The organism is Mycobacteriales bacterium (assembly GCA_040902655.1).
Lineage (GTDB): Bacteria > Actinomycetota > Actinomycetes > Mycobacteriales > SCTD01 > SCTD01.
This window is the reverse complement of the sequence record JBBDWV010000032.1, coordinates 1-56,008: the sequence shown is the minus strand read 5'-3', so window position 1 is coordinate 56,008 and position 56,008 is coordinate 1. Positions and strand designations below refer to the sequence as shown.

Annotated in this window: 61 protein-coding genes (1 of these 61 cut by a window edge); 39 read left to right on the top strand and 22 right to left on the bottom strand. The window is 72.2% G+C overall.

The features are described from left to right. The 4 genes in view from WD794_09745 to WD794_09730 are tightly spaced (at most 28 nt apart) and all read right to left on the bottom strand, a layout consistent with a single transcriptional unit that may run on beyond the window. Nucleotides 1–318: the 5' portion of an LppA family lipoprotein gene (locus tag WD794_09745; GenBank protein MEX2290594.1), read on the bottom strand. Its footprint begins 204 nt before the window's first position; only the first 318 of its 522 coding nucleotides appear in the window; it begins with the start codon at nt 316–318; the stop codon falls past the left edge of the window. Then, nucleotides 315–2,093, bottom strand: a complete 1,779-nt coding sequence (locus WD794_09740) for an alpha/beta hydrolase (protein ID MEX2290593.1) — start codon at nt 2,091–2,093, stop codon at nt 315–317. Before WD794_09740 ends, WD794_09745 begins: the two co-directional genes overlap by 4 nt. Beyond that, nucleotides 2,090–2,380 carry a hypothetical protein gene (locus WD794_09735; protein MEX2290592.1) on the bottom strand — a complete coding sequence of 97 codons (291 nt, stop codon included), beginning with the start codon at nt 2,378–2,380 and terminating at the stop codon, nt 2,090–2,092. Before WD794_09735 ends, WD794_09740 begins: the two co-directional genes overlap by 4 nt. Nucleotides 2,381–2,408: 28 nt before the next feature. Beyond that, nucleotides 2,409–3,200, bottom strand: coding sequence for an endonuclease/exonuclease/phosphatase family protein (locus WD794_09730; protein ID MEX2290591.1), 792 nt, complete (start codon nt 3,198–3,200; stop codon nt 2,409–2,411). A gap of 19 nt (nt 3,201–3,219) precedes the next feature. Between WD794_09730 and WD794_09725 the strand changes: the two genes are divergently transcribed. Next, a complete protein-coding gene (locus WD794_09725; protein MEX2290590.1) occupies nt 3,220–4,890 on the top strand; it encodes an acyl-CoA dehydrogenase family protein in 1,671 nt (556 codons plus the stop codon). A 23-nt stretch (nt 4,891–4,913) separates the two neighbouring features. Here the strand turns inward: WD794_09725 and WD794_09720 are convergent, their stop codons facing one another. Then, nucleotides 4,914–5,129 carry a hypothetical protein gene (locus WD794_09720; GenBank protein ID MEX2290589.1) on the bottom strand — a complete coding sequence of 72 codons (216 nt, stop codon included), beginning with the start codon at nt 5,127–5,129 and terminating at the stop codon, nt 4,914–4,916. A gap of 116 nt (nt 5,130–5,245) precedes the next feature. Between WD794_09720 and WD794_09715 the strand changes: the two genes are divergently transcribed. From WD794_09715 to WD794_09700, 4 genes are read left to right on the top strand one after another with little or no spacing between them, the layout of a single operon-like run. Next, complete coding sequence (locus WD794_09715; protein ID MEX2290588.1) at nt 5,246–6,598, top strand: pitrilysin family protein; 1,353 nt, start codon at nt 5,246–5,248, stop codon at nt 6,596–6,598. After that, nucleotides 6,595–7,938 (top strand): pitrilysin family protein, encoded by a 1,344-nt coding sequence (locus tag WD794_09710; protein ID MEX2290587.1) that lies wholly within the window; start codon nt 6,595–6,597, stop codon nt 7,936–7,938. Before WD794_09715 ends, WD794_09710 begins: the two co-directional genes overlap by 4 nt. Then, nucleotides 7,935–8,816 carry an NAD(+) diphosphatase gene (gene nudC / locus WD794_09705; GenBank protein MEX2290586.1) on the top strand — a complete coding sequence of 294 codons (882 nt, stop codon included), beginning with the start codon at nt 7,935–7,937 and terminating at the stop codon, nt 8,814–8,816. The genes WD794_09710 and nudC overlap by 4 nt, the downstream gene beginning before the upstream one ends. A gap of 28 nt (nt 8,817–8,844) precedes the next feature. Beyond that, entirely contained in the window at nt 8,845–9,660 is an 816-nt protein-coding gene (locus WD794_09700; GenBank protein ID MEX2290585.1) for a DUF1206 domain-containing protein, read from the top strand. A 34-nt stretch (nt 9,661–9,694) separates the two neighbouring features. On the opposite strand, the gene WD794_09695 is transcribed toward WD794_09700, so the two are convergent. After that, nucleotides 9,695–10,537, bottom strand: a complete 843-nt coding sequence (locus tag WD794_09695; protein MEX2290584.1) for a GAF and ANTAR domain-containing protein — start codon at nt 10,535–10,537, stop codon at nt 9,695–9,697. Between the two features lie 133 nt (nt 10,538–10,670). Then, complete coding sequence (locus tag WD794_09690) at nt 10,671–10,919, bottom strand: mycoredoxin (GenBank protein MEX2290583.1); 249 nt, start codon at nt 10,917–10,919, stop codon at nt 10,671–10,673. 96 nt (nt 10,920–11,015) lie between these two features. On the opposite strand from WD794_09690, the gene WD794_09685 reads away from it, so the two are divergent. From WD794_09685 to WD794_09670, 4 genes are all read left to right on the top strand, one after another. Then, nucleotides 11,016–13,187, top strand: a complete 2,172-nt coding sequence (locus WD794_09685) for an ATP-dependent DNA helicase UvrD2 (GenBank protein MEX2290582.1) — start codon at nt 11,016–11,018, stop codon at nt 13,185–13,187. A gap of 572 nt (nt 13,188–13,759) precedes the next feature. Then, entirely contained in the window at nt 13,760–14,107 is a 348-nt protein-coding gene (locus WD794_09680) for a WhiB family transcriptional regulator (GenBank protein ID MEX2290581.1), read from the top strand. Nucleotides 14,108–14,139: 32 nt separating this feature from the next. Further along, nucleotides 14,140–14,310, top strand: a complete 171-nt coding sequence (locus WD794_09675; GenBank protein MEX2290580.1) for a hypothetical protein — start codon at nt 14,140–14,142, stop codon at nt 14,308–14,310. Between the two features lie 75 nt (nt 14,311–14,385). Then, nucleotides 14,386–15,810 carry an alkaline phosphatase family protein gene (locus WD794_09670; protein MEX2290579.1) on the top strand — a complete coding sequence of 475 codons (1,425 nt, stop codon included), beginning with the start codon at nt 14,386–14,388 and terminating at the stop codon, nt 15,808–15,810. Between the two features lie 651 nt (nt 15,811–16,461). On the opposite strand, the gene WD794_09665 is transcribed toward WD794_09670, so the two are convergent. Continuing rightward, a complete protein-coding gene (locus WD794_09665; GenBank protein MEX2290578.1) occupies nt 16,462–17,679 on the bottom strand; it encodes an ATP-binding protein in 1,218 nt (405 codons plus the stop codon). 189 nt (nt 17,680–17,868) lie between these two features. Then, nucleotides 17,869–18,531, bottom strand: a complete 663-nt coding sequence (locus tag WD794_09660) for a PepSY domain-containing protein (GenBank protein ID MEX2290577.1) — start codon at nt 18,529–18,531, stop codon at nt 17,869–17,871. 188 nt (nt 18,532–18,719) lie between these two features. On the opposite strand from WD794_09660, the gene WD794_09655 reads away from it, so the two are divergent. From WD794_09655 to WD794_09635, 5 genes are all read left to right on the top strand, one after another. After that, nucleotides 18,720–19,403, top strand: a complete 684-nt coding sequence (locus WD794_09655) for a response regulator transcription factor (GenBank protein MEX2290576.1) — start codon at nt 18,720–18,722, stop codon at nt 19,401–19,403. After that, nucleotides 19,403–20,767 (top strand): ATP-binding protein, encoded by a 1,365-nt coding sequence (locus WD794_09650; protein ID MEX2290575.1) that lies wholly within the window; start codon nt 19,403–19,405, stop codon nt 20,765–20,767. Before WD794_09655 ends, WD794_09650 begins: the two co-directional genes overlap by 1 nt. A 105-nt stretch (nt 20,768–20,872) precedes the next feature. Beyond that, nucleotides 20,873–21,295 carry a zf-TFIIB domain-containing protein gene (locus WD794_09645; protein MEX2290574.1) on the top strand — a complete coding sequence of 141 codons (423 nt, stop codon included), beginning with the start codon at nt 20,873–20,875 and terminating at the stop codon, nt 21,293–21,295. 413 nt (nt 21,296–21,708) lie between these two features. After that, nucleotides 21,709–21,996, top strand: a complete 288-nt coding sequence (locus tag WD794_09640) for a hypothetical protein (protein MEX2290573.1) — start codon at nt 21,709–21,711, stop codon at nt 21,994–21,996. Between the two features lie 602 nt (nt 21,997–22,598). Beyond that, nucleotides 22,599–22,817: a hypothetical protein gene (locus WD794_09635; GenBank protein ID MEX2290572.1), complete on the top strand. Its 219-nt coding sequence runs from the start codon at nt 22,599–22,601 to the stop codon at nt 22,815–22,817. A 156-nt stretch (nt 22,818–22,973) separates the two neighbouring features. Here the strand turns inward: WD794_09635 and WD794_09630 are convergent, their stop codons facing one another. Together WD794_09630 and WD794_09625 are read right to left on the bottom strand one after the other, a co-directional pair. Then, the gene (locus WD794_09630) at nt 22,974–23,261 is read right to left on the bottom strand and encodes a type II toxin-antitoxin system RelE/ParE family toxin (protein ID MEX2290571.1); all 288 of its coding nucleotides are present in this window, start codon (nt 23,259–23,261) and stop codon (nt 22,974–22,976) included. Further along, the gene (locus WD794_09625; GenBank protein MEX2290570.1) at nt 23,258–23,545 is read right to left on the bottom strand and encodes a type II toxin-antitoxin system Phd/YefM family antitoxin; all 288 of its coding nucleotides are present in this window, start codon (nt 23,543–23,545) and stop codon (nt 23,258–23,260) included. Before WD794_09625 ends, WD794_09630 begins: the two co-directional genes overlap by 4 nt. An 83-nt stretch (nt 23,546–23,628) precedes the next feature. On the opposite strand from WD794_09625, the gene WD794_09620 reads away from it, so the two are divergent. Beyond that, nucleotides 23,629–23,994: a hypothetical protein gene (locus WD794_09620; protein ID MEX2290569.1), complete on the top strand. Its 366-nt coding sequence runs from the start codon at nt 23,629–23,631 to the stop codon at nt 23,992–23,994. Nucleotides 23,995–24,657: 663 nt separating this feature from the next. Here WD794_09620 and WD794_09615 read toward each other — a convergent pair. The 3 genes from WD794_09615 to WD794_09605 all read right to left on the bottom strand — a co-directional run bounded on the left by WD794_09615 (nt 24,658) and on the right by WD794_09605 (nt 26,007). Continuing rightward, nucleotides 24,658–24,927: a type II toxin-antitoxin system RelE/ParE family toxin gene (locus tag WD794_09615; GenBank protein ID MEX2290568.1), complete on the bottom strand. Its 270-nt coding sequence runs from the start codon at nt 24,925–24,927 to the stop codon at nt 24,658–24,660. Further along, nucleotides 24,924–25,211, bottom strand: a complete 288-nt coding sequence (locus WD794_09610; GenBank protein MEX2290567.1) for a type II toxin-antitoxin system prevent-host-death family antitoxin — start codon at nt 25,209–25,211, stop codon at nt 24,924–24,926. The genes WD794_09615 and WD794_09610 overlap by 4 nt, the downstream gene beginning before the upstream one ends. Before the next feature lie 232 nt (nt 25,212–25,443). Next, the gene (locus tag WD794_09605; GenBank protein ID MEX2290566.1) at nt 25,444–26,007 is read right to left on the bottom strand and encodes a TetR/AcrR family transcriptional regulator; all 564 of its coding nucleotides are present in this window, start codon (nt 26,005–26,007) and stop codon (nt 25,444–25,446) included. Between the two features lie 105 nt (nt 26,008–26,112). Between WD794_09605 and WD794_09600 the strand changes: the two genes are divergently transcribed. Together WD794_09600 and WD794_09595 are read left to right on the top strand one after the other, a co-directional pair. Continuing rightward, nucleotides 26,113–26,379 (top strand): hypothetical protein, encoded by a 267-nt coding sequence (locus WD794_09600; protein ID MEX2290565.1) that lies wholly within the window; start codon nt 26,113–26,115, stop codon nt 26,377–26,379. A gap of 35 nt (nt 26,380–26,414) precedes the next feature. Further along, nucleotides 26,415–26,927 carry a DUF2269 domain-containing protein gene (locus WD794_09595; GenBank protein ID MEX2290564.1) on the top strand — a complete coding sequence of 171 codons (513 nt, stop codon included), beginning with the start codon at nt 26,415–26,417 and terminating at the stop codon, nt 26,925–26,927. A gap of 95 nt (nt 26,928–27,022) precedes the next feature. Here the strand turns inward: WD794_09595 and WD794_09590 are convergent, their stop codons facing one another. Further along, nucleotides 27,023–28,165 (bottom strand): FAD-dependent oxidoreductase, encoded by a 1,143-nt coding sequence (locus WD794_09590; GenBank protein MEX2290563.1) that lies wholly within the window; start codon nt 28,163–28,165, stop codon nt 27,023–27,025. A gap of 376 nt (nt 28,166–28,541) precedes the next feature. Here WD794_09590 and WD794_09585 point away from each other — a divergent pair, with 376 nt between their 5' ends. The 5 genes from WD794_09585 to WD794_09565 all read left to right on the top strand — a co-directional run bounded on the left by WD794_09585 (nt 28,542) and on the right by WD794_09565 (nt 32,346). Next, complete coding sequence (locus WD794_09585; GenBank protein MEX2290562.1) at nt 28,542–29,375, top strand: hypothetical protein; 834 nt, start codon at nt 28,542–28,544, stop codon at nt 29,373–29,375. A gap of 69 nt (nt 29,376–29,444) precedes the next feature. Beyond that, entirely contained in the window at nt 29,445–29,732 is a 288-nt protein-coding gene (locus WD794_09580; protein ID MEX2290561.1) for a hypothetical protein, read from the top strand. A 48-nt stretch (nt 29,733–29,780) separates the two neighbouring features. Then, nucleotides 29,781–30,044, top strand: coding sequence for an SHOCT domain-containing protein (locus WD794_09575; GenBank protein ID MEX2290560.1), 264 nt, complete (start codon nt 29,781–29,783; stop codon nt 30,042–30,044). Nucleotides 30,045–30,106: 62 nt separating this feature from the next. Continuing rightward, nucleotides 30,107–30,397 (top strand): hypothetical protein, encoded by a 291-nt coding sequence (locus WD794_09570; GenBank protein ID MEX2290559.1) that lies wholly within the window; start codon nt 30,107–30,109, stop codon nt 30,395–30,397. A 35-nt stretch (nt 30,398–30,432) separates the two neighbouring features. Beyond that, complete coding sequence (locus WD794_09565; GenBank protein ID MEX2290558.1) at nt 30,433–32,346, top strand: copper resistance CopC family protein; 1,914 nt, start codon at nt 30,433–30,435, stop codon at nt 32,344–32,346. Here WD794_09565 and WD794_09560 read toward each other — a convergent pair. Next, nucleotides 32,315–32,923 carry a hypothetical protein gene (locus WD794_09560; GenBank protein MEX2290557.1) on the bottom strand — a complete coding sequence of 203 codons (609 nt, stop codon included), beginning with the start codon at nt 32,921–32,923 and terminating at the stop codon, nt 32,315–32,317. The genes WD794_09565 and WD794_09560 overlap by 32 nt on opposite strands. 166 nt (nt 32,924–33,089) lie before the next feature. Beyond that, nucleotides 33,090–33,287, bottom strand: coding sequence for a hypothetical protein (locus WD794_09555; protein MEX2290556.1), 198 nt, complete (start codon nt 33,285–33,287; stop codon nt 33,090–33,092). 88 nt (nt 33,288–33,375) lie between these two features. Here WD794_09555 and WD794_09550 point away from each other — a divergent pair, with 88 nt between their 5' ends. Together WD794_09550 and WD794_09545 are read left to right on the top strand one after the other, a co-directional pair. Then, nucleotides 33,376–33,612, top strand: a complete 237-nt coding sequence (locus tag WD794_09550) for a hypothetical protein (GenBank protein ID MEX2290555.1) — start codon at nt 33,376–33,378, stop codon at nt 33,610–33,612. A 40-nt stretch (nt 33,613–33,652) separates the two neighbouring features. Next, nucleotides 33,653–34,273, top strand: a complete 621-nt coding sequence (locus tag WD794_09545) for a class I SAM-dependent methyltransferase (GenBank protein ID MEX2290554.1) — start codon at nt 33,653–33,655, stop codon at nt 34,271–34,273. Between the two features lie 3 nt (nt 34,274–34,276). Here the strand turns inward: WD794_09545 and WD794_09540 are convergent, their stop codons facing one another. Next, on the bottom strand, nt 34,277–35,176 hold the full coding sequence (locus WD794_09540; protein ID MEX2290553.1) for an exo-alpha-sialidase: 900 nt from the start codon (nt 35,174–35,176) through the stop codon (nt 34,277–34,279). 82 nt (nt 35,177–35,258) lie between these two features. Between WD794_09540 and WD794_09535 the strand changes: the two genes are divergently transcribed. From WD794_09535 to WD794_09495, 9 genes are all read left to right on the top strand, one after another. After that, nucleotides 35,259–35,576 carry a metal-sensitive transcriptional regulator gene (locus tag WD794_09535; GenBank protein ID MEX2290552.1) on the top strand — a complete coding sequence of 106 codons (318 nt, stop codon included), beginning with the start codon at nt 35,259–35,261 and terminating at the stop codon, nt 35,574–35,576. A gap of 2 nt (nt 35,577–35,578) precedes the next feature. Next, nucleotides 35,579–36,160 carry a hypothetical protein gene (locus WD794_09530; protein MEX2290551.1) on the top strand — a complete coding sequence of 194 codons (582 nt, stop codon included), beginning with the start codon at nt 35,579–35,581 and terminating at the stop codon, nt 36,158–36,160. Further along, nucleotides 36,157–37,536: an alpha/beta fold hydrolase gene (locus WD794_09525; GenBank protein MEX2290550.1), complete on the top strand. Its 1,380-nt coding sequence runs from the start codon at nt 36,157–36,159 to the stop codon at nt 37,534–37,536. Before WD794_09530 ends, WD794_09525 begins: the two co-directional genes overlap by 4 nt. Beyond that, nucleotides 37,523–40,138 (top strand): heavy metal translocating P-type ATPase, encoded by a 2,616-nt coding sequence (locus WD794_09520; GenBank protein MEX2290549.1) that lies wholly within the window; start codon nt 37,523–37,525, stop codon nt 40,136–40,138. The genes WD794_09525 and WD794_09520 overlap by 14 nt, the downstream gene beginning before the upstream one ends. Further along, complete coding sequence (locus WD794_09515; protein MEX2290548.1) at nt 40,135–40,938, top strand: aspartyl/asparaginyl beta-hydroxylase domain-containing protein; 804 nt, start codon at nt 40,135–40,137, stop codon at nt 40,936–40,938. The genes WD794_09520 and WD794_09515 overlap by 4 nt, the downstream gene beginning before the upstream one ends. A 96-nt stretch (nt 40,939–41,034) precedes the next feature. Beyond that, complete coding sequence (locus WD794_09510; protein MEX2290547.1) at nt 41,035–41,955, top strand: YihY/virulence factor BrkB family protein; 921 nt, start codon at nt 41,035–41,037, stop codon at nt 41,953–41,955. Nucleotides 41,956–42,101: 146 nt separating this feature from the next. Beyond that, nucleotides 42,102–42,470: a BlaI/MecI/CopY family transcriptional regulator gene (locus WD794_09505; protein MEX2290546.1), complete on the top strand. Its 369-nt coding sequence runs from the start codon at nt 42,102–42,104 to the stop codon at nt 42,468–42,470. Then, nucleotides 42,467–43,420: a M56 family metallopeptidase gene (locus tag WD794_09500; protein MEX2290545.1), complete on the top strand. Its 954-nt coding sequence runs from the start codon at nt 42,467–42,469 to the stop codon at nt 43,418–43,420. Before WD794_09505 ends, WD794_09500 begins: the two co-directional genes overlap by 4 nt. Nucleotides 43,421–43,568: 148 nt before the next feature. After that, the gene (locus WD794_09495) at nt 43,569–44,480 is read left to right on the top strand and encodes an exo-alpha-sialidase (protein ID MEX2290544.1); all 912 of its coding nucleotides are present in this window, start codon (nt 43,569–43,571) and stop codon (nt 44,478–44,480) included. Nucleotides 44,481–44,683: 203 nt separating this feature from the next. Here WD794_09495 and WD794_09490 read toward each other — a convergent pair whose 3' ends face one another. Together WD794_09490 and WD794_09485 are read right to left on the bottom strand one after the other, a co-directional pair. Next, nucleotides 44,684–45,148 carry a hypothetical protein gene (locus tag WD794_09490; GenBank protein ID MEX2290543.1) on the bottom strand — a complete coding sequence of 155 codons (465 nt, stop codon included), beginning with the start codon at nt 45,146–45,148 and terminating at the stop codon, nt 44,684–44,686. Nucleotides 45,149–45,439: 291 nt separating this feature from the next. After that, nucleotides 45,440–47,680 carry an MMPL family transporter gene (locus WD794_09485; GenBank protein MEX2290542.1) on the bottom strand — a complete coding sequence of 747 codons (2,241 nt, stop codon included), beginning with the start codon at nt 47,678–47,680 and terminating at the stop codon, nt 45,440–45,442. Between the two features lie 164 nt (nt 47,681–47,844). On the opposite strand from WD794_09485, the gene WD794_09480 reads away from it, so the two are divergent. The 3 genes from WD794_09480 to WD794_09470 are packed head-to-tail and all read left to right on the top strand — an operon-like array spanning nt 47,845 to nt 50,515. After that, nucleotides 47,845–49,080, top strand: a complete 1,236-nt coding sequence (locus tag WD794_09480; protein ID MEX2290541.1) for a sensor domain-containing protein — start codon at nt 47,845–47,847, stop codon at nt 49,078–49,080. Beyond that, the gene (locus tag WD794_09475; protein MEX2290540.1) at nt 49,068–49,718 is read left to right on the top strand and encodes a response regulator transcription factor; all 651 of its coding nucleotides are present in this window, start codon (nt 49,068–49,070) and stop codon (nt 49,716–49,718) included. Before WD794_09480 ends, WD794_09475 begins: the two co-directional genes overlap by 13 nt. Beyond that, the gene (locus WD794_09470) at nt 49,715–50,515 is read left to right on the top strand and encodes a hypothetical protein (GenBank protein MEX2290539.1); all 801 of its coding nucleotides are present in this window, start codon (nt 49,715–49,717) and stop codon (nt 50,513–50,515) included. Before WD794_09475 ends, WD794_09470 begins: the two co-directional genes overlap by 4 nt. A 6-nt stretch (nt 50,516–50,521) precedes the next feature. On the opposite strand, the gene WD794_09465 is transcribed toward WD794_09470, so the two are convergent. Continuing rightward, on the bottom strand, nt 50,522–50,917 hold the full coding sequence (locus WD794_09465) for an ATP-binding protein (protein ID MEX2290538.1): 396 nt from the start codon (nt 50,915–50,917) through the stop codon (nt 50,522–50,524). Then, nucleotides 50,914–52,686: a SpoIIE family protein phosphatase gene (locus WD794_09460; protein MEX2290537.1), complete on the bottom strand. Its 1,773-nt coding sequence runs from the start codon at nt 52,684–52,686 to the stop codon at nt 50,914–50,916. Before WD794_09460 ends, WD794_09465 begins: the two co-directional genes overlap by 4 nt. Before the next feature lie 159 nt (nt 52,687–52,845). Between WD794_09460 and WD794_09455 the strand changes: the two genes are divergently transcribed. From WD794_09455 to WD794_09445, 3 genes are all read left to right on the top strand, one after another. Continuing rightward, nucleotides 52,846–54,558 carry a DEAD/DEAH box helicase gene (locus tag WD794_09455; protein MEX2290536.1) on the top strand — a complete coding sequence of 571 codons (1,713 nt, stop codon included), beginning with the start codon at nt 52,846–52,848 and terminating at the stop codon, nt 54,556–54,558. Between the two features lie 18 nt (nt 54,559–54,576). Further along, nucleotides 54,577–55,275, top strand: a complete 699-nt coding sequence (locus tag WD794_09450) for a hypothetical protein (GenBank protein ID MEX2290535.1) — start codon at nt 54,577–54,579, stop codon at nt 55,273–55,275. Between the two features lie 249 nt (nt 55,276–55,524). After that, nucleotides 55,525–55,812: a hypothetical protein gene (locus tag WD794_09445; protein MEX2290534.1), complete on the top strand. Its 288-nt coding sequence runs from the start codon at nt 55,525–55,527 to the stop codon at nt 55,810–55,812. Nucleotides 55,813–56,008: the final 196 nt, after the last annotated feature.

The following is a 56,008-nucleotide window of genomic DNA, read 5'->3' as shown; positions in this document are numbered from 1 at the left end:
CTCATCGGGCACCCCACCCTCCAGCAGCAGGCTGGCCAGGGAACGGATCTCGCCGTTGCTGCGGTCGAACTGCGGGCAGCCGGAGTTGCCACCGGTACCGGTGTCCGCCCAGGGGCCGAGGCCGAGATCGGTCTCCAGCGCGGTACGGACCGCTTCCTGCGCCTCGGTCAGCCGGACCACCTCGGACTCGGAGGTGGGCCGCCCCCGCAGCTCGGCGTTCTGCTGCTCCCGCGTATCCATGGACTCTCCTGCGTCGTCGGTGCATCCGGTCAGCACGAGCAGCACGACGACGACCCCGGCTGCCAGCCGGGCTCTCACGGCACGGCACCGCTCGCGGGCGCGATGAACGGAATCAGCCTGCGGGCGACGTCCCCGCCCCCGGAGCCGCCGTCGAGCGGTGCACGCTCCGGCACCCCGGCCACCACCGCGGCGATGCCGTACTGGCTGGAGGTCTCCTGGGTCAGGTACTGGCTGTGCCCGAGCGACTCGGCCCGTGCCTCGTTGTCGATGATCTCGCGTGCGGCCGACAGGACGGTGACCCCGGCGAGCTGGTTGGGGTCGGCGCCGAAGGCGGCGAGGTCGGCGACCGGGTCGCGACGGGCCTCGATCACGAACACGTGACCGGCGCGCAGGCCCAGGTTGCGCACGTCGTCGGTGCCGATGCCGGGCGAGCCGAGGAAGACCACGTCGTCGACGCCCGTGCCCTGCTGCAGCGCGATGCCGGTGGTGAGGGAGCCGTAGGAGTGCCCGAGGGCCACCAGGTGACTGGAGCTCTCCCGGGCCGCATCCAGCCCGGTGTAGAACGCGGCCAGGTCCTGCGCGCCACGGGAGGCCGCCACGGGCAGCGCCACCGAGCGCGAGGGCCGCCAGATGTCCCCCGGCTGCGGCGCCTCGTAGCCGAGCCAGGTCACGGCCGCCACCGACCCGCTGCCCGCGCGCTGGGCCATCTCGACGGCCTGGTCGCGCAGGGAGTGCAGCTGGCCGTCATAGCGGGTCAGGCTCTCCTGGACCGTGGAGCCGAGGCCGCCGGTGAAGACGGCGACATGGTCGGCCGTGTCCACGTCCCCGACGGCCACGGCCACCTCGAGCTGCTCCCCGCCGGTGTCCAGCAGGAGCAGCATGCGGTCATCCTTGTCGAGCACCCCGGCCAGCTCGTCCATCCCCTCGAGCTTGCCCCTGGCGTACACCAGAGCTGCGTCGTCGTCGGTGAAGGCCCCGCCGAACCAGTTGTCCCGCAGCCGTTTTTCCAGCCGCACGACCTCGGCTGCCAGCAGCGCCCGCTCAGCGTCCAACCGGGCCCGGTTGGCCGCATCACGGATCCCGGCAGGAATACCGTCGAGGCTGCCGAGCAGCTCGGGGGCGGTGACGAGCACGCCCTGCTGGACCTCCGGCGGCAGGGTGGCCCACCAGGCGCTCACGTCGTAGGGGTCGCTGCCCCGGTCCGGAACCTGCCGGCCGTCGACCGCGTCGAGCAGCCGGGTGCGCTCGGCCAGGGCGTACGCCTCCAGCGGGCTGGTCGACGTGAGCAGCCCGGCGATCCCCGGCGCGATGCCGGCCAGCAGGAGCCCCAACGCATCCCCTGCCCGGATGGCGGCCGCGGCATCGCGGTCGGCCTCGGTCGCACTGCGCAGGGCCTCGCGGGCTCCTGCCTCAGCCCGCCGACGCGCCTCGTCTGCGGCAGCGAAAGCGTCTGCCACACGCTGCTTCTCGGCGTACGGCGCGTCGGCTGACATCAGCACCGGCCGGGGCGGCAGCACGCCGCCGTCCTCGAGCATCGTCAGCCCGTGGTCGTCGGCCAGCCGCGAGGAACGGACCAGCAGCTCCTGGGCCGCCTCCAGCATCGCGCCGACGCGGGTCACCGCATCGCCCTGCAGGGAGAAGGACTGTTCGAGCGCCGCGAGCGCGAGCACGAGGGATTCGGCTGCGGTCCGGGCCGCGTCGGCGCCGGGACTTTCCCAGCGCATCTCGCCCACGGCCCGGTTGACGCCCCGCTGGAGCTCGAGCAGCAGGTCTGCGGTCGCGCGAAGGTCGGCCGCCGCCGCGGTCAGCAGCTCGGGCGACCAGCCGCGCAGCCGCGAGACCGCCAGGCTCATCGGCCGAGTGCGGCCGCGCCGGCAGCGTCCGCGCGCCGCAGCCCGGCGACCGCCGCCTCCAGCAGCGCCGCGTAGCGCTCGAGAACGGCTCCCACCTCGGCCATCTCACCGGCCCACTCGGCAGCCTCCTCGCAGGTGGCCCGGGACAGCTCGCCGCCGGGAACAGCCACGGCGATCTGGCGCAGCGCGGCGCCGCCCGGGGCGGCGTCCAGACGCGCGCCGACGCCGCGCACGCAGGCGGCGGTGGTCAGCACGGAGTCCGCGTCCAGGGCCAACCGGAAGGGCACCGGCGCAAGGTATCAACGCGGCGTCGGTTCAGTGCGCCAGTTCCACGAGCAGTGCCCGGTGGTCGGACACCGCCAGCTCCGGCGCCTCGACGGCGGTCACGGCCGGCAGGTCGCCCGAGCCGAGGACGTGGTCGAGCTGGATCCGCGGCTGCCACGCCGGATAGGTCGCCACCCTTGCCAGGGACCGCCAGCGCGACAGGACGGTGGGAAACGGCGGCGGCATGTTGAGGTCGCCGAGCAGCACCCGCGGGCCCGGCAGCCGCATCAGGTCGGTGGTCAGCGTGCGCAGCTGCCTGCCGTTCCAGATCGGCACGAAGGACAGGTGCGTCGTGGCGATCGTCATGCTCCCGGCCGGCGTCGCGACGACGGCGGCCACGCCGACCCGCGGCTCGTCCCGCAGCCAGATCAGCTGCCGGCTGCCGGGCAGCACGACCGGCGAGCGCAGCGGCGCGGCGGCCAGCCGCGTGACGTGCCACGACAGGACCGGGAACCGCGAGACCAGCCCGATGCCGTACGCCGCGCCGCTCCCGTCATGGTCCCCGTCACCGGCCGCGCGCCAGCTGCCGCCGGGAGTGCCGACGAGCGCGGGGACGAACCGCCAGTGCGACGTGCCCATCCCCTCGGCGACCTGCAACGTGAGGTCGGCCGAGTGCGAGCGCGGCTGGAAGCGGTCCACCTCCTGCAGCCCGACGACGTCGGCCCGCAGCGCCCGCACCGCGTCGGCGAGCCGGCCCGGCGTGACGAGGCGGTCCGGCAGGCTCATGCCGTTCAGCAGGTTCAGCGTCGCCAGCCGCACCGCGCCGACGGTAGCCCTGTGCACGTGCTGCGAGGATCGGCGGATGACCACGATCGGCGCCCCGTCCACCGCCGCGACCCACGAGGTGACCAACCAGCCGCCGCCGCTGACCGGTCACGACGTCGCCGCCGACCCGGTGCTGCTCGCCGGCCTGGATCGGGAGGGGTCCGGCTGGTACCTCGACGACCTGCACCGGCTCGGCCGCCTCGCGGGCTCGGAGCAGGCGCAGCGCTGGGGGGACCAGGCCAACCGGCACGAGCCTGAGCTGCGCACCCACGACCGCTACGGCCACCGCGTCGACGAGGTGGACTTCCATCCCGCCTGGCACGCGCTGATGGACGTCGCGGTCAGCGAGGGGCTGGCCGGCGCACCCTGGGCGGACCCGCAGCCGGGCGCGCACGTCGCCCGCGCGGCCGGCTTCTTCACCTGGAGCCAGGTCGAGGCCGGCCACGGCTGCCCGGTCTCGATGACCTACGCCGTCGTCCCGGCGCTGCGGACGACACCGGAGCTGGCCGCGGTCTACGAGCCGCTGCTCACCAGCCGGACCTACGACCCGGGCCTACGGGTGCCGACCGGCAAGGCCGGGCTGCTCGCCGGCATGGGGATGACCGAGAAGCAGGGCGGCTCCGACGTCCGCGCCAACACCACCGTCGCGACGCCGCAGGCAGACGGCAGCTGGACGCTGCGCGGCCACAAGTGGTTCACCAGCGCGCCGATGTGCGACCTGTTCCTCGTCCTCGCGCAGGTGGCCGCACCCTCCGGGGGAACGGGGCTGTCCTGCTTCCTGGTGCCGCGCGTCCTGCCGGACGGCACCCGGAACGTGTTCCGGATCCAGCGGCTCAAGGACAAGCTCGGCAACCGCAGCAACGCCTCCGCCGAGCCCGAGTTCGACGGCACCGTCGCCGAGCTGGTCGGCGAGCCGGGTCGCGGAGTGCACACCATCCTGTCGATGGTCGCGGCCACCCGCCTCGACTGCGTGATCGGCAGCGCCGCCGGGATCCGGGCCGCGGTCGTGCAGGCCACCCACCACGCCGCGCACCGGTCGGCGTTCGGCAGCCGGCTGCTGGACAAGCCGCTCATGCGCAACGTGCTCGCCGACCTGCAGGTGGAGTCCGAGGCGGCCACCACGCTCATGCTCCGGCTGGCCGGAGCCGCCGACCGGGCCGAGCGCGGCGACGGGCAGGAGCAGGCCTTCAAGCGGATCGCCACGGCGGTCGGGAAGTACTGGGTCTGCAAGCGCTTCCCGTCCGTCGCGGCCGAGGCGCTCGAGTGCCTGGGCGGCAACGGCTACGTCGAGGAGTCGGGCATGCCGCGGCTCTACCGCGAGGCGCCGCTCAACTCGGTGTGGGAGGGCTCGGGGAACGTCAACGCGCTCGACGTGCTGCGCGCCCTGACCCGCGAGCCGGCCGGCGTCGAGGCCTTCTTCGCCGAGCTCGAACTCGCGCGCGGCGCCGACCCGCGGCTCGACGGGGCGGTCCGCGCGCTGCAGGCCGGGCTGGCCGATCCCGACGAGATCGAGAGCCGCACCCGCCGGCTGGTGGAGCAGATGGCCCTGGTGCTGCAGGGCTCCCTGCTCGTACGTCACGCGCCCACGCCGGTCGCCGACGCCTTCTGCGCCAGCCGGCTCGCCGGGGACTGGGGCCACGCCTTCGGCACCCTGCCGAAGGGCACCGACACGACGGCTGTCCTGGCCCGCGCCCTTCCGCAGGCCTAGTCCCACGTCGCCCTTGCCGGCGGCTACTTCGCCAGCTGGTGCATCGCCTGGGCGAGCAGGAAGTACCTGTTCTTGCCCAGGTCACCGATCGTCCTGATGCGGAAGGCCTTGCGCAGCGCCTCGGCGTCGTCCTCGGTCACCCCGGTCAGCGCGGTGAGCGGCGCCGCCAGGATCTCGGTGAGGGACGAGGACTCATGGGACTCCTCCAGGTACTTGCTGAGGTCGGCGCTGACGGCCATGTCGCTCCTTCGGCTACGGCAGGGTGGTGCGGCACACCCTGCCGTACCTCGGGCCGCGAGCGCGAGCGGCCTGCTGCCCGGGTCACCACGCGCGGAGCCGTACTAGCGTCGAGCAGGTGCCGCCTCCCGCGAAGACCGCCGTCCGCCGCGCTGCCACGAAGGGACCGGTACGTGCGCGGCCGGCCCCGCAGCCCGACTACCCGCTCGAGCGGTTCACCCTGGACAACGGCCTGCGCGTCGTCCTGAGCCCGGACAGCAGCAGCCCGGTCGTCGCAGTCGCCGTCTACTACGACGTGGGGATGCGCAGCGAGCCCCAGGGCCGCACCGGCTTTGCGCACCTGTTCGAACACCTGATGTTCCAGGGCAGCGCGAGCCTGGGCAAGACCGAGCACTTCACCTACGTCCAGGGCAACGGCGGCACCCTGAACGGCTCGACGCACGTGGACTACACCAACTACTACGAGGTGATGCCGAGCGCGGCGACCGAGCTGGCGCTGTTCCTCGAGGCCGACCGGATGCGCAGCGTCGCGGTCACCCAGGACAACCTCGACAACCAGATCGCCGTGGTGCAGAACGAGATCCGGGTCAACGTCCTCAACCGGTCGTACGGCGGCTTCCCCTGGCTGCTGATCCCGCCCGTGCTGTTCGACGACTTCGCCAACAGCCACAACGGCTACGGCGACTTCGTCGACCTGGAGAGCTCCACCCTCGAGGACGCCCGCGGCTTCTTCGAGCGCTACTACGCGCCGGGCAACGCCGTGCTCACCGTCGTCGGCGACCTCGACGTCGCCCAGGTGAAGGGCTGGGTGCAGCACCACTTCGGTGACATCCCCGCCCGGCCGACGCCCGAGCGCCCGAGCTTCGCCGAACCGCTGCCTACCGCCGAGCGCCGCGTCACCGTGCACGACCGGCTCGCGCCGGCGCCGGCCGTCGCCCTGGCCTGGCGGGTCCCGGACCCGGCGGACCTGGCGACCTACCTGCCCTACGTCGTGCTCGCCGAGGTGCTCACCGACGGCGACGCCTCCCGGCTGCAGGAGCGCATGATCCTCGAGGACCGCAGCGCCACGCACATCAGCGGCTACCTGGGCCTGCTCGGCGACCCGCTCGACGCCCGCGATCCGACGCCCCTGCTGCTGGAGGTGCACCATCCCGAGGAGACGCCGGTCCAGGACGTGCTGGACACCGTGGACGAGGAGCTCCGCCGGCTGGCCGGCGACGGGCTGCCCGCCGCGGAGCTCGACCGGACCGTGGCGCGGATGACGGCCCGCTACCTGCGTGAGGTCGACTCGGTGCTCGGGCGGGCCACCACGATGGCGGTCTTCGAGCAGCAGCGGGACCGTGCGGAGCTGGTCAACGAGCTGCCGGGCCTGCTGCGGCAAGTGAGCCCGCAGGACGTGCAGGCGGCAGCCGCGACGCTGACCGCCGACACCCGCACCGTCCTCGAGCTGCGACCGGGGGCGCAGGCATGACGGCCGCGCAGAAGCGCCCCGTCCCGCCGCTGGCCCGACCGCGGCCGGTCAAGCTCCCGACCGTCGCGGACCGCACGCTCGACAACGGCCTGCGGGTCCTGGCCGTACGCCGCCCCGGTGTCCCGCTGGCCGAGCTGCGGTTGCGCATCCCGTTCGCCGGCCCGGCCGGCAAGGGTGGTCGCGCGTTCACCGCGCAGGCCTCGCTCCTCGGCGACACGCTGCTGTCCGGCACCGGCCGGCGCGACGCCGCGCAGCTGGCCGCCGACCTGCAGGCGCTCGGCGGACAGCTGTCGGCGAGCACCGACGCCGACCGGCTCGGCTTCGGCGGCTCGGTCCTGGTGGACGGGCTGCCGGGGCTGCTGGAGATCCTCGCCGACGTCCTGAGCGGGGCCAGCTATCCCAAGCGCGAGGTGCTCGGGGAGCGGGACCGGCTCGTGCAGGAGCTGGCCATCTACCGCAGCCAGGCCGCCGTCGTCGCCCGGGAAGCCCTGCTCGGCAGGCTGTACGGCGACCACCCGTACGGCCGGGAGTTGCCGACGGCGCAGGAGGTGCAGGAGGTCAAGCCCGGCGCGCTGCGCGCCCTGCACGCCAAGCGTGTCGTCCCCGCCGGCAGCATCCTGACCGTCGTCGGCGATCTGTCCCCGGCCCGGGCTCTCGGTCAGGTCGAGGCGGCGCTGGCCGGCTGGTCGGCCACCAGCCGGACCTACGACACCCCCGCCCTGCCGCCGGCGACAGCGCAGCCGGCGCTGCTGCTGGACCGTCCGGGCGCCGTGCAGACGACGCTGCGGATGGCCGCCGGCGCACCGTCGCGCAGCGACGCCGACTTCGCCGCCTTCTCGCTGGCGAACCTGGTCTTCGGCGGCTACTTCTCCTCCCGGTGGGTCGCCAACATCCGCGAGGACAAGGGCTACACCTACAGCCCGCACGCCCAGGTCGAGCACCCGCCCGCCGGGTCGCGGGTCACCCTCAGCGCCGACGTGTCGACGCCGACGACCGCCGCGGCGCTGCTCGAGACGGTCTACGAGCTGGGGCGGGTGGCGACCACACCGGTCACCCAGGCCGAGCTCGACCAGGCGCGGCGCTACGCGGTGGGCTCACTGGCGCTGGGCACCAGCAGTCAGGCCGGCCTCGCCTCCACGCTCTCGCAGCTGGCCGGGGCCGGGCTCGGCGTCGGCTGGCTGCGGGACTACCCGAAGCAGCTGGCCGCGGTCACCGTGGAGGACGCGCTGGCCGCGGCCTCCCGCTCTCTCGCACCGAGCCGGCTGACCACCGTGCTCGTCGGCGACGTCGCGCAGGTCGAGGCGCCGCTGCGCGCGCTGACCGACGTCGAGCTGGGGTGAGCGCGACTCCCGCGCTGTCCCGCGCCACCGTCGACCGGGACGCCCGGACGCGGGACGATCCGGCAGCGCTCGACCAGGCCTGGCGGGACGCCCGGGTGCTCGTCCTGCACGACGGCGCCGCCCTGGTCGCCGAGGACGACCGGCCGCGGCTGGTGCTGGTGCCCAGCAGCCAGGCGCCGGACGGCGACCGGCTCTACCTCGGCCGGGACGCCGCCGGACCGGTCTTCGCCGTCGTCGGCCCGCTGCAGCGCCGGCTGGGCGCCCGCCCGCTGGGCCTGCGCGACGTCGGTGGGCTGCTGGACGACCGCGACGCCGGGCTGCTGGTGCATGCCGTCGGCCTGACCAACTGGCACGCGACGCACCCGCACTGCCCGCGCTGCGGCGCCGCGACCGGCGTCGTCCGCGGCGGCTCGGTGCGACGGTGCCCGGCCGACGGCAGCGAGCACTTCCCGCGCAGCGACCCGGCGATGATCGTGCTGGTCCACGACGGCGCGGACCGCTGTGTCCTCGGGCGGCAGGCGATCTGGCCGGCCGGCCGGTTCTCCACGCTGGCCGGTTTCGTCGAGCCCGGCGAGAGCGTCGAGCAGGCGGTGGTCCGCGAGGTCGCCGAGGAGACCGGAGTGGCCGTGCGGGACGTCAGCTACGTCGCCAGTCAGCCGTGGCCCTTCCCGTCCAGCCTGATGCTCGGTTTCCGGGCCCGCTGCGAGGCCGACGCCGTGCCGCTTCCCGTGGACGGCGAGCTGGAGGACGTCCGCTGGTTCACCCGCAGCGAGTTGCGCGCCGCCACCACCTGGGGTGACCGCGGGGACAGCCTGCAACTGCCCCCGCCGGTGTCCATCGCCGCGCTGCTGATCCAGGACTGGCTGGCCGAGGACTGAGCTCGACCGGCCGGGGCAGACAGCGCTCATGACCTCCACCGTCGACGATGCGGAACAGGCTGCGCGAGCCGCGTACGACAGCCGCCCGCTCGAGGTGCTGGCCCGGCTCGGCCTGGCCGCCCGCGGGCTGGTCTGGCTGGTGCTCGGCCTGCTCGCGTTCTCGCTGGCCCGTGGCGTCGCGGCCGATGCCGACCAGGACGGCGCGTTCCGCGCGCTGGCGCACACCCCGGTCGGCGGCCCGCTGCTGGCCACTCTCGCACTCGGCTTTCTCGGCTACGCCACCTGGCTGCTGCTCTCGGCTGCGGTCGGCCACCGAGCCGAGACCGGCGCGACCCGGCTGCGGCACCGCGCGGAGGGGCTGGTCAAGGGGATCTTCTACCTGGCCCTGTGCGCCGGCACCGTGCGGTTCCTCCTGCGCGGGAGCGGGACCGGTGACGTGCGGTCGCGCACCGCGCAGGTGCTGGCGCACCCCGGCGGGCGGACGGCCGTCGCTCTGGTCGGCCTGGTCGTGGTGGGTGTCGGGCTGTACATGATCGCCAAGGCGGTGACCCGGCGGCACGCCGACTGCCTCGAGCACTACCGCGTCCCGCCCCGGCTGCGGCGCCCGGCGGTGTTCGTCGGGGCAGTGGGCTATCTCGGCCGTGGCCTGGTGGTCGCCCTGGTCGGTGCCTTCCTGCTCCGGGCCGCCGTGCTCGCCGACGCACGGCAGGCCAAGGGACTGGACGCGGCACTGGAGACCGTCGCGCAGCAGCCGTACGGGCAGGTCCTGCTGGCGTCGGCCGCGACCGGGCTGCTGGCCTTCGCGCTGTGGTCGTTCTTCGAGGCGGCCTACCGCGACCTGTAGGCCACGGCCGGGAGAGCCCACTGCGCCGGAGGGCTCAGCGGCGCCCGGCCAGCTCGGGCGGGAGCGGGACGCCGGGGTCGCTCGCTGACATCACGATCTCGCGGGACAGGTCGTGCACCTTGCGGCCACGCGACCGGGCGACCTTGCGCAGCCGCTCGAAGGCCTGCCGGGGGCTGCTGCGCTGCCGCTCGGTGAGCACGCCGATGGCCTGCTCCACCACGACCCGGGCGGCGAGGGCGTGCTCGAGCTGCCGCACCGACATCCGCAGCTGGCCCACCTCGTCCAGCGGCGCGTCGCTCTTGGCCGGCCGGGCGCCGGGCGACAGGTCGTCGGCCAGCAGGTCGGCCAGCACCATCGCGCTGGTGAGGTCGCCGGCCGACTCCTCGCCGACCGCCCAGCCACCCTCCGGCGCGCGCCGGATCACGACGCCCTGGGCGATCAGCGGGCTGAGGTGGGCGGAGATGACCTGGGCCAGCTGTTCGAGGACGGCGAGGGTGTCCCGATCGACCTGGACGGAGCTGCGGTCGATGCCGCAGAGCGTGGCCACCACCTGACCGGCAGGATCGCAGACCGGCACCCCGACGTAGGAGACGATGCCCAGCTCGCGACGGGTGGCGGCGTCGGCGTAGTCCGGGTCATGGGCGGCGTCGGACGTGCTGGGCGGCGCGCCGGCGAGCAGCCGGTGGCACAGCGAGGCGCTGCGCTCGACGCTGGCACCCTTCTCGACGCCCGGCCACTCGGCGCTGGAGTGCACCCGTTCGAAGGTGAAGGTGTCCTCGGTCAGCCCGCCGAGGAAGATGATCTCCATCCCCAACAGGGATGCGGCGGTGGACATGACGGCGTCGATGGCCGGGTGCTGGGGGAGCGGCAGGGTCACGGGAGGCTTCCGGAGTGGAGGGCGGGTCAGTGCCGGACGCGGGACCGTCCCGCGCGCCTGGCCTCATCATTGCCTCTCGACGCCGCTCGTGGGGGAATTCTCACCCCGACGGCGGTCCGGCCGGCCGGCCGGCTCAGCCGGCGAGCCGCTGCTTGACCTGGGCCAGACTGGGGTTGGTCATGGCCGTGCCGTCGCCGAAGACGACCGTCGGCACCGTCTGGTTGCCGCCGTTGACGCTCATCACGTAGTCGGCCGCGGTCGGGTCGTGCTCGATGTCGACGACGTCGTAGGAGACGCCCTCGCGGTCCAGCTGCTTCATCAGCCGGTGGCAGTAGCCGCACCACTGCGTGCTGTAGATCGTCAGTCCGGCGATGGCAGTCATGCGGAGTGCTCCAGGGATGGCGGGGACGCGACGTCCGGCATCAACAGCCGGCACGCCCGCGGACTTCCCGACCGCAGCGGCTGGGAGACTGCTGCCGTGAGCGCTGACCTGACCCCCGACGGCGTGCTGGCGGCCCTGGACCCCGAGCAGCGGGCCGCCGCGGTGGCCGTGCGGGGCCCGGTCTGCATCCTGGCCGGCGCCGGCACGGGCAAGACCCGCACGATCACCCATCGGGCCGCCTACGCCGTGCTGTCCGGGGTGACGCCGGCCTCGGCGCTGCTCGCGGTCACCTTCACCGCCCGGGCCGCCGGGGAGATGCGCACCCGGCTGCGTGCGCTCGGGGTCGGCGGCGTGCAGGCCCGCACCTTCCACTCCGCCGCGAGAAAGCAGCTCGGCTACTTCTGGCCCCGGGTCATCGGCGGTGCGCCGCCGCGGCTGGTCGAGAACACCTTCGGACTCGTGGCCAACGCCGCCGCGCGGGCCCGGCTGCGGCCCGGCACCAGCGAGTTGCGCGACCTGCTGTCGGAGCTGGAGTGGGCGGCCAGCTGCCTGGTCGGCCCCGAGGACTACCCCGCCGCAGCGGCCCGCTCCGGACGGCAGGGCCCGTACGACCCGGCCGTCGTCGCGCAGGTCTACGGCGCGTACGTCGACCTGAAGTCCGCGCAGGGCCTCGCCGACTGGGGTGACCTGTTGCTCCTGACGGCTGCGGCGCTCGAGGAGCACGCCGGGGTCGCCGAGGAGTTCCGCGCCCGGTACCGCTGCTTCGTCGTCGACGAGTACCAGGACGTCACGCCGCTGCAGCAGCGGCTGCTCGACGCCTGGCTCGGCGACCGTGACGACCTCTGCGTCGTCGGCGATGCCCAGCAGACGATCTACAGCTTCACCGGCGCGACCCCGGACCACCTGCTGCGCTTCCGTCAGCGCTACCCGCAGGCCACCGAGGTGCGGCTGGTGCGCGACTACCGCTCGACGCCGCAGGTCGTCGCCCTGGCGAACGGCGTCATCGCGCAGGCCCGGGCGTCGCAGGCCGGGACGTCGCAGGCATGGGCGTCGCAGGCCCGGCTCGAGTTGGTCGCCCAGCAGCCGCCCGGCCCGGAGCCGATCTTCACCGAGCACGACGACGAGCCGGCCGAGGCGGCCTCGGTCGCGGCCCGCTGCCGCGAGCTGATCGCCGCCGGCACCCCGGCCAGCGAGATCGCGATCCTCTACCGAGTCAACGCGCAGTCCGCGGCGTACGAGGCCGCGCTCGCCGACGCGGGGGTGCCCTACCTCGTCCGCGGCGGCGAGCGTTTCTTCGACCGCAAGGAGGTACGCGAGGCGATCCTGCTGCTGCGCGGCGCCGGCCGGGCGGCGGACCCCGACGCGCCGGCCGGGCTGGCCGACCTGGTGGCCGACGTGCTGCGCTCCGGACTCGGCTGGGAGCGCGACGCTCCGCCGGCCGGTGCCGGCGCCACCCGCGAACGCTGGGAGTCCCTGGCCGCGCTGCACCGGCTGGCCGATGACCTGGCCGGCGGTGCGACCGGCGGCCTGCCCGGCGATCCGTCCGACGATCTGGCCGCGGCCGCGCCGGCCGCCGGGTTGCGTGAGCTGGTCGCCGAGCTCGAGGAGCGCGCGGCCGCGCAGCACGCGCCGAGCGTCGAGGGGGTGACGCTCGCGTCGCTGCACGCTGCCAAGGGCCTCGAGTGGGACGCTGTCTTCCTGGTCGGGCTGGTCGACGGCACGATGCCGCTGGTGCACGCGGACACCCCGGCGGCGGTCGAGGAGGAGCGCCGGCTGCTCTACGTCGGCGTCACCCGAGCCCGGTTCTCCCTCTTCCTGTCGTGGGCGCTCTCGCGATCACCCGGGGGGCGTGGCAGCCGCCGGCCGTCGCGCTTCCTGGACGGGCTGCACACGGCCTCGGCCCGCCCCGTGCGGGCGACCGGGTCGGCTCGCGCGGCCCGCCGCGAGCGCTCGGGTCCGGTGCCCTGCCGGGTGTGTGGCGCCTCGCTGGTGGTGGCCGTCGACCGCAAGCTCGGCCGCTGCGCCGACTGTCCCGCCGACCGTGACGAGCAGCTCTTCGAGGCGCTGCGCGAGTGGCGGGCCGGCCGGGCCAAAGAGCTCAGCCAGCCGGCGTACTGCGTGTTCACCGATGCGACCCTGACCGCGATCGCCGAGCAGCGCCCGGCCGACGTCGCGGCGCTCGTCCGGATCCCGGGGATCGGCCAGGCCAAGCTCGACAAGTACGGCGAGGACGTGCTCGGCCTGGTCGGCGCGCAGTCGTCGCAATAAACCGGTTGCCCCTGCGCCGTACGACCTCTACCTTCGCTCGTGACCGGGTTCCCCCGGCAGCGGACCAGGCGAGGGAGGTGGACGACATGGAGAGCATCCGTGCGATCCGGCCCGTCGACGGCGTGTCCGCCTACGCGGCGCCCCCGCTTTCCTGGACGCAGCTGTCGGACGAGGCCGCGCGTCGGGCGGCGGCTCGCAAAGCGCGGCTGTCCGCTGCGGCACACGAGGCGGCGGCGCCTCGTACCGGTGCACCCGCTGCTGTGCGGGCCGCCGCCGTGACGCCCGCTGCTGTGCGGGCCGCCGCCGTGACGCCCGCTGTCGCGATGCCCGCCGCCGTGACGCCCGCTGCTGTGCGGGCCGCGTTCGCCGGCGTCCGCAATGCCGATCTCCCGGGTTCTCCACCTCGAGGTGCACCGGTCTGATTTGTCAGACCAACAGCGCCTCGAGGCCGCGGAACCCGACACGGGATCCGCGGCCTCGTTGCTTTTTCCTCCCGCTTCGGGCTCACCCGCCCCGACCCCTTGCAAGGACCAGGGCCCCACCGGGTCGAACCAGATCGAAGGTGACCGACGATGCTCGCCCCGACCGCCGCTTCTGCGGAGCCGACCGCCCACCCCATCGCCGGTTCTACGGAGCCGACCGCCCACCCGACCGCCGCTCCGGGAACCCGCTGCGGCACCGACGCGGACCTGCCGTGCTGGACCGCCGACCCGGACCTGTGGTTCGCCGAGGCACCCGGCGACGTGGAAGACGCGAAGGCGCTGTGCCTGCCGTGCCCGCTGCGCGAGGCGTGCCTGGCCGGTGCGCTCGACCGGCGTGAGCCGTGGGGCGTGTGGGGCGGCCAGTTGGTCGTGGCCGGCGTCGTCGTCCCGCGCAAGCGCCCCCGCGGCCGGCCCCGCAAGGCCGACGTGGCCGCGTAGACCTCTCCCACCCCTCCGACAGGAGCAGTGCCGTGTACGACCCCACCATCCATCTGCTGCTCGCCGCGCGCGAGCAGGCCGAGCGCGAACACCTGGCCGCACAGGAGAGCCGGGCCCGCCGGCTGGTCCGGCTTCGCCGGCTCGACCGCCGGGCGCAGGCCGCCGCCGCCCGCGCCCGGCTCGCCCGGATCGCACTCGGCTGACTGCCGCACGATGCGACGACGCCGTCCCTGCACCCGAACGGGTGCAGGGACGGTCGCGTGCCTACGCTGAACAGCGTGCCCCTGCCCTCGCGGAACCTGGCTGCCGACGTGGTCGTGCGCACGGGACCGACCACGCCCGCCCTTCGCGACCAGGCGCTGGACGTGCTCCTCGATCCCGCGCTGGCTCCTGTCGTCGACCTCGTCTGCTGGTCGGAGAACGGGCTGGTGCACGTCGCCGACAGCTGCGGTCACGTCACGCTGGCGGCGGACGGGACGGCGCTGCTGCTGGCCGGCCGGGACCCGGTCGCCGACCAGGACCCTTACGGCGAGTCGGGCTACCCCTTCGCCGCCGTCCGGCTGCACTCGCTGTTCGCTGAGCCGCGGGCGCCGGATCTTGCCGTCGTGCACACCGGCGCGCACTGCTGGACGGAGCGGGGCGGACATCTGGGCGAGCACGGCTCCCTCAACGCGCTGCAGTCACGGGCTCCGCTGCTGCTGTCGGGTCATGGTGTCCAGGTCCGCGGCGTCATCGACGGGGTGGCCCGTACGGTCGACGTCGGTGCGACGCTGGCCCGTCTGGCGGGGGCCGACTGCGACGACATGGACGGTGTGCCGGTCGAGCTGGTGGCGCCCGGAGCCACATACGTCGTCGGTCTGCTGTGGGACGGCGCGCCGCACGCTGAGCTGCTCGCCCTGGCGCAGGACGGGACGCTGCCCAACGTCGCGCGGCTGCTCGCCCGCGGCTGCGCTCTGCGCGGCGGCGCGATCGCGGAGTTCCCGAGCGTGACCCTGGTGAACCACACCTGCGCCCTGACCGGCCTCGGCCCTGGCCGGCACGGCATCGTGAACAACGCCTTCTTCGACCGGCTCGCCGGCGAACAGGTCGTCCCGAATGCCTCGTCGTCCTGGCACCGCGCGATGGACTGGCTGCGTCCGGGCGTGCGCACGGTGTTCGAGCGGCTGCCCGCGGACGCGCGCAGCGCCTGCATCAACGACCCGGTCGACAGCGGGGCGACGTACTCGACGTTCGCGCTGATGCGCGAGGCCGGCCGGACCGGAGCCGGGTCGCTGGCGGACGTGTTGCCGGCCGCGGCCGACGACGTGCACGCGACCCAGGAGCACGTCGCGGCGAACCCCGACTACGCCTGGGGGACCCAGGTCGACGCCATCGGGCTCACGCAGATGCTCGACCAGTGGCGCGAGGGCGAGCCGCCGCGCCTCACCTGGTGGAACACCACGCTCACCGACTCGGGCCACCACGCCGGCGGACCCGCCTCGCCCATCGCCCGGGCCTCGCTCGTCGACGCGGACCGACGGCTGGGAGTCTGGCTCGACCTGGTGGAGCAGCGGGGGCTGCTGGAGGACGTGGTGGTGCTACTGACAGCGGACCACGGTATGGAGGCCGCGGACCCCACCTGCACCGGCGACTGGGACGACGCGCTCACCGCCGCCGGGGTGCCGTTCCGGGACGAGGCGTACGGCTTCCTCTACCTGGGGTGAGATCGCCCGCGCCGTTGCCGTGAAACAGCCTCTGACCTGCAACGATGCGTGGCTGGCTGGGACCGTAGGGAGTGTTTGGACCGTTCCCGAAGGGTCGTTCTTGCGGACTTTCTGCGGACAGCTCGACTTCTTGCGGACTGCCTGCGGACCGTCGGCGCTGTTGCCGTGCTTCTCCGGCGGCCCTCGCCGGCGGTCGGTCGACGCGTTCAGGTCGTCGTCTTTCCCGCGCGCCGAGGCCGCGGACAACGGTGACCTTACGCAGCCCGAGGCCATCAGTCTGCTGGCTTGCGAACACGCAAGGTCGTGCAACGTCACTCAAGGCGGCAGGCTTGCCGCTCAGCAAGGGCTGAGTATGAGTGCCGTCCCTGGTCGCGTGGGTCGAGCCCTGACCGGACCATGCGGTCTCGACGGCCGTAAGTGGCTCGAGGTCTCCGCCTTGCTTGCGGTGGTCTGCGGCGGGGGCACGACCCGACCCGTACGCGGCTACGGGCGGACGTCCGCCGGCCGCGGCTCGCCGGTCCGCCGTGCTTGCACCGGGGCGGGTGCGATCACGTCGGTGACCGTTCGTCGACCGGAAGGGGCCCTCTGGATGGAGGGTGTCGACCTCTCATGGGTGCCGATGGGCGGACTTTGCGGTGGATCGACCGTCCGTCAGGTTCGCGGGCGACGGGGCTTGTGTGGCGGTACGTCGAGAACGGGTACGGCGCGCAGGAGGAAGCGGTCGAAGTGCGGAACAGTGAAGGCCGCGTAGGCGTGTTGGGGCGTATAGAGCAGCCCCATGTTGATCAACTCCGCTCGCGTAGGTCCTAAGTTCGTCGACGTCCGTCCCATGACCTCAGCGACGTCCGACGCCTTCTGCGCCGTCGGCCCCAATTGCGCCATGGCTCTGAGGTAGGCGCGCTGCAGGTCCGTGGCTCGATCCAGCCGCACTCGGAAGAAGGAGGCGTCGAGCTTGGCCTCGTACGCCGGTTCGGCGGCACGGACGTCGGCCGCGCTGATCTCCGGACCGGCTGCAACGGTCCAGACGGCGTAGCCGAGTTCCTGGACGAAGTACGGGTACCCGCCCGTGATGGCGACGGCGGTGGACAGGGCCTGCTGGGTGTAGGTGACGTCCTCCTCGGCGGCGGGGAGCACAAGGGCTTGCTCTGCGTCGCCCGGCGACAAGACGCCGATCTCGGGGAACTTGAACAATCGCTCCGCGTACGACTTGGCGTCCCCCGCCAGCTCGGCGATCTGCGGCAGCCCTGCTCCGACGAGTGTGATCGGCAACTTCCGCTGCACCATCTTGTGAAGAGCCTGTATGAGCGCCTCCAGCTGAGCCCGGTTGAGGAACTGGATCTCGTCGAAGAGCAGGACGATCCCGCGCTCCTGCTCGCGCGCCGCTTCCCCGAGGGCGACGAAGACGTCGGTCAGGTCCATCGAGAGGTCGGCGTGGTCGGCGAAGCCCTCGGCCGCCTCGACGTCGAGGCCTGCCGAAACAGTGCCGGATGCGTCCACCGTGATCGTGAAGGACTTGAGGACCGCCGCCGCATGCCGGAAACGGTCGGTCCAGCGCGCCCTCGGGGACAGCTCGAGCAGGGCTGTGCGCAAGCGTGCGGAAACTGCCCGGCGGAACTCCGTCTCGTCGTGCTTGCTCACCTCCAGTTCGACGACCACCCAGTCATGTTCCAAGGCCTTCGTCCGGAACTGGCCGAGCAACACGGTCTTGCCTACGCCCCGCAGGCCGGTGATGAGCATCGACTGCTCGGTGCGGCCGCGCTCGATCCTCGCGAGCAGCAGGTCGAACCATGCGAGCTGGTCGTCACGGCCGACAACTGCCTGAGGTTCCGCCCCTGCGTTGGGCGTGTACGGGTTCGTCAGCGCGCGCACGGGGGGACCTTATACGCCTTACCCCAATTTAGTCCAGGGGAGTAAGACGGAGTAAACCAAGTAAAGAGCCATTGGGCAGCCTTCATGGAACGGCGGCAAGCAGCAGTGGCACCGGTCGGCCGAGCCTGCTGAGATCGGCTGGGCACTTCGCCTGGGGATGGACCCTGGGTACGGAGGCGGACACGGTGACTAGTCGTCCTCGTCGTCGCCGTCGAGGTCGGTGCCCAGGATGCGGGCGTCCCCGGCGTCAACTGTCACCTCGCGCCAGCTGCCGTCCCCGCCTCGGACCAGGACATCCCAGACGACGAAGCCGCCTTCCTCCTCCAGCTCGACCCGGACTGCCTCGCCACCGCCGACGGACTGGACAGCGGCGGCACCTGCTGCGACCTGGTCGATCTTGGCCGGGGCGGTCAGCGCGTCGAGCTCGGCTGCGTCGTTCTCGGGCAGCTTCCGCTCGTCCACGACGACAGTGCCCGGCGCCCGCAGCGAGGACCGGTCGTCGCGATCGTCGCCGTCATCGTCGGCGCGCTCGGACCGCAGGATGCTCGCGTCGCCGGCATCGACCGTCACCTCACGGCCGGTGCCGTCACCGGCGCGGACGACCACCTCCCAGACGTAGCCGTCCTCGTCCTCCAGCTCGGCCCGCACGGCCTCACCGCCACCGACGGCCTTGACGGCTGCGGCAGTCGCCTCGGCCTTACTGACGTCGGCGAGCGCCGACAGCGCGTCGCGCTCGGCGGCGTCGTTGTCCGGGAGGGCCCGCTCATCGACGGTGATGCTGCCCGGGCGGTCCAGGTCGTCACCGATCGGGACAGTGCCCGTGGCGACAGCGACACCGCCCAAGGCGGCCACGCCGAGCAGTGTGGCGCCAGCCACGGCAACAGTTCGTCGTCCTACACGCATGAGGTGCTCCTCGTTCAGCTCGCCGGCGCTCTGCCGGTCCTGAACGCCAGAATCTGCGCGGCCGATGAGAGGACGATGAGCTGAGGTTGTGAGTTGCTCTCATCGCTGTCTCATCGGCCCGTGCCAACCTCGACGGCATGCGAGTGCTGGTCGTGGAGGACAACGTCAGGATGCTCGACGTGCTCCGTCGGGGACTGACGGAGGCAGGTCACGTGGTCGATGTGGCCGCCGACGGCCATGACGGGCTCGGCTTCGCCACCGCAAGCTCGTACGACGCGATCGTGCTGGACGTGATGCTGCCCGGCATGGACGGCTTCGAGGTCTGCCGCACCCTGCGGCAACGAGCCGTGTGGACACCGGTGATCATGCTCACCGCACGTGACGCAGTCGCCGACCGGGTCGCCGGGCTGGACCACGGCGCCGATGACTACCTGGTCAAGCCGTTCGCGTTCACCGAACTGCTCGGCCGCCTCCGCGCGCTGCAACGGCGCGGCACCCCGCCCCGCCCGGCAGTGCTGCAGTGCGGGCCGCTGTCGCTGGATTCAGCCACACGGGTCGTCATGGTCAGTGCCGAGATCGTCGAGCTGTCGAGCCGTGAGTTCACCCTGCTGGAGTTCCTGCTTCGCAACCCCAACCACGTCCTGTCCCGGGCCCGGATCATCGAAGGCGTCTGGGGCCACGACTACGACGGCCTCTCCAACATCGTCGACGTGTACATCAAGTACGTCCGGGACAAGATCGACCGCCGGTACGACCTCGACCTGGTGCAGACGGTCCGCGGAGCCGGGTACCGCCTCGTCTGCCCCGCGGCGGAGCGCTGATGGTCTTTCGCCTGCCGATCAGCGTACGGCTGGCCTTGCTGTTCGCCGCCTCCCTCGCAGCGCTGCTCGCACTGCTCGGCCTGGTCGTCTACCAGCAGCTCGGCGCCGGACTGCGCTCCGGGCTCGACCAGCAGCTCGTCGACGCCGCAGGCGCCTTGCCGCCACGCCTGAACGACGCCGCGCTCAAGGGACCCGGCGAGGACGACGAGCTCGCCGGAGTGGAGATCAGCGACCGCCTCATCCAGATCGTCGACGAGCGCGGACAGGTGACCGAGGCCAGCGATGAGCTCGACGACGACCCGCCCCTGCTGGACCCCGCATCGCTGACGCAGATTCGCAGCGGCACGACTGTGCTGACCACGATCGCCGAGGACGAGGACGATCAGCTTCGCGTGCTGGGCGTCCCGTACGGCGACCCCGGGACGGTCGCGATCCTGGCCGCGGAGCTCGACGAGGTCGACGACGCCCAGCAGGCGCTGCTGGCGGTGTACGGACCGCTGAGCGTGCTCGGCACCGTCCTTGCCGGCGCGCTCGGGTACGTCCTCGCCCGTCGCAGCCTCATGCCGCTGCGTCGCATGACGGCTGAGGCAGAGGCGATCGGCGGCTCGGACCTGACACGACGGCTGTCACCGCCAGCCCGGTTGGACGAGATCGGCCGGCTCACCCGCACCCTGAACGGGATGCTCGGCCGGCTCGAATCAGCGCTGAATCGTGAACGCAGCTTCGCCGCTGACGCCAGCCACGAGCTGCGCACCCCGCTGGCGATCCTGCGCGCCGAGGTTGAACTGGCCCGCGACCGGATCAAGAACCCCACGGCACGCGCTTCGCTCGACACGGCGCTGGCGGAGGCAGCCCGGCTCGGCGAGCTCGTTGACGACCTCCTGCTTCTGGCCCGAGCCGACGCGGGTCACCTGGCCGATCACCGACCGATCGACCTTGACGAGCTGGTCGAGGCCGTCACCTCGCGCTTCAGCACGCTCGCCACCCGCCGCGGCGTGCACCTCACGTTCACGGGGGTCGCCGTCGTGCGCGGCAGCTTCGCCGGCCTAGAACGAGCAGTGGGCAACCTGGTCGACAACGCCCTGCGGCACACCCCGGAGGGAGGAACCGTCGGCATCGAGGTTCGGCCCACGACCGACGGCGCCGACATCGTCGTGCAGGACACCGGTCCCGGCGTCCCCGAGGACCAACTGCCCGGGCTCTTTGACCGCTTCAGCCGGCTCGACAGCGCCCGGCACGAACCCGGCGGAGCAGGACTAGGACTCGCAATCGTCGCCGCAGTCGCCGCCGCGCACTCCGGCACGGTGACCGCCGCCAACAAACCTACCCAGGGCCTGGCAGTCACCCTGACCCTGCGGGGATGAACTGCCTACGACCACGCGCACTTCCACCGGTAGCAGAGGCGGCCGGGCCGAAAAGCGCCTGCTGATTGGACGGCGGGCTTGGCGAGACCTGCCAGTTGGAGGGCGGTGGCGGTCACGACCAAGGAACGGGCAGGGCTGTGTGCCCGTTGTGCGAACATGGAACTCACCTGTCCCAAGTGCCACGGCTCGATGCGCACCTATGAGCGCAACGGCGTCCATGTTGACCAGTGCACAGAGTGCCGCGGGATCTTCCTCGACCGCGGCGAGCTTGAGAAGCTCGTGGACGCCGAGAACGCCTGGAACGCCTCCGCCGCCGCGCCGGCTGCGCCTGCGCCTGCGGCAGGCGCACCCGCCTCGGCGGCGGCGCAGCAGGGCGGACTCGGCGCGATGGTTGGCGAGGTGCTGCAACAGGCACGCGCCGCGAAGAGCGGGCACCAGCAGTCGTCGTCGCACGGCCGGCCCTACGAGCAGCAGTACGGGAAGCACCCGAAGCGCAAGAAGTCCTTCTTCGAGGAGTTCCTCGGCTAGCTCGGCTTCACCGCTGCTCTCACGGCGGCAGGGCACGGGTGATCCCACCCGCCAGGGTGCGAGCAGAGGAGCTCCGCCTCCGCGTCGTAGCGCTGTGGTGCTGGGCAGGGGGCCGGACCACAAGCATCGGCTTCGCTCGGTGCCGCGGCGAGCCGTCGCTGGTCTTGCCGGCGCAGCCCAGGAGGAGCCGAGCAGTTAATGGTCAGGTGACCTGACCAAACGCACGCGTCCGGTCAGCTCCCCTGCCCAGGCCCCGCGCCGGTGGTCGCGGGCAAGGGTCTCGCCGGCCCGGGCGCGGGCCGGCAAGGAACAGTGCGCAACAAAGTCGAAGATCGCTTGTCACAGCACCCCTTCGACCGCACTTACCAAGGGTGAGGGGACGAGACGCGTTCCGCGGGTCAGGGAGCTGTGTCATGGACGGGCTGCACGAGGCGGCAGGGCAGGTGCCAGCGGAGCAGCTGGTCGAGAGTGAGCCGGCGGGGGCTGAGCGGGCCGGCTTCGTGCGGGACCGGGCGCACCGTTTCCCGGGCCGCCGCAACGCGCTCAAGGTTCTGTACGACGACGTGGAGGTCGCCTCGGTGCGGGCGGCGGCACAGCTCGCCGGGCTGACCCCGTCCGGGTACGTCGCGGCCGCCGGCCTGACCTTGTCCGGGGGCGGGGGTCGCGCCGGCGACCTCGACCGACCGGGCGCTGCTGGCTGAGCTGCTGCAGGGCCGGACGGCGTTGGGCCGGTACGGGGTGAACCTGAACCAGGCCGTCGCGGCGCTGAACAGCGGCGCCGGGGCGCCGGTGTGGCTGCTGCAGGCGGTCAGCGGCTGCGCGCGGGCCAGCGCTGAGCCGCCCCCGCGAGCCCATGACCTGCGGTGATGCGCGCAACAGACGAAACGTACGGCTTCCTCTACCTGGGATACGCAGCGGGCTCGGAAGAAGGAAGAAGGCCTCTGACCTGCGACTGACGGCCTCCGTCGGTGATCGCTCGCGGGGAGCCTGGCGCAGGGTGCAGAACCGGATGCGGGTGACTTCGTCTGGGTCGGTCGCTGCCCCGAGGCCATCCCGCGTCCGGACAGGTATCGCCAACGCCTGCGCCGCCCGTAGCGCTCGAAGGTCACGTCGGAGCCCGTTCAGGCGCGCTGATCGATAGGGCGCCGTCCGCGAGTCGCAGCTTCAGGTCACGCTCGACGTCCAACAAGCGCCTCGGTTGATCACCTACCTCGCCTCGGCTCACAGTTCGTGGGCGCCGGCGAGCAGAACCGTTGTTCTGCTCGGTTCCGCACCGGCGCGGAACCGCGACTACATTCCGTCCGTGAGGCTCCTGAGGTTCGTCGTGGATGCCCTGGTCTTCTTCGCGGGGTACACCGCGGTCAGTCGGTGGGCGACGGGTGGCGGCATCGTCGATCCAAGGATCATCACGCGGGGCGACGAACCCACCTACACCGTCGTGGCGTCTGTTCTCGCAGGGCTCCTGGCGGTCGCGGTGTGGCGTGGCGTGTACCTGCTTCTCACGCGTACACGTCAGCCATAGCTGCTCGTAGCCGGCGCTATCGCACGCGCCGGCCCAGCCTCCGGTCGTGATCAGCGCCGGGATTGCTCACTTCCGGTACGGCGGGAATGTGCGTGAAGAGGGCGTTGATCACAGCACCGGTGACGCTCGCTATGCAACGTGGCCCTTCTCGGTCCGCTACGACCTCCTGCGGTACGCATCGAGGCGGTGCGCGACATCGACGACCGTGACGCTCTGCTGCTCGTCGTTGATCCGGTAGATCACGCGGTAGGTGCCGCGCCGGGCGCTGTGCCGGTCCTCCAACGGGGGCCGGAGCCGCTTGCCCATCCGGTGCGGGTTGCTCAGCAGCGGTCCCACGATGAACTCGTGCGCAGCCATCGCGACCGCCTCCGGCAGGACCTCGGCGAGCTGACGGCGGGCCGTCGGGCTGACCCGGAGCGTGTAGCGGTCGCCCTCGGCCTTCACGCGACGGGCCGGCGACCCCGTTGCCTCATGGCGGCCGCCAGATCGGCCTCAGATCCTTGCTCACCCGCCGCCAGCTCGTCGTCGGAGGCGGCAAGCCGGCGCATCGTGTCCGGATCCGACAGGATCGCCAGCGTCTCCTCGAGCGACTCGAGGTCCTCGGGGGCGATCAAGACGGCGGAAGGCCGCCCGTACACGGTCACCGTGACGCGCTCATGCTGCCCGCTGACGCGACTCACGACGTCGGACAGGCGCGCCTTCGCCTCGGCCAGAGACATCGTCGTCATGGTCACAAGTATGACCACTGACCCGGCTGATGTCGAGCCTTCGGGGCCCTGTGGGCGGTGCAGACGCTGCCTAGCCTGAGGACATGCCGATCGCGTTGCTGCCTTTCAGCCAGTACGCGGTGTCCCAGACTTTCAGCCTGCTCGTAGTCGGCTACGGGGCCGCCGGCATCCTCGTGCGAGCGATCAGGACGCGTCTGCCGCGCCGGGCGGTGCTCGCGGTCGGAGCGGGCGCGTTGGCGGTGCACCTCGTCGCCACGGTGCAGGCGGCGACGACCGTCGCCTCCGGGCTGGCGGAGCGCACCGCATCGACCGTCTACCTCGCTGCCCTGCTGGTCGTCGTCGCCGCCGCCGTCCTGACCGGACTGCTGGTGCTCCGGCTCATCACTGCGCCTTCCAAGGCCGGAGCGGTGATCGGATCGAGCCTCGTAGCGCTCGTGGCCGGTTCGTAGCTGGCGGACCTCCTGATGGCGCTGGGGGCGGCTTCCGGTGAGGTCGGATCCTCGGCGTTGAACGTCGTGGTTCGGTGGGTTCCCGCAGTGCTCGTGGGGGCCACGATCGCCTGGGGCGGCCACGGCACACGTGGCCGCGTTGTCGCCGCCGTCGGAAGCCTCCTCCTGCTCTGGATCGTCCCCGCTGCTTTCACCGCGATCGCTTCGGCGGCGGGCTCACGGGTGCTGCTGCCGTACCCGTCGGAGATGGTCGACTACGGGATGGAGGTTCTGCGAGCCCGACCTCGTCCTGCCGCCGCTGCTGGCCGCTCTTGTCGTAGCCGCTGCTGGGATCGCCATCCACCGACTGCTCGGGCGGCGGCTGGCCAACGAAGAGGTCTGATGGCACCAGGGCCTGCTCGATGCGACCGGTATCGGACGGGTGGCTCGGCTCGGAGTCCCCGGCGGGGGGATGAGTCTGCCGAGGGCGAAGCCGCCGTGGACGCACGTTCCGATGAACGGGGGCTCGTCGTTCAGCGACGCCCGAGGTGTGTGCCCGCGGCGGTCGAGTTCAGGCCGGTTGAGCCCCTCGCTCGTGCCGGAACGCTGCGGAAGCCGAACCCCATGCGGGATCCTGGCGTGCACGTTCCGGGCGGCGATGTCACAAGCCGCCTGGGCCCACGGCTACCGGTAGACGTCGGTGCGGTGGTCGACGTGCACGATCAGGACCACACCTGCAGGACGATCGATCCGGTAGATGACGCGATAGTCGCCGCGGCGTGCCGCATGACACCCGGCGAGCTCCAGCTGAAGCTCGCGGCCCACCCGTTCGGGGTTGTCGGCGAGGGATCCGTAGACGAACTCGACCACGGCGGTTGCGATCTTCTCGGGCAGTCGCCGGAGATCCCGCTGAGCCGTCGGCGTCCAACGAAGCGAGCGGATGCGCTCGCTCACTGCCGCCGCGCGAGAGCCAGGGCTTGCTCCTTTGTCAGCTCAGCTGTCTCGCCCGCCGCGATCTCGGCCTGGCCCTGTCGGACACGGCGCATCGCCCGCGCGTCGGACAACAGCTCCAGGGTCTCCTCGAGACCTTCGAGGTCCTCCACGTTCAGGACGACGGCAGCTGGACGACCGTGTTTGGTGATCACGACCCGTCCGTGCTCGCGCTCCAGCCGTTCGACGACTTCCGAGAGCCGATTCTTCACGTCAGCGAGAGGCATGTGCTCAGCAGCGGCAGACATAGCCATAATCGTAGCTAGTTCCTGAAGCAGTGGCCAGACCGCGTGCGGTGGGAGCTCCGGAAGCCGACGGCTTGCGGCCGCACGGCGCCGTCCCAGTGGTCGAACCCTCATCGGACGTCGAAGGCACCTACCCTCTCGCCCGCCGCGCGCGAGCCTGAGTCGTCGCCGGGGACTACTCCTCCACGGGAGTGATCCGGTCTGCACTACGACAAGGCCCGGTCACTTGGCTGCCTCAGGGGCTCAGACCGGTGAGCGTCACGTCCACGAGCCGATGGACGGCCGCGTCGGAGCCGAGCGCGCCGGCGGCGGTGAGGGCGTGCAGGCAGAACGTCGCTAGCTCCGTGGAAGCGACATCGCTGCGGACCTCGCCGACGACGGCTCCTTCCTGGAGCAGGTCGGCCAGCTGCTGCCGCAGGTGGTCCTGTGCCTGCACGACGTGCTCGCCTTGGTGCAGCAGCGCGCCCAGGTCGTTGCCGTGTTGGCGGCGCGTCGCGCCCGCGTAGGCGACGAGCACCGCACGCAGCCGCTCGCGCGGTGTCCCCGGTCGTGAGGCCGCCTGAGCGAGAAGCGCAAGGTGGCTGTGTACCTGACGCTGATGCCAGGCGGACAGGACCGCCTGGACGTCGGGGAAGTACTTGTACAACGTTGCCCGGCCGATGCCGGCGTCCTGCGCGATCCGCGACATCGTCACCGACGGCAGGCCGTGCTCGGCGATGAGCGCGCCGGCAGCGTCGAGTGCGGCCTTGCGCACCGTCTCCCGGTGCGCCTCGACCGAGTCCTGCCACAGCTTGGGCACGTGGGAAGCCTACAGCCCGTAGCTGGTAGGACATCCAGACTGCGGCCGTAGACATTGTGTCTCGTACAGTGCAGTCCTCAGCCGCCTGAAGCGAAGGAAGCCCAGATGACCGAGCCACAGAGCATCGACAGCAACGGAGCGGATGCGGCCGCCACGTCAGCCGGTCAGGCGCAGCCACCGGCGACGCCCCGCTGGGTGAAGATCACCGGCGTGGTCCTTGCCCTGTTCGTCCTCGCCGTGCTCGCGAAGGTCCTGATCGGCGGCGGTGTCGGCGGACACGGCCCCGGCATGCACGGCGCATTCGGCGGCCTCGCCCCGCCGGCTTCCTCGGGCGCAGCCCTGGCAACCGTGCAGGCGTGGCCAGGTCTGTGATGCAACTGCCCGCAGGTGCGCGCAAGGCGGCGCTCGTGACGCACGTAGTCGCGTCTGTGGGATGGCTCGGCGCTGTCGCGGCGTTTCTGACGCTGGCTGTCACGGCCGTTCGCACCCGTGACCTCGAGACGCAGCGAGCGCTGTACATCGCCATGGAAGTCATGGGCTACACCGCGCTCGTGCCGCTGAGCCTGGCGTCGTTCACCTCCGGGCTGGTGCAGTCGCTCGGGACTCCGTGGGGCCTGCTGCGGCACTGGTGGGTGATCGTGAAGCTCGCCATCTCCTTGGTCGCCACCGCCGTCCTGCTCCTGTACATCCCGACGCTACGCCTGCTCGGCGCCGCCGCGTCCAGCCCGGGCCTGGCCGACGACCGCACGCTGCTGCCCAGCAGCTCACCGGTGCTGCACTCCGCCGCCGCGTTGATCGTCCTGCTGGTGGCGGTTGTGCTGTCGGTGTACAAGCCCAAGGGACTGACTCGTCACGGCTGGCGCAAGCAGCAGCAGGGCCGGGCGGAGCAGTCGCAGGTTCGGGTCCGGCCCGCAGCATGAGCGCTGGCAACCTTGCAGTATCCGGCGTGCCTGCGGTCGGCGTTCTGCTCAGTGCCGCCGCCGCCACGGGACGCCGTGGCGACTCCTCGGCCGAGTTAGCCGGTGCCCTGCCCGAACCACCGGCGGGCGCGGTCGAGGCCGAACCGCGTCTTGTGGTCGGCGAGATCTCGCGACGGCGCGGTGAACGCGGCGGTGGGCGCCTGCCCTGACAAGAAGTTGACGTCCACCTTTCCCACGGTTCCCCCGCCGGCCTCGAAGTAGCAGACGGCCGCACCGTCGTACGGCGGCGGGGGGTCGCTGCCTCGGACCTCGGAGATCAGCACGTCGGCAAGGGTGCGAGCCTCACCCTCGGCGATGGTGCCCGCTCGCGGCACGGGCGCGCTGGTGACGTCGCCCACGGCGTAGATCCCGGGGAAGCGCGTGGCGAACGTCGCCGGATCGACCGGGATCCAGCCGTCCTCGGTGAGACCTGAGTCCACGACGACTGCCGGCGCGCGGTGCACTGGCACTCCGAGGAACAGGTCGTAGGGCAGCTCGCGTCCGTCCTCGAGGTGCGCGACCCGGCGCTCCGGGTCGAGGCGCACGACGCGGCACGACGGCCAGTGCTGGATCCCACGCTCCTCCAACATGTCGACGATGGCTGCGGAGGTCTCCGTCGAGATCGGGATCGGGATCGGCAGCGGATTGACCAGGTGGATCGTGACGTCGTCGCGAACGCCCTGCTCGACCAGGTAGTCGTGCAGCATGAACGCCGCCTCGTTCGGCGCCGGCGGGCACTTGAAGAGCGGCCCGAGCACCCCGATGACGGCGACACCGAATCGGAAGGACGGCAGGACCTCGCGGACCCGCTCCGCGCCCTCCGGCGAGTAGAACTCGTGACCGCCCTCGGCGAGTCCCGGCGTGGCCGCGACATCGAGATCGGCGCCGAGCGCGACAACGAGGACGTCGGCGTCGTAGGTGGCCGCATCGGTCACGACGCGCCGGGACTGCGGATCGATGGCCAACACCATCTCCTGGTGGAAGCGCACGTTGGGCTTCGTGATGCTCCGGTACGGCAGCCGGACCTCTTCGAGGTCGCGCTTGCCGACCATCACGTCGAGTTTGGTGTAGCCGAGGACGAACGCCTCGCTCTTGTCGATCAGCGTCACATCGACATCGTCGGCGAGATCCTCGGCGAGGCGCGTCGCCAGCTCGAGCCCTCCGAACCCGGCGCCCAGGATCACGACGTGTCTGCTCATCCGAGGTCGTTACCGCGGTCGCCGAAGGTCGAAACGCTGTCGGCCCCCGTGGACGACTGGCGCCGGCTCCGGCAGGACATCTTCGACGAGGTGTGCGACCGCGGGTTCGACTCCTCGCGCGGGCTGGCGAAGCTTGGTTGGATGCCGGGATTCTGGCGATTACTACTATCTATCGTAGTAGACGTACTCTCGTCGCCGTCAACGACCTGACGCTGCACCGACCGGCGTCGGCACTGCAGGCGTGGCTTCCCCGGCTGCGGGGGTACTGAGGGGGGGTAGGTCCGGCCACAAGAGCGGCCGCCTGCCGCAGTGCGACCTGCCTGCCGCCCCACGGGAATCAGACCGGCACGGTCGTCACGAGGAGGACTGGTTCGATGTGAGAGACATCAACCTTGTGGACGGCCTGAGCGTCAGCGACGTGCCGACCTTCGCCCTGCTGCCGCCGGAGCCCATCGAGTGGCTGCTCGGATCGGTGTCGTTCGAGACGTCGGTCGCGCCCGTGCTGGCGTTCGTCGCCGGACTCGTGCTGACCCTTTCGCCGATCTCTTGGCCGAGCATCCCGGCCGTCATGACGGTGCTCACCCCCGCAGCGCGCGCAGGCACGGCTGACGGGCTGACGCCCGAGTGGGGAGAGGAGCGGCAACCGCTGAGCCGGGTGCGTGGCGCGCTGGTCGTGCTCGGGTTCGTCATCGGCATGGACGGCGTGATCGCCACCATCGGCGCGCTCGCCGTGTCGGTGACCTACCTGCTCATTCGTGGCGCCGTGGCGCTCTCGCTCCTCGCGGCAGTGCTGCTCGCGGTGGCCGGGCTGCGCCTGGTCACCCGCCGGTGGTCGCTGTGCTCCCGCACGCTCGCGCTGCCTCCCGATCCGTTGCGCGCCGTCAGTGCCGGGGTGGTGTTCGCCGTCGTCGGCTGTCCCGGTTGCGCTCCGATCGCCATCGGGGTCGGAGGCGCCGCGGCGGCGTCCGGCAGCGTGCTGATCTCGGTGCTCGCGATCACAGGATTCGTGGTCGGCAGGTGGCTGGCGCTGTACAGCTTTGCCGCGGCCGGGAGCCGCTTGCTGGGCCCGCTCGGCGGCGCGAAGTGGCGGCGGCTGGACCTGGTCGTCGGCACGCTCTTCCTGGTCGGCGCGTCCTACTACCTGCTCCGCGTCCTGCTCGGCGCCGTGGAGACGGTCGTTCCCGGCACCAGCGGAGTACTGGCCGGCTGACGTGGCGTCAGGCAGGAACGGAACAGGGACGGTCGGCGTTCACGAAGATGGGTAGTAGAACGGCCATCGATGAAGACCAGCAAGGCAGCTGGTGACACGCGAAGCCGCTTGCCGGCAGCAACGAAAGGCAATGACATGGAGCTCTTTTTCCTGCTGTTCACCCTGCTGTGCCCGCTCAGCATGGTCGGGCTCATGGGCTGGTGGGCCTGGTCGATGCGCCGGCACAGCAATCGTGGTGCTCAGGGCAGCGCGCCCGTCCGCTCGGTCAGCGACGAGAGCGAGATCACTCGCATGCGCGCCCAGCTCGACCAGTTCCAGGCCCAGGCCCGCGACGAGAAGTCCCCTGCAGCGGGGTAGGAGCAAGGGACAGCTTCGGTACCCGACCTGACGAAGGAGGCCCCGGCGATGAGCCTCGTCGCGATGATGCACGGAGACGGCGACCACATGATGAACGGATGGATGGGGAACTGGATGGTGCTGTGGGCCGTGCTGGCGCTCGCGCTGGTCGTTCTCGCGGTGGTGGCGACGGTCTGGCTCGTGAAGCACTTGAGCAGCAGCAGCGGTGGCGGCTCGGACGATCGGCGCATCCTCGAGCGCCGGTATGCGTCCGGGGACATCGACCGCGAGGAGTTCCTGCAGCGCCGGAACGACCTGGCCCGACGTCCGTAGCCCACGACGGCAGGCGCCGGACCGCTCTTGTCGACTACCCTCTGTAGGAGTAGGCGCGGGACGTGCCTGTAGCCGAGGAGGTCGAAGTGGCACTGCGGGCCTGGTGCGATCACGTGGTGCACGTGCACCTCTACAGCCGCGACGAGGAGCTGAGCCAGACCTGCGCCCGGTTCCTGGGGGAGCGCTTCGCCGACCGGGACGTCGACGCAACGGCTGAGCCTGGTTACGTCGAGGTGCGCAGCTCCGTCGAGGCTCCGGTGACGGCGGCGGACGTGGCGCAGGCCCTCGTCGGGGCCCAGGTGCGCGCTTCCTCGGTCTTCGATCGTCCCGAGTGGTCCGTCGCCGAGTTGTGAGACCAGTCCTGCCTCGCCCTTCGACAGGGCGAGGGATGGTCGCGCTGTCGATCGTCCTTGCGGTCCTGCTGTGGCCGACCGCTGCGCTGGCCCATCCAGCTCTCGTCGAGACGACGCCCGGCGCAGGGTATGCCGTGACCTCCCCTCCGGAAGCGGTCTCCGTCACCTTCAACGAGCCGGTCACGCCGGTGGGAGACGCGCTCACCCTGCGACTCGGCGACGGTACGTCGATCCCGCTCGTGGTGGACCTGCAGCAAGGCGGGAGTTCGCTGCGGGGGGTGCCGGACGAGGAGCTCGCTGCCGGCAGCTACGAGGTTGCCTACCGCGTGGTGGCACTGGACGGGGACCTCATCGAGGGCAGCTTCGCGTTCGGCGTCGCCAGCCCTGTCGCGACCGGCAGCAGCGCGGCTGCCACCTCGCAGGACGATCCCGACGAGGTGCGACCCGGCACAGCACTGCCGCGGGCGCTGCTGTTCCTGGGCCTGGCCCTGGCGCTCGGCGGCATGGCCGGGGCGGCCATCGCGCGACGCGAAGCGGGAGACCGGGCCGCGACCCGCCCATGGACGCGTCTCGGCGCCCTCCTGGGGGTGGCCGGAGCCACGACCATGCTCCTGCAGGTCGCGTCGTTTCAGCCATCGGATGTGCCGGCGTTGCTGCAGACGTCAGGCCCGGCCCGGTTGCTCGCAGCCGAGGCCGCCCTGTTCTCGTTCGCGCTGCTCGTGGCGCGCGCGCCGTTGCGGGGCGCCGTCGCCGCGGTCGCGCTCGCGGGAGTCGTCCTGCTCGAGGGGCTCCGCGCTCATCCCGGTGAGGCGGTAGGAAGCTTCGGAGTACTGCTGACCGTGGTGCACCTGGCCGCGGCCGCGATGTGGGTGGGCGGGCTGGTCCACGTCGTGCGTCTGGCCGTCGCCTGGCGGGGCCGTTCCCTGGCGACGTGGATGGTCGTCGGCGCCTACGCGCGGATCGCCGCCGCGCTGTTCCTGGTCGTCCTGCTGACCGGCACGCTCAGCGCGCTGCTGCTGCTGCCGACGTTGAGCGACTGGAGCAGTACGACGTACGGCCAGGTCCTGCTGCTGAAGCTCGTCGTCGTCGCGGCTGCGCTGGCTGCCGCCCTGACGGCGCGCCTTCGGCACAGGCGCGGAGTCGACAACGGTGCGGACGTCGTGAACCGCAGGGATCGCAGTCCGTGGGCGCTGAGCAACGCTGCTCGCTTCCAGGCCGCGCTGCTTGCGCTCGTCGTCGTCGTCACCGCCGGGTTGACGTCAGCCACGCCGCCGCGACTGGTGTCGCAGACCGCCTTGCTGCCGGCCCCCACGGGGGCGGTCCTGCGGGTGGCCGACCGGGTGAATCAGGTGACGCTGGCCCTCGTCGCTTCCGACGGCCGGCTCGAGGCGCGTGTCTACGCGCCAGGCCCTCAGGAGGAGGTCGACTACGACCTCGATTTGGCCGTCGAGGCGCCCGATGGACAGGTGAGCTCGCCCGACCTGCAGCCCTGCGGCGCCGCATGCTGGAGCGCCGACGTCGACTGGGCGACGGGCGTGAACGAGGTCGTCGCCGACGTCACAGCGACCGGATGGGAGGCAGGCACGGCCCGCATCGAGGTGCCCTGGCCGCCGCAGCCGGCCAACGACCTGCTGCGCACCGTGCAGACGGTGATGGGTGCTCAGTCGAAGATCCAGGCGACGGAGTCGGTCACGTCCGGCTTCGGCGCTGCTCCCACCACGACGTCGACGCGCACCGGACAGGAGTACCTGGAGGACGAGCCATGGTCGGACGGAGGAGTGACCGACCCGGTGCTGCACGACCTCGAGGGGACCCGCACGCTCGCCTTCGCGATGCCCGCCCTCGGCTACCACTTCACGATGACACTCGACGAACAGGATCGCGTCGTGGCCGCCCGAGTCGTGACGAGCAAGCACCTCATCCAGCGGAGCTACAGCTACCCCGAGTAGCCGGCGGGCAGAGCGGCCTCTGAGCTTCAGCGGGGGCGGCACGAGCGGTGAGGTCGTCGAGCGCGTCCGCGAGCCGCCAGCCCGTGGCCCGGAACGGGTACAGGAACGGGCAGCCGCTGCCTCGCGTGTGGAGCTGTTCCGGGCCTTCCCGCAGCCCCACTGAGGCGAGCAACTCGTCCTGGAACGCACGGCAGGTCCCGGAGGCACGGGCAGAAGTCCAGTGCCAACGCCAGGGCGCGCGGTAGCCGTGCGCGAAAGACCGGACATCCTCGCGCACCTCGTCGTCGGTCTTGACGATGGACAGCACCGGGTGGAAGGCGTGGACCGCGGACTGGCCGTGGTTCGGGTCCCGGTACCAGGTGCCTCGCAGCCCCAGCAGTCCGAGGCCGTTCAGGATCCCGTCGGTGCCGCGCACGAGCTGCCTGACGCCCAGCGGCACCGAGGCGGGCCACCAGCCGTAGCTCTCGCGGCCGTCGACCTCGACCCACCAGTGCCCGTAGATGCTTCGCCAGGACGTGTTGTCCCGCTTGATGGTCACGTAGAGCAGCGTCCGCGGCGCGCCGTAACTCGTGGACACGCCCGGCTCCGAACCGGCTGGGGCGTGCGGGGCGGGTGGGACCGGTGTCTGCAGCGCCCGCTGTGACCGCCGCAGGTTGAGCCTGCGGAGCCGCCCGCGGGCGCGCAGCCGACGTACGGGTCGAGCCCACCGACGACGGAGTCGACGCGCGCCCGAGAGCGTGCGGCTAACGCCGGCTTCGCTCATCAGAGGTCGGCCCCGGGTTGCCGCCCTTGTTCATCTTGCCGCCCTTGCCGCCCTTGCCGCCGCCACTGCTGCCGCGCCGCTTCTTCTCCTCCTCGTGGGCCCGTCGCCGGGCCGCTCGAAGCTCCCGCACCGTGGGTTCTCGCGAGCTCGGCGTCTCGCTGCCGTGGTCGTCGCTCATGTCTCTCCCGCATTCTTGGGTACCCCGGGCGTGTACCGGGTCGTGCTGAGGGGCAGCCTATTCCTACCCGACCTAGGAGTGTCTCGAGATGACCAGCAAGACGATCGTCCGCGCCGGCCTCGTCACCGCAGGCGCGCTGACTGCCGCCGTGCTCGCCGGAACGGCGGCACAGGCGGCGACCGCGGGCCAGGAGCATCGCGATCCGGGGATGGACCGGATGCACGAGCGCATGATGCAGACCCCGGGGATGGACCGGATGCACGAGCGCATGCAGGAAGGGACCACTGGGATGCCGATGATGCAGATGGGTCCCGCCACCCGTTGATGCCTGTGCGGCCAGGCGCGCAAGCGGCATCATGCCCGACATGAGCGACAGCCTGGAACGGGTGCGGAGGATCTACGACGACTCCGCGGACGGCTACGACCGCAAGATCCAGATCCCTGAGCGGTTGCTGTTCGGATCCGGCCGGCAGTGGGCGACGAGCCAGGCTGCCGGCCGGACGCTGGAGGTCGCTGCCGGCACCGGGCGGAACCTGCCGTACTACGAGCAGCACGTGGCGCTGACCGCCGTGGACCTGAGCGCCCGCATGCTCGCGCACGCCGAACGGCGCGCGGCTGCCCTCGGCCGTGACGTCGACGTCCGTGTTGCCGACGCGCAGGCGCTTCCGTTCGACGAGGCGTCCTTCGACACAGTCGTGGCGACGCTGGCGCTGTGCAGCATCCCCGACGACCGGGCCGCTGCGGCGGAGATGGTGCGGGTGCTGAAACCAGGGGGGCGTCTGGTGCTGCTCGAGCACGTCCGGAGTCCGCTCGCGCCCGTGCGGGCCGTGCAGCACGCCCTCGCTCCGCTGTTCCTGCGCTTCGAGGCCGACCACCTGCTCCGGGAGCCCGAGCGCAGGGTGCAGGAGGCCGGGCTGGAGGTCGAGCACTGCACGCGGTCGAAGCTGGGGCTCGTGCTGCGGCTCGTGGGGCGCAAGCCGAGGTAGTGCCTAACGGCCGCGGTAGAACACCTGGAACGTGTGGCCGCCGTCGCGGCTCCGCAGGATGCCGCGCTCGGCAACGGCGACGAAGATCGAGTGCCGACCGTCGACGGCGGCCACGGTCATCGCCTCCGGCTCACCGCCGACGCGTCCGCGTGCCGACCACGTGCGGCCCCGGTCTTCGCTGGCGTGCACGCCGCCGTCCTGGCTGACCGCTACCAGCTCGTCGTCCCAGCTCAGCACCGCCAGGTCCGGCGCACCTGCCAGCGACGCCCAGGTCCGCCCGCCGTCGGTGCTCGTGCGGGGCCCTGCCTCCGTCGCGGCGACGACCAGGTCCGGGTCCTGCGGGCTGACGGCGAAGTCCAGGACGACGAGCTGCGAGCGACGGTCCCAGCTCCGGCCGTCACCGCTGACCATGAACGTCTCGCTGGTCGAGTCGTAGGCGTAGATCCTGTCGTGCGCCGACCCGATCGCGTGGAAGTCCGCCTCTCCGCGCAGGGACAGCGGCGTCCACGACTGGCCGCCGTCGGTCGACTCGATCAGGCCGAGCAGCGGCGGGTTGTCCTCACGGAAGTCAGGATGACCCGACCCCAGGAAGCGGCCGGGCCCGACCACCTCGAAGCCCATGGTGTCCTGGTACCGGTTCGCCACCCGGGTCATCCGGCCGTCCTCCAGGCGCAGGAGGCCGAAGTGGGTGGCGGCGTAGAGCACCCCGTCAGCAGGGTCCACGCCGAGACCGTGCGTGTGCTCGATGCCCGGCTCGGGGAACTGACCTGCCGGCAGCGGCACCTCGCGCGCGGCCGGCTCCTGTCCCTTCAGCCAGACAGTCGCCGTACCGGCTCCGACCACGACGAGCCCGGCGACCACTGCCAGACGCATCCGCGCGCGGGTGGGTTGCTGATCGCCCACGTGGGCACCCTCCTCCTGGCGGTACTCTCATGGAGTATCAGAAGAAGACCCAGCGTAGTAGGCGATTACCTGTGGAGGCGACGTGAGCGAGGCAACGGTCGTACCGGGCCAAGGCGCTGACGCGTGCGACGTCGCGATGATGAGCGAGGAGCTGCGTGCCGACCTCCTCCTGCGACTGAAGAAGATCAACGGTCAGGTGAGCGCCATCGCCAGGATGGTGGAGCAGGACCGCTACTGCGTCGATGTGCTGCAGCAGGCCAACGCGGCCCAGTCGGCCCTCGAGGCCGTCAGCCGGAAGGTGGCCCGCAACTACCTGGAGCGGTGCGTCACCGACGCTGTCAAGCGCGGCGACCCGTTGATCTACGACGAGGTCATGCGCGTCGTGTTCCGGAACCGCTAGCTGTGCCGGCCCCCTCCGCCGCCCCCGCTGACACCGGGCGCGAGGCGCAGGTCTGGGGGCGCGTCCCGGGGCGGCGGCCTCCGCTGCCGGCCTGGGCGCCGCTGGCATGGTTCGTCGCGCTGGCCGTGGTGCTGACGTTCGTCGTCGTCACGCTGGTACGGCCGCCCGGCCTCCTTGATGATCCCGACCCCGCCTACCAGCGCGACGGGCTCCTGCTGAACGGCCCGGTTCTTCCCGAGCAGGTCGCAGGAGTGGGCTTCGGTGGCCGGGCGGTGGTCCTGCTGTTCGTCCGGGACGTGCCGCCGGCCGACGAACTCGCGGAATGGGCCGCAGCTGTGCCGGAGCCGGCCGAGCTCCGGGTGGTGCTGCCCGCGCCGGCCACCGACGACCTGCCGGTCCCGACGGTGGCCGACCCGCGCAACCGGCTCGCCGCGGCGGTGGACATGCCCGACCCCGCCGATGGAGGTCGGCCTGTCGGCTACGCCGTCGTCGACGCCGACCGGGTGGTGCGCTACGCCACGCTCGACCCGGACTACCTGGCCAACGCCTTCGAGGTCACGACCATCGTGGGGGCCGTGACATGACCAGCCCAGCGTGGTCGACGTCTTTCGCGCCGCTGCGCCCGCGCACGCTGCTGTGGCAGCTGGCCGTCCTCGTCGTCGCCGAGGTCGCGCTGTACTCCAGCTACGCCACCCACGAGGCGCGGTTCCACTGGGCGACGCACTTCCTGGTCGGCCTGACGGTCGCCGCGCTGTGGCGGGCGCTGTTCCTGCTCGTCGCCGCGCGGCCGACCCGCTTCCAGCTGCTGTCCGTCCTGGGCTTCCACCTGTGGGCGATGTGGCCGGATCTGATCTTCCGCGCCCCGGGCGTCCCGCACTACCACTGGATGGACTGGCTGGCGCTGGGGCACGTGAGCAGCCACTACCTGCCCGGCGGCGACACCACCTGGCTGGTCGTCGCGCTCACCGCCGCCGCCGGATACGCGCTGCTGCTCTCGCGGTGGCTCGCCTCCCGGCACGCCGAGGCGTCGGCAGGTCTGGCCCCCGCCGTCGGCGTCGGCGGCGGCGGGATCATCCGCCCGCAGCTGGACCCCAGGACGCACCAGCTCGCGCACGAGACGTTCGGGCCGCCGCTGCGGGAGGCAGCAGAGCCGCTGGTCTTCCTGCACGGGCTCGGCGCCACCTCCTCGACCTGGACGCCGACGGCCCGTCGGCTCGCGGAAGCCGGACATGCCTCCCTCGTGCCGGATCTGCTCGGCTTCGGCTCCTCGATGCGACTCGGCACGGTGTTCGACCTCGACGAGCAGGCCGCCGCGGTGGTCCGGCTCCTGGACCACGCGGGAGTCCGCCGCGCGCACCTGGTGGCGCACAGCTGGGGCGCGACGGTCGCGGCCGCTGTGACGCGGCACGATCCCGACCGGGTCGAGCGGCTGACCCTCGTCGCTCCGGCGGTGTTCGCCGACGTCGACACCGCGAAGGCCAGGTTCTCGAGCCGGTCCTGGTTGGCTCGGATGACGCTGAACGGCTCACCCGTGGGAGGATTCGTCTGCGGCCTGATGTGCCTGACCCGGCCGTTCGTCGCGCGGCTGGCGCCGCGGATGGAACCCGACGTGCCCGCCGAGGTGGCGCGTGACGGCGTGCAGCACAGCTTCGCCGCTTATTCCGACGCGCTGACGAGCATGTGGGAAGGCAACCCGCTCGTCGACCTGCTGCGGCAGCCGTCGTGCCCGGTCACGGTCCTGCTCGCCGAGCAGGACGCGACCGTCCTGCCGAGCGACGTCCTCGACCTGACTGCCGACTCCCGGGTGCGCATCCTGCGGCGTTCCGGACCGCACGGCATCGCGTACGAACAGCCCGACGTGATGGCCCAGCTGCTCCTCGAGCAGCTCCCGGCCCCCTCCACGGCACTCCCGCCGGCTCCCGAAGCCGGCAGACAAGGAGCTCTCCATGACCGCCGCTGACGTCGCCGTCGTCCTCGGCGGGATCGTGCTGATCGCCGTGCTTGCGTGGTACTTCTTCGCCCCGCGCAAGGCGACGCACGCTCAGCGGGAGAACGGCCGGCAGGTCGTCGACATCACCGTCAAGGGCGGGTACTCACCGAGCCTGGTCCGGGTCGAGGCCGGCAAGCCCGTACGGCTGCGGTTCGACCGCCAGGAGAACAGCGACTGCACCGCCCGCGTCGTGTTCCCCGACTTCCGCAAGAGCGCGTCGCTCGCCGCCTTCGGCACGACGACGCTCGACCTCGACGTGCAGGAGCCGGGGGAGTACGCGTGGGCGTGCGGCATGAACATGCTGCACGGGACGCTCATCGCGGAGGCACCCGAGGGCGACGAGTCCGGCAGCACGCTCGACAAGGCGCAGCATTCAGAGACGCGCCTGACCTCTCCCGAGCAGGGCGGCGACGACGTGGTCGAGGCGGCGCGCGGGGTGAACACCGAGAACCGCCAGACGGCTCGCGCGGTGGGCGTCGGGCCAGAGCTCGACGCGGAGGACGCCGAGGCGGAGGCGCACGACGCGGAGGTCCGCGACCTCAAGCGCCGGGTGGCGGTCGGTGCGCTGCTGACGCTGCCGGTCCTCTACGCGGCGATGGTGGAGCACTTCATCGGCGAGCAGTACGTGCCCGACGTCCTGGAGAACCGCTTCGTCCAGCTGCTGCTCACCCTGCCGGTGTTCTTCTGGGTCGGCTGGCCGATCCACAGCATCGGCTGGCGGGCGCTCGCCAACCGCAGCGCCGAGATGAACAGTCTCATCACGCTCGGCACCATCGCCGCCCTGGGCTACAGCCTGGTGGCCACGTTCATCCCGAACGTCCTGCCCGAGCAGGTGCGGGACGTGTACTACGAGGTCGTCTCCTTCATTATCACCGTCATCCTGCTCGGGCGGCTGGTCGAGGCGCGGGCCCGGGCCGGCACCGGCGACGCCATCCGCGCCCTCGTCGAGCTCGCGCCCGCCACCGCGCACGTGCTGCGCGACGGTCAGGAGGTCGAGGTCGGCGTCGACGACGTCCGGGTCGACGACCAGATCCGGGTCCGGCCCGGCGAGAAGATCCCGGTCGACGGCGAGATCGTCGACGGCACCTCCACGATCGATGAGTCCATGGTCACGGGGGAGTCCGTACCCGTGTCGAAGTCGGCCGGCGAGCAGGTCATCGGCGCCACCGTCAACCAGACCGGCGCGTTCACCATGCGCGCCACCAGGGTCGGGTCCGAGACGGCGCTCGCGCAGATCATCAAGCTGGTCCAGGAGGCGCAGAGCTCCAAGGCGCCGATCCAGCGACTGGTCGACGTCGTGGCCTCCTACTTCGTCCCGGCCGCCATCTTCATCGCGATCACCGCTTTCGTGCTGTGGTCCGTGCTCGGCTCGCAGCTCACACTCGCCGTCGTGGCTGCCGTGACCGTACTGGTGATCGCCTGCCCGTGCGCCCTCGGTCTCGCCACGCCTTTGTCGATCATGGTCGGCACCGGGAAGGGCGCGCAGAACGGCGTGCTGGTCAAGGACGCCGAGGCGCTCGAGACCGCTCACAAGCTCGACACGGTCGTGCTCGACAAGACCGGCACGATCACCCGCGGCAAGCCCTCGCTGACCGACATCGTCCCGGTCGGCGGCCAGGACGAGATGGAGCTGCTGCGACTGGTCGCCTCGGCCGAGGTCGACAGCGAGCACCCGCTGGCAGCGGCGATCGTCGGCGGCGCGAAGGAGCGGGGGCTCGACCTGGCCCGGGTCACGACGTTCGACTCCGTGACCGGCAAGGGGATCCGAGCCGCCGTTGAAGGGCGCGAGTTGCTCATCGGCAACGCCCGGCTCCTGCGTGACGCCGACATCGCCACCGGCGAGCTCGAGCAGCATGCCGACCGGCTCGCCGACGACGGCAAGACGCCGATGTATGTCGCGATCGACGGCCGCGCCGCCGGCTTGGTGGCCGTGGCGGACACCATCAAGCCCGACAGCGTGGCGGCCATCCGGGCGCTGCGCGACCTGGGGCTCGAAGTCGCGATGATCACCGGTGACAACGAGCGCACAGCCAACGCGGTCGCCCGGCAGGTAGGCATCGACCGGGTTCTCGCCGACGTGCTACCCGATCAGAAGGCCGCCGAGGTCCGGGCGCTGCAGGACGAGGGCAAGCTCGTCGGGATGGTCGGCGACGGCATCAACGACAACCCGGCCCTCGCGCAGGCCGACGTCGGCATCGCGATCGGGACCGGCACCGACGTCGCGATCGAGGCGGCCGACGTCACCCTGATGTCCGGCGAGCTCAAGGGCCTGGTGACCGCGATCGCGCTGTCCAAGGCGACGATGCGCAACATCAAGCAGAACCTCGTCCTGGCATTCGGCTACAACGCCGCCGCGATCCCCGTCGCGGCCGGCGTGCTGTACCCCTTCACCGGGGTCCTGCTGTCACCACTGATCGCGGCCGCTGCCATGGCGTTGTCCAGCATCAGCGTGGTCCTCAACTCGACCCGGCTCAATGCGTTCACGGCCCCGCAGTTGCCCGGCGCCGAGCGCTACCCGTCCGAGCAGCCGGAGTCGATGGACGCGGCGGCGAACAGCGGCGGTGCACGGTGAGCGCATCGATGCCATCGGGTGTGCTGGCCCGGGCGCAGCGGGTCGTGCAGAACAGCCGCGCCATCCCGAACGCCGCCCACCGCACCTTCGGCCGGTTCAGCGAGGTCGGGACGGAGCCGTTCCTCGCGCCGGGCGAGGTCGCGTGGACGGCCCTGCTCGAGCAGCACTACCCGGCCATTCGCGCAGAGGCCGAGCGGGTCCTGCAGGTACGCGACGCGCTGCCGAACTTCCAGGACATCGCCCCCGACCAGATCAACCTGTCCGACGACGACCGGTGGAAGACGTTCTGGTTCGTCGGCTACGACGTCTGGGACGACCCCAACTGCCTGCGCTGCACGGCCACCGCTGCCGTCCTGCGCGCCATCCCCGGCGTCATCACCGGCTTCTTCTCGATCCTCGGGCCGGGCAAGCGTCTGCCGCCGCACTACGGCCCGTACCGGGGCGTGCTGCGTCATCACCTGGCGCTGATCGTCCCCGAACCCGGCGAGAAGTGCGGCATCCGCGTCGGCGACCAGACCCGGCACTGGACCGAGGGGCGATCGCTGGTCTTCGACGACACCTACGAGCACGAGGCCTGGAACGACACCGGCGGCGAGCGGGTCGTGCTGTTCCTCGACATCAAGCGGCCGTTGCGGCCTCCGATGAACCGCATCAACGACGGCATCATCAAGGCCGTCTCGAAGTCGCCGTTCATCAAGAGCGCCCGTGCCCAGCATGTCGCCCGCGAGGAGCGGTTCACCGCCGCCTGGAACGCCGTCGTCGGCGCGCCAGGCAGCGCGCCGGTCAGCAAGCATGGTTAGCGCAGCTCAGCACGGGCGCCCATCCTGCGGGCTGATGCGCTCTCACCCGGACCGACACACCTCTGCGGTAGGTGTGCGGCGGCACACGAGGAGGAGGTGAACGGGAGCCGAGGCAGGCCAGGCCTACGGGCGGCCGGGCGCGAGTACGTCGACGAGGTCCTCGACGACCGGCTACCGGGGCTCGCTGCAGAGACCGCGTTCTTCGTCGTCCTCAGCATGTTCCCCGCGCTGCTGGTGGGCGGGAGCCTGCTCGGGCTGCTCGAGGCGCTGGTCGGCAACGGCGTGGCGGAGCAGGCGCGCGACCGTGTGCTCGACCTGCTGTCGCTGGTGCTGACGGACGAGGCCTCAGGCGTGTTGGAGTCGGTCCGCTCGCTGTTCGAGGAGTCCCGCGGCGGCTTGCTGACGTTCGCCACTGCCGGTGCACTGGTCTCGCTGTCGGGAGCGTTCGCCGTCGCCATCAACGCCCTCAACCTCGCGCACGACGTCGCCGAGATGCGCAGCTGGCTGCGGCGGCGGCTGCTCGGACTCGTGATGGCGATCGGCACGCTGCTGCTCGGTGTCCTCGGGTTGGGCGTCCTCGTCGTCGGTCCGCTGTTCGGCCGCGGCGAACAGCTCGCCGAGCTGGTCGGGCTCGGCTCGGCCTTCACCTTCGTGTGGAACGGCATGCGCCTGCCGGCCATGGCTCTGCTGCTGCTCGCCTGGGCAACGATCCTGCTGCGGACGGCGCCGAGTCGGCGCGTGCGGTGGCGAGACGCCCTGCCCGGCGCGCTGCTGGCGGGTGCGCTGTGGGGTCTGGCAACGGTCGGCTTCCGGATCTACCTGGGCTTCGCGGCCGAGAGCAACCGGGTCCTCGGCGCCTTCGGCGGCGGGGCCATCGTCATGACGTGGACCTACCTGTTGAGTCTCGGGTTGCTGCTCGGCGGCGAACTCAACGCGGTGCTGGTGCAGCGCCGGGAGGTGTCGGGCACGGAGGGGCAGCAGCTGACGCTGTTCGACGCGGGCAGACGAGGTCACTGACGGGACGAGCCACACGTACGCGTCCGGGACCGACCTGGCACCTCCGTTCCTGGCACCTCTCTCGCCGGCACCTGCCTTTCCTGGCAGGCGACGGAGAGCCGCCGGCCGCCGGTCCTGCTACTACACTTTCTCGTAGGAGGTGGAGCATGCGTCCGTTCGGACAGCTGGAAGCCGCGGTGATGGAGTGCCTGTGGGCGCGCAACGAGCCCGCCAGTGTCCGCGACGTGCTCGGAGAGCTGGAGACGGGCAAGCAGCTGGCGTACACCACTGTCATGACGGTGCTGGACAACCTGCACCGCAAGGGCGTCGTGACCCGGGAGATGAGCGGTCGGGCGTGGATGTACCAGCCGTCCTGGGACCGTGAGGAGCACGCTGCGATGCTGCTGCGCGAGGTGCTCGGAAGGTCCTCCGACCGCCAAGCCGTGCTGATGCACTTCGTCTCCGAGCTCGAGCCCGACGCCGTCGCCGAGTTGACAGCAGCAGTGAAGGCCGCGAGGAAGCGCCCGCGCTCGTGACGGCGCTGTCGCTGCTGGGTCTTGCTGTCGTACTCATGCTCGGCGGTGCCCAGCTGCGGCGGGTTCGCCTGTTCGATGCGCTTCCGCGGGTGGGGGTGCTCGCGTGGCAGGTGCTGTCCCTGGCTGCGCTGGCGAGCGTCGCGTTGGCAGGAGCCACCCTGATCGTGCCGAGCAGCGATCTCGGGCATGGCCTTGCCACCTTCCTGCGCGCATGCATCTACACCGTCCAGGCCGCTTACAGCGCGCCGACGCAGTTCCCGGCGGTGACTGCCGGAGTCCTGCTCGCCGCCGCGTCGACCCTGTGGCCGGCCGGGTGGGTCAGCGCTCACCTCATGGCGGCATACCGGGAGCGCCGCCGGAGCCGGGATGCCCTGGCTCTGGTGTCACGCGACGACGCGGTGCTGGGCGCGACGCTCGTCGACGCAGACGTCGCTGCGGCGTACTGCCTGCCCGGCCGGCACGGCCGGATCGTCCTGACCACTGCCGCTGTCGCTGCGCTGGACGAGGACGAGCTCGCCGCGGTGATCGCTCACGAGCGGGCTCACCTGCGCGAACGGCACCACCTGGTGGTGGGCGCCGCGAGCGGCGTCGTGCGCGCCTTCCCGGGCGTTCCGCTGTTCGCCACTGCTGCATCGGAGATCGCACGCCTGGTCGAGCTCTGTGCCGACGACGCCGCCGCCCGCGACACCGATCAGATCAGCGTGGCTGCCGCGCTGGTGACACTCGCGGGGATGCGCGCGCCGCGCGCAGCGCTTGCCGCCGCCGACCGCGGCGGAGCGGCCAGGGTGAGCCGGTTGCTCGGTCCGGTGGCACCCGTCGGCATTGCGCGGCCGATCGCCGCGCTCTGCGGGCTCACCGTGGTCCTGCTGGCTCCCGCGGTACTGGCTGCCTATCCCGCCCTGGCCGCCGCAGGAGCAGACGTCTGCACGGTCCCGTCGATCAGCGCGTGATCTGCCGGCGACCGGAGCGGCTGGGCCGACAGGCCGATCACCCGGAGATCGCACGTCGCGGCAGGTCTGGTGCCGGTTGCGGAACACGGTGCACAACCGCTTCGTTCTACTATCTTGGATCGTTTTTCTCAGCAGAGCCAGGAGACTCATGAACTCGCGCAGCACGAAGCCGCGGCAGAACAACGCCAAGAGCCGGACAGGAGGCGCCGCCAGGGGCGGAAGCAGCGCCGCGATCGGCGTCAGCGTCGTGGTGGCGGTTCTCGCGATCGGCGTCCTCTTCTTCCTCGCGCGTGGGGACAGCGACACTGATACCGCCGCCCCCGCGGGGATGGCGCACGTGCACGGTCTGGCCGTCGATCCCGCGAACGGTGAGCTGCTCGCTGGGACGCACTTCGGTGCGTTCCGCATCGCCGAGGACGGCAGCGTCGAGCAGTTCGGCCCGACGCAGGACTTCATGGGCTTCAGCGTCGCGGGCCCCGGCCACTATCTCGCCAGTGGGCACCCCGGCGCCGGTCAGGGCGGTCCCGGAAACCTCGGCCTCATCGAGAGCACCGACGGCGGCCAGACCTGGGAGACCGTCTCGCTCGAGGGCAAGGCGGACTTCCACACGCTCGAGGCGCGACACGGGAGGGTGTACGGGCACTCCGGCGGACAACTGATGGTGTCCGAGGACAAGAAGACCTGGGACGAGCGGGCCAGCATCCCGCTGGCCGACCTGGCGGTCAGCCCGGACGACGCGGACACCATCCTGGTGACCACTCAGCAGGGGCTCGGAGCCAGCAACGACGGTGGGCGCAGCTTCCAGGTGGTCCCCGACACGCCGATCCTGGCCCTGCTCGCCTGGACGGAGGACGGGATGCTCGTCGGGGTCGACCCGAACGGCGGCGTGCAGGTCAGCGCCGATGGCGGCAGGACCTGGGATCTGCGGGGCACCGCCGGAGGGCAGCCCGCGGCGGTCACTGCGGACGGCGACGACGTGTTCGTCGCGACGCGGGACGGCAGGGTCGTCGAGTCGAACGACGCTGGAAGGACCTTCGGCGTGCGTTACCAGGAAGCGTGACCAGGCTGGCCTGACCTCTACTACCGGACGTCGTACTGTGCTCGTACGAACGGCCTGACCCGCGAGCCCGGTGCAGCGGCATGTCTCCACAGGCGCCGACGAGGGAGCTATGGGTGCCGTCTGCTGATCGTCGTCGATCCGGTGATCATGCGGTAGGTGCCGCGCCGGGCGCTGTGCCGACCCCGCGTGCGCGGACCTCTGATTCAGCCCAGTCCGAGCAGGGCTGCCATCAGCGCGGCGACGGCCAGCAACACCCCGATGATGGCGAAGACGGTCTGCCGGACCTGCAGCGTGATCGCGGTGGTGATCTCGCCGCGGAACGCCGCGGTGATCTCCGCGGTCTGGCGGGCGAACCGCTCCTCGAGCTGCGCGAACTGTTCGTCGACCCGCGCGAACTGTTCGTCGACCCGCGCGAACTGCCCGTCGACGCGCTGCTCGAAGTGCACCAACCGGTCGTCCGTCCGGTCGAGGCGGTGCGTGAGCCGTTGTTCCGTGGCAGCCAGCTCGTGTCGGGTGGTGGTGGCCAGCTCGTCGAGGTCACGTCGGGTGGCCAGCTCTGACCAGCCGGTCGGCGGGAGGTGGTCCATGAGCACGTCGCCCTGTCCCACGCCCAGCACCTCCTCGAGACGGTCGTGCAGCATTCGTCGGGCCCGTTCGTCCACCGCCATGGTCGCACCTCCACGATGATCGGACCACCGGCTGTCGCTCTGCTGCCGTCCCGGCGAAGGAATGTGGAGGCTCGGGTGGCTGTCCACAGCGCGCAGCGCCGTCTGGGCCGGGATGATCCCTAGCCGTGCGAGCTCTGGCTGCCGTACGAGTCTGGCGCTGAGACCCAGCTTGGCTGCTGGACGCCGGCTGCGGCACGACCCCGGACCGGGCGGCCACACCGGACACTCACCGCGACACCGACCACCTGTGCAGGCGCCGTCCACCTGTGCAGGCGGCACCGGGACGGGGCGTCACGAATGGCCGTGACTCTGTGTGCGTCCCCGTGACGGCCCTGGCCGCCGTTCAGCCGACCGGCTCGCGGCGGCCGCCCGCCGGCCCGGGACCTCCAGCGGCTCCGGGATTCTCGGTGACGGCTCCACCCACAGGGCGCGGGCCAGCCACGACGGCAGCCACCAGTTCCACTCACCGAGCAGCGAGACCAGCGCCGGCACCAGCAGCGCCCGCACGATGGTCGCGTCGATGAGGATGCCGACGCCCAGCGCGGTGGCCAGGATCTTGATGTCGGTCCCGGGCGCCGAGGCCAGCGCCGTGAAGGCCAGGAACAGGATCAGCGCGGCGCAGGTGACCAGCCGGCCGGTCCGGCCCAGTCCCTCGACGACAGCGGTCCTGGTCGACCCGCTGCGGTCGTACTCCTCCCGCATGCGCGAGAGGATGAAGACCTCGTAGTCCATCGACAGGCCGAACAGGAAGGCGAAGATCAGCACCGGCAGCCAGAAGGTCACCGCCCCCGTCTCGGCGATGCCGAACACCTGCTCCGAGCCGAGGCCCTCCTGCCAGAACAGCACGACGAAGCCGAAGGTGGCCGCGACCGACACGACGTTCAGCAGGACCGCCTTGAGTGGCAGCAGCAGCGAGCGGAAGGCGCGCACCAGCAGCAGGAACGTCGTCAGCGCAATGAGCGCCATGACCAGCGGGAAGCGGGCGAAGACGGCGTCGTTGTAGTCGAGGACGGTCGCGCCCGGACCGGCCACGCCGACCACGCCCGGTACCGGGGCGATCGCGTCCCGGATCCGCTCGACGACACCGGCCCGCTGCAGGTCGACGAGTTCCTCGTCGGGCACCACGTGCACCACGGAACTGTCCGGCAGCCGCCACCCGTCCGGGGCCACCGCGAACGCGACGCCGTCGACGCCGTTCAGCAGCCGGACCACCTCCTGGGCTCCGGCCCCCGTGTCGTCGCCGCGTAGGAGCACCTCGAGCGGGGTGACGACCCCGCGCGGCACCCCGCCGTCGTGCAGGTCGGCAAGTGTCTCGACCGCCGGGCCGCGGGTGGCCAGCGACTCGGTGCGCGGCTGGCCGACCGTGATGCCGAACACGGGCGCCACAAGAGCCCCGAGCAGCGCGGTGCCGACTGCGGCGGCCAGCCAGCGACGGCGGGTGATGCCACGGGCCCAGGCCGTCCAGCCCCGGGAGGCGGAGTTCTCGTGCCTGATCCGTGGCCAGTCGACCCGCGGCCCGACGCCGGCGAGCACGGCCGGCAGCAGGGTGAGCACGACGGCCGCACTGACGACGGGGATGAGCATGCCGCCGAACCCCATGCTGCGCAGGAACGGCACCGGCACGACGACGAGGGCGACCAGCGAGATGGCGACGGTGCCTGCCGAGGCGAGCACGGCGTGGCCGGCCGTGCGCATCGACTCGACGACCGCCGCATCGTTGCCGGCCCCGTGCTCGCGCTCCTCCCGCCACCGGGTGACGACGAGCAGCGAGTAGTCGATCGCCAGCCCCAGACCCACCAGCGCGACGAGGAACTGCACGACGAAGCTGACATCGGTGAGATAGCTGAGGGCGAGCACGCACAGGAACGTCGACAGGATCGACACCGCCGCGACCAGCAGCGGCACGAGGGCCAGGAACGACGCGAAGACGAACAGCAGCACGACCAGCGCGCCGGCCGCTCCGAGCAGCGTCTCGCTGAGGACACTCGGCGGCTCCGCTTCGGCCCCGCTGCCGGCATTGCCTTCGGACAACTGGAAATAGCCGGTCGTGCGTACGTCGAGGCCGGTGCGCTGCTCCTGCTCGGCGAGGTACGGGGTGAGCGTGCGGAAGGCCGGCTCGAAGGTGAAGCCGGTGAAGCGCTCGTCGACGACCACGCCGTACGCCGTCCGACCGTCCTCGGCACGGAACCGGTCGGCGGCGGCACCGGCGATGCCGCTCCACAGCACGCGGTACTGCGGGAACTGCGCATCGATGCCGCGGAAGACGGCGTCGACCTGCTCCCGGTGGTCGGCGACGGTGCTGCCGCCGGGAGCCGTCACCACGACCAGCGTGGTGCCCTCGTCCGGGCCGTTGCCGTAGATCTCGAGCAGCTGCTTCTCGGTCTCGTACCCCTGCTGGCCGGGCAGGGAGAAGTCGAACGTCAGCCGCTCGGTGGTGGCGCCGGCGGTCGCGGCGCCGGCCAGCAGGGCCAGCAGCCAGCAGACGGTGACGAGTGTCTTGTGGCGCAGGACGAATTCGGCAAGACGCACCACGGCGGATCCTCCATGACGCAAGCGGTCTGACCGGGGCAGGATGCCGATATCCGGCTGCGTTGTCTCTGCGGAGGTCACCCGGAAACGGGCGGGGGACAACCCCCGGCTGCGTCGGGGTGGCAGCCTGGTTCCGCCTGGACCCGTCAGCGCCTAGCGTCCGCCTCGTGCCCTCACCCACCGATCTGCTCCGCGCCCCCGGGAGCGCAGCGGCGTGGACGGCGACGGTGCACGTCGTGCTCGGCCTGCCGTGGGCACTGCTGAGTGCCCCCGTGCTGCTGGTCCTGCTGGCGCTGACGGTCGGGCTGCTCCCGCTCGCGCTGCTCGGGCTGCTTCCGCTGTGGTGCGCGCTGCGGGTGGCGTGGCTGGTCGCGGCCGGCGACGTGCTCCGTGCCCGGCTGGTCCTGCGTGAGGTGATCGAGCCGGCCCCACGGCAGCCGCGCGGGCGCCTGCTGCCCGATCTGCGCAGTGCCGCCGCCTGGCGGGCGCTGTGCTACGCGCTGCTGCTGCTGCCGACGAACGTCCTGTCGGCCGCCGTCGTGGTGGGCGCCTGGTCGGTCGGGCTGACGTTGACGGCACTTCCTGCGTACGCCGCGCTGCTCCCGCCGGACGACACGCTCCGGCTCGGCGGTGCGCCGTCGGTGGCCCTCGCCACGCTGGTCGGCATCGCGATCCTGCTGGCCGCACCGTGGCTCGCCCGCGGCACCGCCTGCCTGCAGGTCGCCCTGCTGCGCGCGCTGACCGGACGGCCGGACCGGCAGCAGCTGACCGCCAGGGTGGAGGACCTCGAGGTCAGCCGCGCCGGTGTCCTCGACGCGGCCGACGCCGAACGGCGACGGATCGAGCGGGACCTGCACGACGGTGCGCAGCCCCGGCTGGTGCGGGTGGCGCTGGACCTGGGCATGGCGCGGGCCAAGCTGGACGACGACCCGGCGGCGGTCCGGGCGCTGCTGGACTCGGCGCACGAGGAGGCCAAGCACGCGCTGGCCGACCTGCGCGACCTGGTTCGCGGCATCCATCCCAGCGTGCTGACCGACCGGGGGCTGGGGGCCGCTCTTCCACCGTTGGCCGCGCGACTGCCGGTGGACGTCGACCTGCGTGTGGAGGTCCCTGCGCGGCCGCCGCGCGCCGTCGAGGCGGCGGCGTACTTCGTGGTGTCCGAAGCGCTGACGAACGCGGTCAAGCACGGCGGTGGCTCGGCGGTGCGGGTCGACGTCCAGCGGGACGGGCCGAGCCTTCGGGTGCTGGTCGCCGACGACGGACCGGGCGGAGCGGTGCTGCACCCGGACGGCGGACTGGCCGGTCTGCAACGACGCGTGGCGGCGGTCGACGGCGTGCTGCGCGTCGACAGCCCGCCGGGCTCCGGCACCCGGATCGAGGCGGTGCTCCCGTGCGGATCGTGATCGCGGAGGATTCGGTGCTGCTGCGTGAGGGGCTGGTGCACCTGCTCGCCGACGCGCGTATGGAGGTCGTCGCCGCCGTGCCGGACGCCGAGGCGCTGCTGCGTGCCGTGGACCAGCACGCGCCGGACGCGGCGGTGGTCGACGTGCGGATGCCGCCGACCTGGACCGACGAGGGGGTACGGGCAGCGGTCGCCCTGCGCAGCAACACGCCGCCGCTGCCGGTCCTGCTGCTGAGCCAGTACGTCGAGGAGCACTACGCCGCCGACCTGATCGCGTCGGACACCCGCGGGGTGGGCTACCTGCTCAAGGACCGGGTGGCCGACGTCGGCGGCTTCGTGGCGGCGCTGCGCCGAGTGGCCGCGGGGGGCACCGCGCTGGACCCGGAGGTCGTCTCCCAGCTGCTCCTGCGCGGCCGTCGCGAGAACCCGCTCGGACAGCTCACGCCACGGGAGCACGACGTCCTGCGGCTGATGGCGGAGGGCCGCAGCAACAGCGGCATCGCGGAGGCACTCGTCGTCACTCCCGGGGCGGTTGAGAAGCACGTGGCGGGGATCTTCGGCAAGCTGCGGCTGGCTCCGGCCGACACCGACCACCGCCGGGTGCTCGCGGTGCTGCGCTGGCTGGGAGCTGCCACATGACCGGTCGCGGTGGGCTGCTGGCCCTGGGCTCGGTGCTGACGGCGCTGCTGCTGACGGCCGGGATCACCGGCACGGCCGCCCTCGTCGCTCGGCAGGAGGCGGTGGAGCACCGGGTCGTCGTGGCGACCGCCGAGGTCGGGATCCGCAGTGCCGGACGCGTCGTCGTGCGGGGCGCCGACCGGACCGACCTGCGGATCACCTCCCGGCTGCGCTGGGCATTCGGCCGTCCGGCGGTCGAGGTCGTCAGTGGCGGCGGGCGTACCGACCTCCGTACCCGCTGTCCCGCAGGGCACCTGTTGCAGTGCCGGGTCGAGCTGCTCGTGGAGGTGCCGCGCGGGACGTCGGTGCAGATCCGCGGGGGCGGGGTCGACGTCACCGACCTGGACGGCCCGCTCGAGGTGGCGTCGCATGGGGCAGCGGTCGACGTCCGCGACGCGCACGACGTGCGGATCTCCGCGTCCGGCGGACAAGTGCGGGTCACCAGGATCTCCGGTCGCGTCGAGGTCGAGCTCCGCGGGGGCAGCCTGCGTGCAGAACAGCTGACCGCACAGCAAATCTCGGTCGACTCCCGAGGCGGCCGGGTCCGGGTGGACGTCGCCAGCCCGCCCCGCAGGGTGGAGATCGAGGCGCGGGGCGGCGGCGTCGACGTGCTGCTCCCCCGGGTCGAGGGTGGCTACGACGTGCAGTCCTCGGTCGTCGGCGGACAAAGCCGGGTGGAGGTCGACAGCAGGCCCGGCTCCGGACGGGTCGTGCGCCTCGACAGCCACGGCGGCCGGGTCCGCGTCGCCTACCGGTGAGATCCCTCAGCCCGACCGCAGCTCGAACCACACCGTCTTGCCGTAGCGCTCGTCGCGCACGCCCCAGCGGGCGGCCAGCTCGTCGAGAATGCGCACGCCCCGACCGTCCAGCGCATCGGCGTCCTCACCGGGCAGTTGCGGGTGGCGGGAATTCTCGTCCGCGACCTCGATCCGCAAGCGGCCCTGCCCGGCGAGCACGCGCAGCCGGACCTCGCTGCGCCCATGGATGATCGCGTTGGTCACGACCTCGCTGGTGAGCAGGACGAGGTCCTCGGCGGTTCCGGGGTCCACCACCAGCTGCCGGCACCGCGCCAGGACGAAGCGCCGGGCCGAGTGCACCGAACCAGGCACCGGTGGCAGGACCAGCTCGGCGCCGTCGCGGTCCGCCCCGCCGGCGCTCACGCCGGCTCCGGTGCAGGCGCCGGGTGGACCCGTAGGGCGAGCAGCGCGATGTCATCCTCGGCCGGCGACCCGAGCCGCTCGAGCAGGGCGTCGCACAACGCCTCGAGCTCCTCGCCCGCGAGCTCCTGGACCACCTCCGCCAGCTGGTGCACACCCTCGTCGAGGTCGGTGTGGCGACGCTCCACGAGGCCGTCGGTGTAGATCAGCACGGTCGCACCCGGCTCGATGTCACGCTGGTGGTCGCGCCGCACGGTGTCGGCGTCCAGGCCGAGCAGCAGGTCGGCCGGGGTACGCAGGACGTGCACGGCGCCGTCGGGCTGCACCAGGAGTGGGGGCGGGTGGCCGGCGTTGGACCAGCGGAGCACCCGCCGTGGACCGTCGCCTTCGATCCGCGCCAGCACCGCCGTGGCCAGCGAGTCGACCGCCAGGTCGCGCAGCGCACGGTCCAGCGCGGACAGGACCGCCGCCGGAGGCTTGCCGATGGTGTAGGCGATGCCCCGGAGCAGGTTGCGGATCTGGCCCATGGCGGCGGCCGCGTCCCGGTCGTGCCCGGCCACGTCGCCGACGACCACCGAGGTGGACCCGTCGGAGGTGACGAACGCGTCGTACCAGTCGCCGCCGATCTGCGCGTCCCGCACGGCCGGGCGGTAGCGGACCGCGATCTGCAGCTGGGGCGGTTGCGGCGGTTCGGTGAGCAGGCTGCGCTGCAGCGTCTCCGACATCCGCCGGGTGGCGGCGGCGGCGCTGCGCTCGGCCGAGCGGGTCTGGATGCGCTCCAGGCCCTGCGCGCACTGCGCCCCGAGCGCCTCCAGCACCTCCAGCTCCTCGGGCGGGAACGTCCGCGGCTCCCGCCAGCCGACGCTGAGCGAGCCGAGCAGCCGGTCCTCGCTGCGCAGTGGCAGGCAGGCCCAGGCCTGACAGCTGGTGGCCTCCAGGACCTCCGGCGTGCCCGGGCCCCAGGCGAGCAGCGCCTCGGCGTCCGGCAGCAGGATCCGCTCCCCGGTCGCGGCGGCGACCGAGACGGGCAGCGGGCCGTCCAGTGGCAGCTCCGCGTAGTCGACCTGCGTCCGGACGCCGAGCGAGGCGGTGATGGCCAGCTGCAGGACGTCGCCTACGCGTACGGCGACGGCACCGCCGTCGGCGCCCAGGGCGACCAGACCACGCTCGACGATCACCGTCGCCAGGTCCTCCACGGTCTGTGCCGTGCTGAGCTGGACCGCCACCTCTGCCAGGCTGGCGATTCGCCGGCTGGCGATCTCGCGGGCCCGCACGGCGGCGGACAGCTCCTGCCCGCGCGCGAACAGGTGGGTCTCGATCTCCTCGACCTTGCGTCGCCAGGCCTCCCCGCGTTCGCGCTCGGCCGCACCGCGCTCGCGCTCGCGGATGTAGTCGGTGACGTCCTCGGCCCGCTGCACCACCAGGACGGTGCGGCCCTGCTCGTCCAGCACCGGAACGCTGATCAGCGACCAGAAGCGCTCGACGAACTCACCGGTCCCGGTGTCCGGGATGTCGTACTTCTGGATGGGCATGGTGTCCGGCCGACCGGTGTCGCGGGCCCGCTCGAAGGAGACCTGGACCCGCGAGACCCCGCTGTCGTCCAGGGCGTCCGGCCTCGGCGGGAAGGCCTCGAAGACCGGGCGGCCGACGAGGTCCTCGCGGGTGCGCCCGACGGCGGCGAGATAGGCGTCGTTGGCCTCGGCGATGACCAGGTCGGGCGTCAGGACGAGATACGGCGTGGGAAGGGCGGCGAACAGCGCTGCGTAGTCCACGCCCCGTCCTTCCCGCCTCCGGCGCACGGACCGGCCCAGCGGGCACGTCCCTGTTCGCGCCCCCGCCAGCATTGCACCGCGGGGACCGGCGCGGGCCGCCGGGGGACGGTGCGCAAGGCTGGGGAGCTGATCACGCGAGCTGATGTACGAAAGGAACCTATGGCGACGGCGAACGAGCCGGCGAGCTTCGCCGACCTGGCGCTGCGCGCCGAGCTGCTCGCCGCACTGACCGCGCTGGGTTACGAGGAGCCGACGCCGATTCAGCGGGAGGCGATCCCGCCGCTGCTCGAGGGGCGTGACCTGCTGGGTCAGGCCGCCACCGGTACCGGCAAGACCGCGGCGTTCGCTCTGCCGCTGCTCCAGCGACTGGAGCGGCGTGGCGGACGCGGCGGCGGCGCGCCGGTCTCCCTGGTGCTCGCTCCGACCCGTGAGCTGGCGATGCAGGTCAGCGAGGCCGTCCATCGCTACGGCAGGGACCTTTTCGGGCCGGGTGCCGGGGCCCGGGTGCTGCCTGTGTACGGCGGCCAGCCGATCGGCCGGCAGCTTCGCGAGCTCGAGCGAGGCGTCGACATCGTGGTCGGCACCCCCGGCCGGGTGACCGACCACATCACCCGCGGCACCCTCGACCTGTCCGAGCTGCTCACCGTGGTGCTCGACGAGGCGGACGAGATGCTGGACATGGGCTTCGCCGACGACATCGAGGCGATCCTGGAGGACACCCCTGCCGGCCGCCAGACGGTGTTGTTCTCGGCCACCATGCCGTCGCGCGTCGACCGGATCGCCCGACGCCACCTTCGCGACCCGGTGCGCATCGAGATCCACCGCGAGCAGGCGCAGGCGGGGGAGGCGCCCAAGGTGCGGCAGAGCGCGTACGTCGTCGCGCGCCCGCACAAGCCGGCTGCCCTCGGCCGGGTGCTGGACGTCGAGTCGCCCGAGGCCGCGATCGTCTTCTGCCGTACGAGGGAGGAGGTCGACGCGCTGACGGAGACGCTCAACGGCCGGGGCTACCGCGCGGAGGCGCTGCACGGGGGACTCGGCCAGGAGCAGCGCGACAAGGTCATGGGCCGGCTACGCAGCCGCACCGCCGACCTGCTGATCGCCACCGACGTCGCTGCCCGCGGGCTGGACGTCGAGCACCTGACGCACGTCGTGAACTACAACGTGCCGTCGACCCCGGAGGCGTATGTCCACCGCATCGGCCGGGTCGGCCGGGCGGGGCGGGAGGGCATGGCCATCACGCTGGCCGAACCGCGCGAGCACCGGATGCTCAAGACGATCGAGCGGGTCACCGGACAGCGGATCGTGGTCGAGAAGGTGCCGACGGTCGCCGACCTGCGCGCGCGCCGGCTGGAGCTCACCCGGGCGGCGCTGCACGAGGCTTTGATCGAGGACGACCTGGACGGTTACTCGGTCGTGCTGGACGCCCTGACCGACGAGTTCGACGTGGTGCAGGTGGCGCTGGCGGCGGTCAAGCTGGCGCACGAGACGACGACGGGACCTGCCGGCGAGGACGACGAGGACATCCCGGCGGTGGCGCCGCGACCGGCCCCAGCGGCGTCACCGGGCCCGGTCGCAGGTCGCGGACGCCCCGCTGCGGAGCGCCCCGTGCGCAAGGCCCGGACCGACAACACCCGGCTGTTCGTCGGGCTCGGCCGCGCGGCGGGTGTGCGGCCGCAGGACCTGGTCGGTGCGATCACCGGCGAGTCCAGCCTGAGCGGCCGGGACATCGGCGCCATCGAGATCGCGGACCGCTTCTCCCTGGTGGAGATCCCCGAGGCCGCCGCGGGCGAGGTCGTCCAGGCGCTGCGCGCGACGCAGATCAAGGGCCGCAAGGCGACGGTGCGCCTGGACCGCGGCCGGGGCCCGGGCTGAGACGGCTACCGTGCTCCGGTGACCTCTCTCTCGTACTGTGCCCCCTGCATCGCCGACCTCGCCCTGGTTCGCGAGGCCGCCACCTCCGTGGCGGGCACCGCGGCCTGCATGGCCCACGCCGTCCTGCTGACCCACTCCTCGGACGACCCGGGTCGACGCCGCCAGCGCCTGGACGCCCTGCGCGACCTGGCGCACAGCAAGGCCGAGAATGCCGATCCGGCCGAGCAGGCCAAGATGGAACTGCTCGTCCAGGAGTACGGGCTGGCCGGCGCCATGGACATGGGCGGGCCGGGCCGGCGTGCGCCGCAGGTCGCGTCGCGGCAAGGTGCGCCCAGCGCGCCGGGCGAGGGCCGCAAGTCCCGCCGTGGGCGCCCCCGTCCGGACTCCCGGCCGGCGGGTGAGCCCGGCGAGCGGCAGGCCGGCGGTCGCGGTCAGCGGCGACCGGGCCAGGGGGAGAGTGCGCCCGTCACGGCGGCGCCCGGCCCGGCCGGTGAGGACGTCCCGGTCGGGGCCGTCGTGCCGGCCGCGGGCGGGAGCGACGTCTCGGGTTCCACTCCAGCCACGCCCGCACCGGAACAGGCCGCACCCGCGCCGGCCGCACCAGAGCAGGTCACGCCGGCCGCGCCCCAGCCGGCACCGGGGCAGGTCGCTGCGCCGGAGCCGGCTGCGGCACCCGCGTCGGCTCCGGACGACTCGGTGTCGGCTCCGGAGAACTAGGACTGGTGCACCCGACCGGGGGAATCGTCCGGCCGATCGTGCGGTTGACTGTCAGTGCCGACCCGATACATGGCCCCCGGTCCCAACACAGTCGCCAAGAGCGACACACCGCCGTGAGGCGACCTGACGGGAAGGCGCAAGGCAGCCGCTCCGGGCGACCGGGGCGGCTGACTTGTTCTCCAGGGACCCGCCCGGGCCCCCGCCCGCCCGGACACGAGCCCGCCCGGACCCAGCCAGTCGAGGAGTCGCGTGACCAGCGAGCGTCCACCCCGCTGCCGGCCTCTGCCGTCGCACCTCGTCGAGGCGGTGGCCGCGGCCGAACCGACCGCCAGCCATCCCGAGGTGCTCGACCGGCTTGAGGCGGCACTGGCCGCTCTGCCGCCCGCCGAGCGGGCCGCGGTCGTCGCCGCACACGGCTACGCCGAGGGCCCGGTCGGTGCCGCGATGGAGCTCGAGGTCGAGCCGGGCGAAGCCGACGCGCTGGCCCGCAACGGCCTGCAGCTACTGCGCGCCGCGCTGGCCGACCTGGAGTGCTAGTGCTCCGTAGCACGAGGTGGGGCGGGGGCCTGTCGACGGCTGTCAAGGACACCGGCTGCCAACGGCCCGGCCGACCAGAGCCACTCGCGCGTCGATGTGCGCCGCACGGGGGTGTACACCACAGGTCAACATTTCTGGATTCTTGACCTGTGCTGCAACACCCCCGACAGCACACATGTCTCCGGAGCGGCATCTG

Bases quoted from the DNA above. Each gene is read 5' to 3' on its own strand.
- WD794_09700 (MEX2290585.1), top strand. From the start codon at position 8,845: ATGACCTCCACCGTCGACGATGCGGAACAGGCTGCGCGAGCCGCGTAC.
- WD794_09690 (MEX2290583.1), bottom strand. From the start codon at position 10,919: ATGACTGCCATCGCCGGACTGACGATCTACAGCACGCAGTGGTGCGGC.
- WD794_09470 (MEX2290539.1), top strand. From the start codon at position 49,715: ATGACCGGTCGCGGTGGGCTGCTGGCCCTGGGCTCGGTGCTGACGGCG.
- WD794_09740 (MEX2290593.1), bottom strand. From the start codon at position 2,093: ATGAGCCTGGCGGTCTCGCGGCTGCGCGGCTGGTCGCCCGAGCTGCTG.
- WD794_09455 (MEX2290536.1), top strand. From the start codon at position 52,846: ATGGCGACGGCGAACGAGCCGGCGAGCTTCGCCGACCTGGCGCTGCGC.
- WD794_09580 (MEX2290561.1), top strand. From the start codon at position 29,445: ATGAAGACCAGCAAGGCAGCTGGTGACACGCGAAGCCGCTTGCCGGCA.
- WD794_09575 (MEX2290560.1), top strand. From the start codon at position 29,781: ATGAGCCTCGTCGCGATGATGCACGGAGACGGCGACCACATGATGAAC.
- WD794_09505 (MEX2290546.1), top strand. From the start codon at position 42,102: ATGCGTCCGTTCGGACAGCTGGAAGCCGCGGTGATGGAGTGCCTGTGG.
- WD794_09710 (MEX2290587.1), top strand. From the start codon at position 6,595: ATGACGGCCGCGCAGAAGCGCCCCGTCCCGCCGCTGGCCCGACCGCGG.
- WD794_09725 (MEX2290590.1), top strand. From the start codon at position 3,220: ATGACCACGATCGGCGCCCCGTCCACCGCCGCGACCCACGAGGTGACC.
- WD794_09610 (MEX2290567.1), bottom strand. From the start codon at position 25,211: ATGTCTGCCGCTGCTGAGCACATGCCTCTCGCTGACGTGAAGAATCGG.
- WD794_09655 (MEX2290576.1), top strand. From the start codon at position 18,720: ATGCGAGTGCTGGTCGTGGAGGACAACGTCAGGATGCTCGACGTGCTC.
- WD794_09545 (MEX2290554.1), top strand. From the start codon at position 33,653: ATGAGCGACAGCCTGGAACGGGTGCGGAGGATCTACGACGACTCCGCG.
- WD794_09490 (MEX2290543.1), bottom strand. From the start codon at position 45,148: ATGGCGGTGGACGAACGGGCCCGACGAATGCTGCACGACCGTCTCGAG.
- WD794_09555 (MEX2290556.1), bottom strand. From the start codon at position 33,287: ATGAGCGACGACCACGGCAGCGAGACGCCGAGCTCGCGAGAACCCACG.
- WD794_09650 (MEX2290575.1), top strand. From the start codon at position 19,403: ATGGTCTTTCGCCTGCCGATCAGCGTACGGCTGGCCTTGCTGTTCGCC.
- WD794_09625 (MEX2290570.1), bottom strand. From the start codon at position 23,545: ATGACGACGATGTCTCTGGCCGAGGCGAAGGCGCGCCTGTCCGACGTC.
- WD794_09550 (MEX2290555.1), top strand. From the start codon at position 33,376: ATGACCAGCAAGACGATCGTCCGCGCCGGCCTCGTCACCGCAGGCGCG.
- WD794_09720 (MEX2290589.1), bottom strand. From the start codon at position 5,129: ATGGCCGTCAGCGCCGACCTCAGCAAGTACCTGGAGGAGTCCCATGAG.
- WD794_09495 (MEX2290544.1), top strand. From the start codon at position 43,569: ATGAACTCGCGCAGCACGAAGCCGCGGCAGAACAACGCCAAGAGCCGG.
- WD794_09520 (MEX2290549.1), top strand. From the start codon at position 37,523: ATGACCGCCGCTGACGTCGCCGTCGTCCTCGGCGGGATCGTGCTGATC.
- WD794_09565 (MEX2290558.1), top strand. From the start codon at position 30,433: ATGGTCGCGCTGTCGATCGTCCTTGCGGTCCTGCTGTGGCCGACCGCT.
- WD794_09680 (MEX2290581.1), top strand. From the start codon at position 13,760: ATGCTCGCCCCGACCGCCGCTTCTGCGGAGCCGACCGCCCACCCCATC.
- WD794_09600 (MEX2290565.1), top strand. From the start codon at position 26,113: ATGACCGAGCCACAGAGCATCGACAGCAACGGAGCGGATGCGGCCGCC.
- WD794_09620 (MEX2290569.1), top strand. From the start codon at position 23,629: ATGCCGATCGCGTTGCTGCCTTTCAGCCAGTACGCGGTGTCCCAGACT.
- WD794_09640 (MEX2290573.1), top strand. From the start codon at position 21,709: ATGGACGGGCTGCACGAGGCGGCAGGGCAGGTGCCAGCGGAGCAGCTG.
- WD794_09590 (MEX2290563.1), bottom strand. From the start codon at position 28,165: ATGAGCAGACACGTCGTGATCCTGGGCGCCGGGTTCGGAGGGCTCGAG.
- WD794_09525 (MEX2290550.1), top strand. From the start codon at position 36,157: ATGACCAGCCCAGCGTGGTCGACGTCTTTCGCGCCGCTGCGCCCGCGC.